Origin of the sequence: Micromonospora arida, from assembly GCF_042873195.1 — a bacterium.
GTDB classification, from domain to species: domain Bacteria; phylum Actinomycetota; class Actinomycetes; order Mycobacteriales; family Micromonosporaceae; genus Micromonospora; species Micromonospora arida.
In genome coordinates, this window is the sequence record NZ_JBIALC010000003.1 from 56,814 (window position 1) to 114,308 (window position 57,495).

The window sequence follows — 57,495 nt, forward strand, 5'->3', positions numbered from 1 at the left end:
GAACTCGGAGGTGTCCACGGAGCCGATCACCTTGCGCGGTTCCATGCGGCCGGAGACCAGCAGCGCGGGGGTGGCCACCGGGCCCCATCCGCCGCCGCCGGTCGCGTCGACGAAGCCGGCGACCAGGCCCAGGGGGCCGAGGAAACGACTGCGGAGCCGTCCGCCGACCCGGTCGGTGCGCAGTGGTCGGGCGAAGCGGATCAGGAGGTACGCGCCGAGCGTGAAGAGGATGCCGGCCATCCACGGTCCGGCGGCCTCGGTGGAGATCGAGCTGAGCAGGGTGGCGCCGGCGAAGGCGCCGACAGCGCCGGGTAGGGCGATGCGCGTCACCACCCGCCAGTCGACGTTGCCGAACCGCCAGTGCGCGACCCCGGCGGCGAGCGTGGTGCCGATCTCGGCCAGGTGCACCGAGGCCGAGGCGGCGGCCGGGGCGACTCCGGCGACCAGCAGCAGAGTGGACGAGGTCAAGCCGTATGCCATGCCGAGCGAACCATCGATCAGTTGCGCGACGAGCCCGACCAGAGCGAGGACCAACAGCTTGCGCACGAGCGCCCCCAGACTTTTCGGCATCTCCTATCGACTTGGTCGACAATGCGGGATGGGGCAGCCAGGGTCAAGCCCCCGATCGGTGGATGGGACGCGGCCGGGTCAGCGACCGGGTGGTGTGGGGCCGGGAGGCGAGCCGGCGCTCAGATCCAGGCGCGCGGGTCGGCGGCCAGCTCGGTGACCCGCGCGGGCAGGGTGCCGGCGGCCACGTCGGCGACGCTGACCAGTTCCAGGATCTCCCGCTCGCTTGCCCGTAGCGCGATCCAGACCTCCTGGAGGGCATGCGCCGGGCCGTGGTACCCGAGCTGCTCGGGGCGTTGCCCGCGTACGTGGGCGAGGGGCCCGTCGATCACCCGGATGACCTCGGCGAGGGAGATCTCCTCGGCGGGGCGGGCCAGCCAGTAGCCGCCCTCCGGACCACGCTGGGCGTGCACGATGCCGCCACGGCGCAGCTGGAGAAGGATGCTCTCCAGGAACTTCGGCGGGATCTCCTGGGCGCGGGCGATCTGGTCGGCCGTCACCGGCCGGCCGCGCCCGGGGCCGCTGGCCGTCGCGGCAAGCTCGGCGGCCGCGCGGAGGGCATAGTCGACCCGGGCGGAGAGACGCATGTCGGCAAGGTTAGTCGCTGGTCAACCGGGCGGGCGGGCGACCCTCGGCCGATCGGCCACGCGTCGATGGGAAGCAGCCCCGCCGGCATCCGTCCGGGCCGCCGGGCCGGACCGATGAACGGCCGCCGGTAGGGACCGGTGAAGTACGTCATGATCCACCGCACGGTGGCGGCCGAAATGCCGTTCCGGAGCGTCCCTATGCTGGACGTGAGTGCGAATGTCTGGCCGTTTACGGGGCCGCCAGCAACATATTGATAAACACCCGGGGTGCGCTCGGGGGGAAGGCAACACGATGACCGATATCGCGACACGCACCTGGGACGGCATGACCATCCCGGTGGCCGGCACCTATCTTCTCGATCAGGCGCACAAGCGGATCGGTTTCCTGTCCCGGCACATGATGGTGAGCCCGGTGCGAGGCGAGTTCGCCGAGGCCACGGCGGAGATCTTCGTGGCGGAGGACCCGCTGCTCTCCTCGGTGACGGCCACCATCATGTCGGCCAGCATCACCACCGGGAGTGTCGACCGGGACACGCATCTGAAGAGTGCCGACTTTCTCGATGTGGAGCGTTTTCCCACCCTCGAATATCGAAGCACCGGTATCAAATGGCAGGGCAACGAGGACCCCATATTCCAGTGGGCGCGCCTGCGCAACCATCGGTTGGGCGGACGAGGCCGAAGTCACATTGTTCCGCCGCAGTCCGACGGTATTCCCGGACGATTCGTCCTCACCGGTGAGTTGACCGTGAAGGGGATCACCCGGGCCGTCGACCTGGAGGTGAATTTTGGTGGTGCTCGTCAGGATCCGTACGGGCAGAACATCTTCGGATTCAGCGCGACGGCCGAGATGAACCGTGAGGACTACGGCCTGCTCTGGAATGTCGTCCTGGAGAGCGGCGGGGTGCTGGTCGGCAAGACGGTGCAGATCGAGATCGCTGGCGAAGCCATCTACCAGGCCTGAAGCACGTCATCCCCGCCAGCTGCCTGGCGGGGACGAGCGACACCTGCCTGCCGTGGATGAACGACACCTGGCTGGCGGGGCGAGCGACGACTGATCAGCGGAGATGAGCCAGAGCGTCAGGCACCGACGCGGCGCAGCAGACCCTCCTGGACGGCGCTGGCGATCTGCCGGCCGTCCGTGGTGAACATCCGGCCGGTGGCCAGCCCGCGCGCGCCGGACGCCGACGGGCTCAGACAGTCGTAGAGGAACCACTCGTCGGCCCGGAACGGCCGGTGGAACCACAGCGCGTGGTCCAGGCTCGCGCCGACCAACCCGCCCGGCCCCCACACCTCGCCGTGCGCGGAGAGCACCGAGTCCAGCAGGGTGAGGTCCGAGGCGTAGGTGAGCGCGCAGGCGTGCAGCAGGGGGTCGTCGGGCAGTTTGCCGTCGATGCGCATCCAGACGCGCTGGTGCGGGTCGGCGGGCCGGTCGCCGGGGCGGACCCAGCCGGGCTCGCCCACGTAGCGCACGTCGATCGGTCGCGGGATCTGACCCCAGATGCCCAGCCGCTCCGGGTAGCGGGAGAGCCGGTCGGTCATCGTCGGCACCTCCTGCGGCGGGGGCACGTCCAGCGGGGCCGGGGCCTGGTGGTCCAGCCCCTCCTCGGCCCGCTGGAACGACGCCGACATGAAGAAGATCGGCTTGCCGTGCTGGAGGGCGACCGCGCGGCGGACCGAGAAGGACCGGCCGTCGCGGATGTTCTCCACCTCGTACGCGATCGGTTCGACCGGGTCGCCGGGGCGGACGAAGTAACCGTGCAGCGAGTGCACGAACCGCTCCGGGTCGACGGTGCGGCCGGCGGCGACCAGTGCCTGACCGGCGACCTGGCCGCCGTACACCCGTTGTGGGCCGACCGGGGGGCTCATCCCCCGGAAGGTCATCTCCCCGGTCGAGTCGAGGTCCAACACTTCCAGCAGCTGGTCCACCGCCGCCTGGCCGACCGCGACCCGACCGTCGCTCACTGCAGGGCCCGCGCCGACGCGGCGTCGACCAGCGAGCCGAGCTGGTGTACGCGCAGCGTGTTGGTCGAGCCGGGGGTGCCGGGCGGGCTACCCGCCACGATCACCACGTAGTCACCGGGGTTGGCCCGATCGAGGCCGAGCAGCGCCTGGTCGACCTGGCGGAACATGTCGTCGGTGTGCTGCACGAACGGCATCAGGAAGGTCTCCACGCCCCAGGTGAGGGCGAGCTGGTCGCGCACCTCGGGGACCGGCGTGAAGGCCAGCAGCGGCAGGTCGCAGTGCAGGCGGGACAGCCGTCGCACGGTGTCACCGGTCTGCGAGAACGCGACGAGCGCCTTGGCGTTGATGGCCCGCGCGATCGACGAGGCGGCGACGGTGAGGGCGCCACCGTGGGTACGCGGGTCGTGCTGCAACCGCGGCACCCCGATGGAGCCGGCCTCGGTGGTCGTCACGATCTTGGCCATGGTGCTCACGGTGAGCACCGGATACTTGCCGACGCTGGTCTCGCCGGAGAGCATCACCGCGTCCGCGCCGTCGAGCACCGCGTTGGCGACGTCGGAGGCCTCCGCCCGGGTGGGGCGGGAATTCTCGATCATGGAGTCGAGCATCTGGGTGGCCACGATGACGGGCTTGGCGTTCTCCCGGCACAACTGCACGGCGCGCTTCTGCACCAGCGGGACCTCGTCCAGCGGCATCTCGACACCGAGGTCACCGCGGGCGACCATGACGCCGTCGAAGGCCAGCACGATGGCCTCCAGGTGCTCCACCGCCTCCGGCTTCTCGACCTTGGCGAGCACCGGCCGGAACACGCCCTCCTCGGCCATGATTCCGTGCACGAGCTTGATGTCCTCGGCCGAGCGGACGAAGGAGAGCGCCACCAGGTCGACGCCGAGACCCAGGGAGAAGCGCAGGTCCTCGGCGTCCTTGTCCGACATGGCGGGCACGCTGACCGCCACGTTGGGCAGCGACACGCCCTTGTTGTTGGAGACCGGGCCGCCCTCGGTGACGAGGCAGCGGATGTCGTTGCCGGTGACGTCGGTGACCTCGACGGCGACCCGACCGTCGTCGATCAGCAGTCGGTCACCGGGCTTCACCTCCTGCGGCAGCTTGCGGTAGGTGCAGGAGACCCGCTCCTTGGTGCCGATGACGTCGTCGCCGGTGATCACGACGGAGTCACCGGTGCGCCACTCGTGGGGGCCGTCGGCGAACCGACCGAGCCGGATCTTCGGGCCTTGCAGGTCGGCGAGGACGGCGACCGGCTTACCTGTTGCCTCCGACGCCTCCCGGACCAGTCGGTAGACCGCCTCGTGGTCGGCGTGACTGCCGTGGCTGAAGTTGAGCCTCGCCACGTTCATGCCGGCCTCGACGAGACCCCGGATGCGCTCCGGGGACGAGGTGGCGGGACCAAGAGTGCAGACGATCTTCGCGCGGCGTGTCACGCCCATCAGGCTAGTCTCTCCTTCAGGTCGGACTCAGGGCCGACCCCTTGCAGGCAGTGGAACAGGTGTCCAACGACGCGCGGTGCGCGTCGGGCCGGCGGGCGGAACCGCACCGGGAACGTTGTGGCGACGGGCATCAGCGACCGCGCGCCGGGAATCGTACGCCTCTGCCGGCGTGCGCTGTCGGGGTGCTCCCGGCGGCGGCTCACCCCGGGTGCCCCGAGGGCGGCAGGCGGCGGCTCATTCCGGGTGCCCCGAGGGCGGCAGGTGGCGGCTCACTCCGGGTGCTCCGCGGGTGGCAGGGTGGGCACCGCGTGCAGCAGGTCGCGGGGGTCGTAGCGGCGCTTGGCCCGGCGCAGCCGCGCCCAGTTCGCGCCGTAGGCGAGCCGGACCCGGTCGGTCTCCTCGGGGGCGAGCAGGTTGGGGTAACCACCGGGCAGGGCGTGCGGGGCGAGCGCCGCAGAGGTCCGCTCGGCCCACTCGCGGTGCGGACCGGCCTGGTCGCCGGGAGCCCACACCGCGATGATCTCGGCCATCAGGTGATCGGTGCGCAGCCCGAACGCCGTGTCGGCGGGTCGGACCCGGGTGGCCGCGCCGTGGAAGTGGTGCACGGCCAGCGCGGAGAACGGCGAGGTGAGCTGCCGGGCCGCGTCGACGAGGGTGTCCACCGCGCCGTCGGTGAGCGCGGGCAACCACCGGGTCCGCAGCAGGTAGTGGTTGCCGTCGACCATCCCGCCGTCGAACATCCGCAGCGCGTCCGCGTACGGCATCGGGCCGATCTGGTCGACAAGCGGGGTGCCCAACGCGCGCAGCCGGTCCATCCACGGCGCCCCGGCTTCCAGGTCGGGGCCGCTGTAGAACGGGCAGACGAAGATCACCGGCTCGCCGGCCGGGCCGGGCAGGAAGCCGGCCATCACGGTCAGCTCGTCCGGAGCCTCGGCGACCAGGGCGCCGTAGCCGCGCAGCACAGCCGGCGCCTCGGAGAGCGCGAACATGATCATGCCGGCCAGCACACCGGGCAGCCGGTGCGCGCGGAAGCGCAGCTCGGTGACGATGCCGAGGTTGCCGCCGCCGCCGCGCAACGCCCAGTACAGCTCGGCGTCGTGCCGGGGGTCAGCGGTGACCCGGCGGCCGTTGGCGAGAACCACCTCCGCGCCGAGCAGGCTGTCCAGGGCCAGACCGAACCGGCCGCACAGCGGCCCGTATCCGCCGGCGAGGGTGAGCCCGGCCATCCCCACGGCACCGACCACGCCGGTGGGGACCACCAGGTCGTACGGGCGGGCGGCGGCGAGCAGTTCGGCCGCCGTGGCGCCGCCGCCGATGGTCACGGTGGCCGCGTCCGGGTCGACCCTGACGGAACGCAGCCCGGTCAGATCGAGCGCCAGAGCGCCGTCGCGCAGCGCCCGGCCGGCCCAGTCGTGCCCTCCGGAGCGGACCGAGAGGGGCAGGTGGCACCGGGTGGCGATGCGGACCGCCTCGGCCACCTCGTCGGAGTCCTGGCACCTGGCGACCAGCGCGGGCGTGCGCGCCACCGCGCCGTTCCAGAGCCGGGTGGTGACGGCGTAACCGGGATCGCCCGGCTCGTGCAGCCGGTCGCCGAGCAGGGCACGCAGTCGGGCGGCGGCCGACGCGACATCGGGGGTGGCGGCGGAGATCATGGCGACTCCTCGACCGGGGCCGACCCACGACACCGGGTACGCCCCGGCGGCGGCCCGCGCTGGGCGCGACCGTAGCACCGGGAGGCGGGCGAGCGCCGTCATCATCACGACAGCCGCCGATGGACCGGCGGCTCAGCTGCCCGCCTTGACCAGCGGGAACTCCAGGGAACCGGCCGGGCAGAGGAAGGTCAGCACCTCCACCCGGTAGAGCCCGGCCTGCACCGCCGGGTCTGCCTCCAGCACGCTGCGGACATCGTCGACGCTGCCGGTACGGGCCAGCCCGAAGCCGATCGGCGGATCCGGCTCACGCGCCGGCCCGTCCACTGAGCCGGCGACCAGGACGATGCCGCGTCGCTGCAACGCCTGCATGTGTTCGGAGTGCTCGGCCTGCAACCGCTGCACGGTCTCGCCGGGCAGGGCCCGCCCGGCCGCGCCGGGATAGATCACGATGCACTCGTACGTGTCGAGCGCGAAGTTGACCTGCGGCACTCCCATGGGTGCTCCCTCCGCCGTCGCGCCGGAACGCACCGGCTCCGGCCAGCGTCGCACGGACACCCCGGTCGTACCGGGCGCTTCCCGGCAACTCGACTCGGCGCGCTGACGACGTGTCCGCGCCCACACTCGGCCGACCGGCGGCATGGCGGCGGGGTTCCGGGGGATGATCCTTCGGTGGTGGGTGGGCTCTTCACGCCCGCGCTGTCCACGCCCGCCACGACGAGACGATTGGGGATCGGGCAATGGCGACAAATATCAGTGAGCAGCCCGCGAAGGCGTCCGGCACGTACCGGATCGGTGGCGACGTCACCGTCAACCGGCTCGGCTACGGGGCCATGCAGATCACCGGCCCGGGTGTCTGGGGTGACCCGAAGGACCCGGCCGAGGCGGTTCGCGTGCTGCGCCGTGCGGTCGAGCTGGGCGTGACGTTCATCGACACCGCCGACTCGTACGGGCCGTTCGTCTCGGAGTTGCTGATCCGGGAGGCGCTGCACCCCTACGCCGATGACCTGGTGATCGCGACGAAGGCCGGGCTGAGCCGCTCCGGCCCCGGCGACTGGCGTGCGCTGGGCCGCCCGGAGTACCTGCGCCAGCAGTGCGAGCTGAGCCTGCGTCACCTCGGTCTGGACAGCATCCCGCTGTACCAGCTGCACCGGATCGACCCGAAGGTGCCGCTCGCCGACCAGCTCGGTGAGCTGGCGCTGCTGCGGGAGGAAGGCAAGATCCAGCACATCGGGCTGTCCGAGGTGAGCGTCGCGCAGATCGAGGAGTCCCGGGCGATCACCACGATCGCGTCGGTGCAGAACCTGTACAACCTCGCCAACCGCAGCGCCGAGGACGTGCTGGAGTTCTGCGAGCGCAACGACCTCGCGTTCATCCCGTGGTTCCCGATCGCGACCGGTGAGCTGGCCCGCCCGGGCGGCCCGCTGGACGCCATCTCCACCGCGCACGGCGCGTCGCCCGCGCAGCTCGCGCTGGCCTGGCTGCTGCGTCGCTCGCCGGTGATGCTGCCGATCCCCGGCACGTCCTCGGTGGCGCACCTGGAGGAGAACGTGGGCGCGGCCGACGTGCGGCTCACCGACGACGAGTTCGAGGCGCTCGCCAAGGCGAGCTGACGCGCCGATCCGGACGCCGTCGGCTCAGTCGACGGCGTCCGGACCGGGCTCCGAACCCAACTCCCGGGCGGCGCGTAGCGCCTCGGTCGCCTGGGCCAGCAGGCGAGCGGAGTCGGTCCGCCCGCTCACCTGCAACTCCACCTCGGTGTCCCCGGTCTGGATCCGGATGCTGGCCTCGGTGCGCTGCTGGTCGACCCAGGACTGCATTCGAGCAGCACCCGGTAGAGCGTGTAGAGGACCCCCGGCCGCACCGGAGTGGGTCAGAGCGCGAGGCAGTTGGGTCGCACCGGGCCGTCGACCAGAGCGCCGCGCACGATGGTGTACGCCGTGCCGTCGAGCACCAGACCGAGGTGCCCCACCACCCGCAGCGGGCAGTACGACTGGATCAGCACGTTCGTCGCACCGTCGTTGACGGCGGCGTTTCCGGTCGGGCGGACCAACTCGTCCTGCAGGGTGCGGATGGTGGTGTAGCGCACCGCGCCCGGGGTGTCGTCGCCGGCGTTGAGGTCGGCGAGGAACGTCGAGCCGATGGTCATCTGTTGGCAGGCCACGACGCCGGCGCAGCTGCCCAGGCCCAGGAACGCCACGATGTTGGCGACGTACGTGCCGTACTGGGGTGTGCCCAGGCTGACGTAGCGACCGACGGTGGCGGTGCCGCCGAGCCGCTTGAGGTAGTACCTGCTGACCAGGCCCCCTTCGGAGTGGGCGACGACGTCCACGCTCGCCGCGCCGGTGTTGGCGCGTACCTGGTCGACGTAGCCGGCGAACGCGCGCGCCGAGGTGGGGATGTCACCGAAGCCCAGCCCGGGTAGTTGGTAGATGAAGGTGCGGTAGCCGTCGGCGCGCAGCCGGGCGGCGATCGGCTCGTACGCGACGGCGACGCCGCTGAGCCCGCCGACCACGATCACGGGGTTGGCCGCCGCGGCGGCGAAGGGCGTCGTGGGGGCGGCGGTGGTGGAAGCGGGGGCGGCGGTCGCCGTGGCGGTGGACGCGAGCAGCGCGGCGGTGGCGAGGGCCAGGACGAGGGCGGTCTTTCGGAGCAGCATCGCTGCACCTCCGGGGGAGGCACCCGGCGAACCGGGCAGGTGGGTGGGGGTGTCCGGTCGACCGTGCGACGATCATGCCCGCAACAATTTAGAAACGTCAATGACTTGTTACGCGGCGGTAACCCGTTGTTCCGGCGGGGGCGTAAACGGTCATACCGCTCCGCTCCATATCGGACACCGGCGGTCGCTGGCATGCTGTGGCCGTGGCTGTCGACGAACCCACCGAGCGCGAGCTGCGGGTGATGCCGTGGTGGCTGGTCCTGGTCGGCCTGCTGGTCGCCATCGCCCTGGGCTGGCTGGTGCTGGACCTGCTGCTCACCGAGGCCGACCGGGCCAGCCAACCGGACACCCGCGCCACGCTGCGCATCGACGCGATCCGCACCGGCCTGACCGTCGTCGCCGGCACCGGCGGAGGGCTCGCGCTGCTGCTCGCCGCCCGACGCCAGTGGATCGCCGAACGCGCGCAGCGGCACCAGGAGAGCGTCGCCGCACGGGACCAGGTGCACCGGGACCGGGTGCAGGCGCACGCCGAAGCGGTGGCCGAGGCCGCGCAGCGCCACCAGGACCGGCAGTCCGGGGCCGCCGAGCATGACGCGGCGGAGCGTCGACTGACCGAGCTGTACACCCGGGCGGTCGAGCTGCTCGGCAACGACAGCGCGGCGGTACGCCTCGGCGGCCTGCACGCGCTGGAGCGCCTCGGTCAGGACAACCCGGGGCAGCGCCCGACCATCGCGGCGGTGCTCTGCGCGTACCTGCGGATGCCGGCGACCGACGGCGAACCGCGCGAGACGGAGGTCCGGCGCAGCGCGCAGCGCGTGCTGACCCGGCACCTGCGCGCGGACGACGCCGCGCACTGGCCGGAGCTGAGACTCGACCTGGCCGGCGCGGCGCTCGTCGACTTCGACGCCGCCGGCTGCACTCTCGTCGACGCGACCTTCACCGATGCGGTGTTCACCGGTACGACCACCTTCGCGGGGGCGACGGCGCGGGGCCGACTCCTGTTCGGTGCGGCGAGCTTCGGTGACGTGGCCTTCGAAGGGCTCGCGGCCGACGGCGAGGTCGTCCTCGACGGCGTTCGCGTCGACGGCGGGGCCAGCTTCGATGGTGCCGCCTTCTCCGGCGGTCTGTCCTGCCGGCGAGCCGGCTTCACGGGCCTGACCTCGTTTCGCCGGGTGACCTTTGGCCAGCCGACCAGCTTCGACGCGACCCGCTTCGAGGACGCCGCCTCGTTCCGGGAGGCCGTCTTCGACGGTGCCCTGTCGATGGAGCACACCGAGTTCGGCCGGTCGGCCAGCTTCCATGCCGTCCGCTTCACGAACATGGCGCTGTTCCGCTGGACGGTGTTCGGCGCGGAGGCGCTGTTCGACAGGGCCCGCTTCGTCGACGCCGCCAACTTCGGCCGGGCCCGGTTCCACAGCATGGTCAGCTTCCGCGACACAGAGTTCAGCCGGCCGCCGCAGGTCGAGCAGGCCCGGGCGGTGGCCGACAGTGGTCACCGCTGGCCGGAGGGCACGACAGTGGAACGCCTCGACGACGAGTGGCTGCTGCTGGTCGATCGTTGAGCGGCGGGGCGCGCGGTCAGCGCCGCGCGATCGGGCGGGGCGTCAGCGCGGCGTGGCTGGTGGGCGCAGGCCGTCCAGGGCCACGCCGAGGACCCGGTCACGCTGCTCGGGTGACGGGAACTGAGCCATGGTGAGGCCACTGATCAGCCGCACCACGTCGTCGAAGCCGATGTCGTCACGGACCACACCGGCGGCCTGCGCGCGACGCATCAGCGGCTCACCGGCGGAGAAGATCTCCGCCCGGCAGCTGGTGAAGATCTCGGAGTCGTGCAGCAGTTGCTCGGCAAGTGCCCGCTTGGTGGCGACGTACGCGACGAAGCGGTGCAGCCAGGCGACGAGCGCGTCCCAGGGTGGCAGCTCGGCCAGGCCCTCGGCGGAGTGGCACAGCGCCCGGACCTCCTCGACGTAGACGGCCTCGAACAGGTGCCGGCGGGTCGGGAAGTTGCGGTAGAGCGTGCCGATGCCCACGCCGGCCCGGCGGGCCACGTCCTCCAGGGAGGCGGCGGCTCCGTTCTCGGCGAACGCCTCACGCGCAGCCGCGATCAGGGCGTCGTAGTTACGCCGCGCGTCGGCCCGCTTGGGCCGCTGGGCGAAGACCTCGGGCGCCTGCCCCGGGCTGGTCATGACGTGCGTCACCTCACTCTATTTGCATCCGGAGGACGCCCTCCGCTAGCTTAGCGGAGGCACCCCTCCGGAATCCCGGAGGCCTGCCTCCGGTTACTCTACCTCGGGACCCGCCCGATCGCTGCCTGGCCACCCCGATCGCCCGGACCCCGACAGACCACCCCGTCACCGACGACGGGCGACAAGCCTTCATTCCCGTACGTAATCAGGGAGTTTTCTCTCGTGGCAGTGACCTCCCGACGCGGCTCGCGTCGGCTCACCTTCACCGTGCTCGCGGCCGGCGCCGGGTTCTTCGCGATGCTCCAGTCGCTGATCACCCCGGTGCTGCCGACCATCCAGCAGGACCTGCACACCTCCCAGAACACCGTGACCTGGGTCCTGACCGCCTACCTTCTCAGCGCGTCGATCTTCACGCCGATCCTCGGACGCGTCGGCGACATGGTCGGCAAGGAGCGGATGCTTGTCGTCTCGCTCGCCGCCCTCGCCCTCGGCTGCCTGCTGGCCGCCATCGCGCCGAACATCGGCATCCTCATCCTCGCCCGGGTCGTGCAGGGCATCGGCGGAGCGGTCTTCCCGCTGTCGTTCGGCATCATCCGCGACGAGTTCCCGGCCGCCCGGGTCTCCACAGCGGTGGCCGCCATCTCGGCCATCGTCGCCGTCGGCGGTGGCCTGGGCATCGTGCTAGCCGGCCCGATCGTCAGCACCCTGGACTACCGCTGGCTGTTCTGGATCCCGATGGTCGTGGTCGGACTGACCGCCGTGGCCGCGCACCTGTTCGTGCCCGAGTCGCCGGTCCGCACCCCCGGTCGCATCGACTGGCGCGCCACCCTGCTGCTCTCCGGCTGGCTTGTCGCGTTGCTGCTGCCGATCAGCCAGGGCGCCGCCTGGGGCTGGACCTCCACCCGGGTGCTCGGTCTGCTGGCGCTGGCAGTGGTGCTGCTGGTCGGCTGGCTGGTCACCGAACTGCGGTCGAAGAATCCGCTGATCGACATGCGGATGATGCGCCTTCCCGGTGTCTGGACCACCAACCTGGTCGCCCTGCTCTACGGCGCGTCGATGTTCTCCATGTACGCGTTCCTCCCGCAGTTCCTGCAGACCCCGACCGCCGCCGGTTACGGCTTCGGGGCGAGCATCAGCCAGGCTGGTCTGCTCATGCTCCCGATGGTCAGCGCGATGTTCGTCGCCGGCGTCATCGCCGGGCGACTCCAGGCCGTCTTCAGCGCCAAGGCGCAGCTCGCCACCGGTGCCACCTTCAACGTGGCGGCCTCCGCGATGCTCGCCACCGCGCACGACACCCGCTGGGAGGTCGCCATCGCCGGTGGCCTGGTCGGCCTCGGCATCGGCCTGGCCTTCGCGTCGATGGCCAACCTGATCGTCGCCAGCGTGCCCGCCAGCCAGACCGGCGTGGCGACCGGCATGAACGCCAACATCCGCACCATCGGCGGCGCGATCGGCGCGGCAGTGGTCAGCGGCGTGATCACCGCGCACCCGCAGGCCAACGGTCTGCCCCGGGAGGCCGGCTTCACGCTGGGGTTTCTCGTCCTCACGGCGATCGCCCTGGCCGCCGCGCTCGCGGCCCTCGCCGTCCCGTCCGCCCGGCGGCCGTCGGCCGGTCGCCGGCCGTCCGCCGCGACGATCGTCGAGTCGGAGCTAGCCGGCGAGTTCGCCACCATGCCGGCGACCCGCTGAGGGACTGCGCCGCGGCCCGGGCGGTTCGCCGCCCGGGCCGCGGCGCATTCCGGAGTACGCTGACCGCTTTCCATCCGTCGTTCCTCAGGAAGCGCCCATGCCCGAGTTGCTGACCGCCGACCGCATCGACGAGATCGGCGCCCTGGGCCTCAAGAGCCCTGACCCGGCCGCGTTCGTCGCCGAACTGGTGGGCGCCGTCGACGAGGGGCGGGTGGCGGATCCCGACGACACCGGGTACGCCCTGCTGGTCGCCGCGGACATCCTGGAACAGGCCGGCGACCTTGCCGACGCGCTCGCCCTGGCCACCCGCGCCATCGCCGAGCAGCCGGACGACAACGCGTACGCCCGGGCGGTGCGCGGCGGTCTGCTGCTGCGCCTCGGCCGCTCGGACGAGGGCACGGCCGAGCTGACCGCCCTGCGTCCGCTGCTGGAGACCGACCCCGCGGCCACGTACCTGATCGACGAGCTGGCCGAGTCCGGCCGCGCCGACACGGCGTTGGAGTGGCTCACCGGGGCGCTCGACGCGATCCTGGAACGGACCCGCGCCCAGCAGCACGAATCCGAGGACGCCCAGGACGAGGCCGCTGCCATGATCTACGGCCTGACCCAGCGGCGGCACGACCTGCGCGAAGAGCAGGGCCTCCCCCACGACGAGTACGACAACCTCGCCGACCGGCTGCGCGCCGCGAGCACCCACGCGCTCGACGCCGTCGACGACGGCCCGGCGACGCTGCTCTTCTGGCCGCAGGCCGAGTTCGACGCCCTGTTGGCGCGCTGGCCCACGCTGGTGGACAACTACCCGCCCACCTGGGACGAGCACCGCACGCAGTCCGAACGCGCCCTCGTCGGCGCTTCCCAGATGGGCGGCACCGACCTGGGCGTGGTCGTCGGCACGGTCGCCGACCTGGCGGCCTTCGCCGAACGCACCGGCAACGACCCCACCAGCGAGGAAACCCTCGACGAGTACGCCGACAGCCTCGACGAGGCAGGCGTGACCGCCTGGCCACCCGGCCGCAACGACACCTGTTGGTGCGGGTCCGGCGCCAAGTACAAGAAGTGCTGCCTGCCGCGCTCGCGCGGCTGACTGTTTCGGGTGCTCTGACCCCGACGTATGGTCGATGCGTCCGTTCGACTCGATGATGAAGGCGATGGCGTGACCACACACGAGCAGCACGAGACGGTCGAGGACAGCCCGGTCGGCTGGGTCGCCAGCCACATCCGGCGCTACGTGCGAACCGACGGCGCGGACGGCGGCACCTTCCACGGCGTACCCTCGCTGCTGCTCACCACCCGCGGACGCCGAACGGGCCAACTGCGCCGCACGGCCCTCATGTACGGGCGCGACGGGGACAACTACCTGCTGGTGGCGTCCAACGGCGGCGCGGCCAAACACCCCGCCTGGTACCTGAACCTGACCGCCGACCCGGCGGTGGAGATCCAGGTCGGCGCGGAGCGGATCACGGGTCGGGCCCGGACCGCCACCGGCGAGGAGCGCGTCCGGCTGTGGCCGGTGATGACGAAGGTCTTCCCGACGTACGCCCGCTACGCGAAGGGGACCGACCGCGAGATCCCGGTCATCGTCATCGAACGCGCCGCCGATCGATGACGGTGAGTGCCGGCGCACGCTAGGGTGACGGTAGGTAAGCACCCCACTCCGGCAAGGAGGATCGTCGTGCGCCGCATCATCACCACCATCGCACTACTCGGGCTGTCGCTCTCCGTCATGCTGGCGCCGACGCCAGCGAGCGCGGCGAGCAGCGTCGACGTCACCTCCGCGACCCTCGTCGCGCGAGGCGTCGCCGTCGACCTGACCCTCACCGTGGTCTGTCAGGCCGGCATGTCCGGCGCCACGAACCTCACCCTTCGACAGCGGTCGGGCGACCGGGTGGCACACGGAACGGGCTGGGCCCCGCTCCGCTGTTCCGGTGAACCCCAGGCCGTGACGGGGCGGGTGTTGGCGGATGCGGGTGGCTTCGCCTTCAACAGAGGCGTGGCGCTCGCCAGCGGACACTTCGAACTGTGCGAGCAGGAGAACTGCGAATTCCTGGACTTCAACAACACGGTCCGCGTCACCCGCTGACCCGACGGCAGAGCCGCCGCTGCACGCCGCCGAGAGGGCGCCCGATGATCAGGTGATGAAAAGAAGGTCGAAACTACGTCCGACACCTACTTTTCATCACCTGATCACTGCCTCCGGGAGGCTGTGGCGAGGAGATTGGCGGCGACCACGAACACAGCAGTCACGCCGCCCGCAGTATTCGCCCCCGTGGTCAGTTTCCCAGCGCTCGAACCTTGGCGATCGTCTCCTGCACGTGCTGCTTGGCCGGGTCGCCACCCTGGGACGCCTGCGCGAGCGCCTGGCGGTAGGAGTCGATCATGCCGACCAGAGGACCGGCAGCCACACCCTCCAGCGCACCGGCGACGAGTGCTCGCGCCTCGGCGGCGTCCTGTGCTGCCGCTGCGGTCTTGGCCTTCGCCTCGTCCAGCTTCTGCGACGCCGCCGCCAACCTCGCGATGATCTGTGCTGCGCTCACGCGCACCTCCCCGTGATCGACCATCGCCTCCACCGCCGCACCGGCAGAGACCACATGGGAGCGTACGAGATCCGCGCACCCAGCGCGACCGGCCGCTTGCTCCCGCGTCACCTCGTGGGCAACAGTCGCCCCACACGAGCGGCTCTGACGGAGTTTGCCCGCAGGAGCCCGCCACCGACGCCCCTCACCAAGCCCTCGATCCGGCAGGCCGCGACGCCGGGCAACGGGGACCACGCCGGAGCGCGAAGCCTCCTAGACTCGGTGGCAGCTGGCTGAGGGAGTGACGGGGCTTGACGGTTCAGAAGACAGACACGACGTCGGCTGGTCGTGGTCGCCGGGCTCGCGCCATTGGGCTGTCCGGCGGTCTCATCGGGCTTCTCGCCCTCCTGCTCGTCGTCTCCGTCGCGACCGGTGACGGGCAGAGCATCCTCAGCAGCCTCCAGTCATCGTCGTCGGCAACAGCCGCGCCCAGTCCGACCCCGGAATCTCGGGCAGCCTCCTACCGGGCCTGCATCGCCAAGACCAAGGGCCACGACGCGTTGGTCTTCTTCCAACGGGACATCCCCGAGAGCCGGTGGGGAGAACCGCTGCGGGGCACCGCCTCGACGACCAGTGAGCCGTACGTGCTGTGGCTCTTCGACGCTCAGTGTGAACCGCACCGGGCGATCGAGGTGCCACCGCGAACCAGTCGCACGTTCAAGGCCCAGCTGGGTCAGGTCTGGTACTACGCCGAGGCGTCGGCGGGGCAGCCCGCCGATGGCTGCGCCTGCCGCGTCTTCAGCCCTTCGAACAGCGGCGCCGAGCAGAGGTTCAGCGACGCCGGCAGCATCACCTACCACCTGGACTAGGGCCTACAGCAGGCTCCCGTGGGCGGTGACGACCAGTCGCCACTCCGGTGTTCGGAGGGTTCGCAGATCCGGGGCCACGACAGGCTCGCCGCCGGGCGCGCAGACCCCGTACACCTGCGGCGCGATCGCCTCGCTGAGAAGGTGGTCGAAGTAAAACGAGCCTTCGAAGCCGAGCCAGACCACGGTGTCACCGGCGGCGCAGGCGACCCGCAGGCAGTGGGCCAGGTAGCTGTGCAGGAGGGGTGGCAACTCGTCGAAGACCAGGTCGTACTCGGTGACGCGGGCGTACGGATCGTCCCGCTCAAGGGGATACGTCTGCACCTCGAGCGGCACGACGCCACCACCGGCGAACTCCGGCACCCGGGTCGGGACGCCCGGCACGAACACGCTGACGACAGGCTGCGCGGCGAAGCGCAGACCGGACGCCAGGTCGGTCATCAGCGCAGGCCGCGGACCAGCAGCAGGTACGCGCAGTAGGCCATCGGCACCACCAGGAAACAGATCAGGAACCCGAGCGGCAGGTACCGCGGCGGGGTGCCGGCGACCATGGCTGGCCGCCCCCAGCGGCCCAGCACCAGGTAGCCGCCGAAGAACGCCACCGCCGGCAACCCCGCGCAGATCCACGCGCCGAGGGTGAACCCGTCCACCAGACCGACCCCGGAGGCGAGCACCAGCATCAGCACGAGCACCCCGGCCGCCGCGCCGCACCCGGCGTAGACGGCGACCGCCCGCGCGAGCGGCGACCACGTCGGCAGCAGCGCCGGCCGCTGGGCCAGCAACTCCGCCTGCTGCCCGTGCCGGTCGGCCTCGTCGGCCATCCGCCGGGCCAGCTCCAACTCCACCGCCGGGTCGGCCGCGGCCGCGCGCTGCGCGGGCACCCCGCCGCCCGCCGGGCTCACCGCCGTCGGCAGCGCCAGCCGCGCGTCCCCCGCCGGCAGCTGGGGGTACGCCTCGACCCCCGCCCGCCCCGCCGCGCCGGCTGCGCCGGCGGGTTCCCCGTCCCCGGTTCCGGGTACGGCGGCAGCGGAGGGCGACCCGGCGCCGGACGGCGGGGCGTGCCAGGCGGCGGTCTCACCCGGCGTCCCCGTCCCCTGACCCGCGCTCGGGCCGGGGGGAGCTGCGGGGGCAGGGGCAGGGGGTGGTTGGTCGACGCCGATGGCTCGGCCGAGCTGGTCGAGGCGCTGCCCCTGGGCGGTCAGCCGCTGCTGGAGGTAGTCGACGGCGGCGTGCAGGTCGCGGCGGCGCGCGGACTCGGCGGCGGCGTGCTGTTCCCCGGCGCGGTGCTGGGCGGAGAGTTGTCGGGCCAGCGCCGCGTACTCCTCGAAGGACACTGTCACCGCTCCCCGTCGGGGTCGTCGTGCCCGTCGCCGACGAACGGGACGATCAGCCGGGTGCGCTGGTCGTGCCGGTCGATCAGCAGCGCCCGGTCGGGGCGGGGCGTGTAGGCCAGGTCGTGCGCTCCGAGGTGCAGGGCCAGCTCGGCGCCGGGCACGTTGAGCGCGACCAGGCAGGCGACGTCGTCGCGGTTCTGGCTGCCGCCGAGGTCGTCGGCGAGCCGGCGCAGGCCCCGCCACCAGCCGAGCAGGTGCACCCCCTGCCCGGGGCCCTGGCGCAGGACGGTACGCAGGTCGTCCAGGCCGGAGCGGAACGTGCCAGGGTCGGTGGCCCCGAGGACGGACGCGGCGGCGTCCATGCCGAACACCACGAGGTATTCGCGGCCGATGGGCTCGGCGGCCAGCGCGGCGATCCGGTCGCGCAGCCCGGCCGCGTCGAGGCGCTGCACCGGGTGGCCGGCGGCCCGCAGCAGCGTTTCGGTGTCGTCGGCGACCGGGTCGGCGACGGTGACCAGGCAGGCCAGGTGGAAGCGGGCGTCGCCGGGGGCGTGCTGGCGGGCCAGGCTGAGCGTCGCGGCGCGCAGCACGTCCGCGCCGGTCGGTGCGGTGCCCACCACGGCGAGGTGCCGGCCGGGGGTGGTGTCCATCAGGAACAGTGCGGTGGTGCCGTGCACGTCGACGGTTCGGCCGACCAGGGCCATCGGGCGTCGACCACCGGGGCGCAACCCGGCGAACGTGCTGTCGTCCTCGATCCGCGCGGCTTCGTACCCCTTGAAGACCGCTGGGGCCCGCGAGCCCGGCGGGCGGGCGTGCCACAGGTCGTGGCGTAACGCGGCGAGGTCGGCCGCGGCGGCGTGCGCGTCGGGGAAGCGCAGCACGGTGTCGGCGCCGACCGCGCCGGCGGCGGTGTTGACCACGGCGGAGCCGACCGGCAGGGCCGCGGCGGCGTCGTTGAGCTGGTCGAGCACCCCACCCCCGCCGGGCAGCGCCACCCGCAACGCGAACTGCCCGAAGATCGCCTCGGCCCGCCCGTAGAGGGCTTCGATGCCGGTCATGCTCTGGCTGGCGAGCACCAGGTGGATGCCGTACGAGCGGCCCTTGCGGGCCAACTCCTCCAGTAGGTCGACCGACTCGCGGGCCAGCGCGTCGTTGCCGGCGAGCAGCACGTGGAACTCGTCGATGACCGTCACGATGCGCGGCAGCGGATTGTCCCGGGGCAGGTCGGCGAGCTTGGTGACGCCGTGCCGCTTGAGTGCGGTGGCCCGGCGTTGCGCCTCCCGGCGCAGCTCGCGCAGCACGGCGAGACCGTACTCGCGGTCGGACTCGATGCCGACGGCACGGGCGTGCGGCAGCCAGGACGGGTCCCGGCCGGTGGGCACGAACTCGGTGAAGCTCACGCCCTCCTTGAAGTCGAGCAGGTAGAGCTGCAACTCGGCGGGCGAGTAGCGGGCGGCCAGCCCGTAGAGGACGTCGAGGAGGAACACGGTCTTGCCGGCGCCGGTGCGCCCACCGACCAGCCAGTGTGGGGTGGCGTCGTCGAAGGCGAGCGTCAGCGCGGTGCCGAAGGCGCCACCGCCGCCGGCCCGGCCGATCACCGTACGCAGGCCGTTCCCGGCGGACTCGGCCCAGCGCCGTTCGGGCAGCAGGTCGGTGAAGGGCAACGCGTCGGCGCGACGGGTGGCGGTGCCGAGGTGCTCGGCGAGCGCGCGGACCGAGGCGGGCGGCGGGTCGCCGTCGAGCAGGACGGGTGCGGCGAGCCCGCTGCCGTCGGCGCTGAACGGGGTGCCGGGTGGGTCGCCGACGTGCGCGTACCCCTGGTTGAGCCGGACCGCTGTGGTGCCGCCCAGCGGCGGCGCGGTCTCGCCGGGCAGCCGGGACGGGTGGCCGGCGAGCAGCACGCACACGGCGGCGGCCGGGCCGGCGTGGGTGAGCGCGGCGAGCCGGGCAAGTTCGCGCGGCGGCGGCGCAGCGGTGGCGACCACCACCAACAGGCGACGGGCGGCGGGCTGACCGTGCTGCGCGGCGCGGGCGTGCTGCTCGGCGGCGTCCAGCAGCGCGGCCACCTCGGCCTCGCCGGTGGCCGGCGGGTCGAGCACCCCGGCGTCGAGCAGTGGTCGCAGCGGGCCGAAGGTGGCGCCGAGCGCGGCGGTGTCGATGCCGGCGACGCGGACCTGACCGGGCGGCGCGGTGGCGACCAGCCGCAGCACCAGCGCCCGCAGCAGCCCGGCGACCTGCGGGTCCCGGGCGTCGGTGTCCAGGGCGAGGTGGTGGCCGCCGCCGAGCGGAACCAGCACCGGAAAGGCGCCGTCCGCTGTGGACGCCTCGCCGATCCGCACCGCGGCCGGCTCGTCGGTCAGCGGCGTGACACCCGGGGCGGGGGTTGCCAGGGCACCGCCGAGGCGGGCGAGGCGGGTCACCAGGTCGTCGCCGCCGACCGGCGCGACGGCGGTCGGTGTCGCCCCCAGGACGCTACGGGCAGTGTCCAGATGCGCGCGAGCCGCCCGGTGGGAGTTGACCGCCTGCCCGTACGCCGACGCGAGCCTGCCCACCCTCTGCCCCCAACGCCACGGCCGTCTGGTCCCAGGAACCCTAACGGACACCGGCGGCACCCGGACAGTCCTGCGAGGACGTGTCACGCCGGACCGGTCAGGCGGGGCCGCACGCCACCGGACCGGACGCGTCGGCCGCTCCGCAGCGGAACACCTCCACCGGCGCCCTCGCCACGTCGGGCACCTGCTCCACCCGCATCAGGGCCAGCCGCTTGTCGACCGGCTCCCCCGAGTCGGGCGTGAACCGGATCAGCCCGGCCACCCCCGGGTAACCCTGCCCGGCGTTCTGCCGGAGCACCTCCGCGTGCACGCCCACCGGGTTGACCGAATCCGGCTCCCAGCGTTGCCGGGGTTCGGCGTGGTGCAGCCGGGCGGCGAGGCTCTCCACCGCCCGGACCAGCATCATCGACGCGTCGTAGGCGAGGCTGACCCGCTCGCCGACCTGCTCCTCGGAGCCCGGCCGGCAGCGTGGCGGGTCGAGCAGGTCGTCGGCCTGGATCCAGGACAGAAAGCTGGCCCGGGCGTCGTCGTCGCGCCGGTCCTGGGCGGCCCGCAGCACCGCGCAGGTGGCCAGGGACGCCTTGGAGACGTACGTGACGGGCAGGTTGCCGGGCGCGGCGGCGCGCAGCCCCGGGTTGGCCATGTACCGGTTGGCCGAGTCGTCGGCGACGAGGTGCCGGGGCGGGTTGCCGCCGCACTCGCGCAGCGCCCGCAGGAAACCGTCGAACTCCGACCATCGACCCGCGTAGAAGAGCATCCCGGGGTAGCCGCACTCGTCGGTCAGCCGCCGCCCGGTGCGCCACTCGTCGAGGCGGGTGATCCGGGGGCCGAACTGTTGTCGGAGCCCGTCGACGAGGGTGCCCACGTAGAGGTCCTCGGTGAGCGAGCTGCCCTCCAGGGTGGTGTAGAAGACGTGCGCCTCGTTGACCTTCAGCACCTGCCTGGCGTACGCGTCGACCAGCTTCACCTGGTCCTTGTTCGGTGCGGAGATCTGCAGGTAGAGGCGGGAGTTGGCGTCCATCTTGTCGGCGGAGAGGGTGGGCGCCAGCACCGGCAGCCCGACCTGGTTCAGCTCGCGCAGCGCGCGTGCGGTGCTGGTGCGGCTCTCCACCAGCCCGACCACCCCGAGCACCGTGGGGTCGTCCCGGGCCAGTTCGGCCAGCATCGCCACGGCCCGGTCGGCGTAGATCATCTGGCGGCCACCGTTGGCCACCACGATCCGCAGCAGCGCGGCGCCGTCGGCGCCGGCCGACTCCTTCAACAACGCGTACTGGGCGGTGGCCATCCCTTCGAGCTCCTCGCGCTCGGAGACGTACGACTCCTCGTCCGCGCGGGTCCGGTTGCCGGTGAGGGTGCCGAGGTAGACCAGGGTGAGGAAGGGCCGGCGTCGGTCGCTGCGCTGCCAGACCTCCTCGGCGGCGCGGTTCTGCGCGAAGATGCGCTCTTGAACTGTGCGCAGCCGGTCCTGACCGGGGTCGTTGTTGAACACCTGGGCGGCGCTGTCGCTGTAGCCGACACACTCGCCGCTGCCGACCACCTCGACCGAGACCTGGCCGGTGAGCGAGGGGTGACAGCCCGGCCCCCACCGGCTGGCCACCCACAGACCGAGCACCGCCACCAGCACCAGGCAGAGCGCTGTCGGCAGGAAGCGCCGCGACCACCACGGCGGGTCGGGCGCGGAGAAGGGCCGCAGCCCGCCACGTGACGGTGGGCCGGTGTCCGTCTCGTCGGGACGCAGCGCCACCAGCCAGGTGGCCGGGCGGCGCAGCCGTCGCATCTCCGGCAGCGCACCGGCCCACTCGTCGTACGCCTCGTCGGCCTCGGTCAACGGGTGCGGTTCGGGCAGGTCCGGTGGGGGTTGCCCACCGGACGCGACGATCAGCAGCGGGTCGTTGCGGCCGGTTTCGGTGCGGACGTCGCCGATCAGGCGGACCAGCTCCCCGCCGACGTTGCCGGGGGCGACGTTGTCGATCAGCAGAGCCGGGTACGCGGTGCGCCGCCAGTCCGACGGGCGCCACGGCCGACGCCGGTACGCCTGCCGCAGGTCCTCCAAAAACGCGTGCAGCAGCAGCTTGTTGACCTGGTCGGGTTGCTCCCCGTCGCGCCAGCCCGCGGTGAGGCGCTCGGCGAAGCCGAGGAAGGTGACCGACTGCCGGGGCGCCAGGTACTGCTGGCGCATGAACCAGTTGTAGTGCCGCCCGAGCACCGGCACCCGACCGGAGACGGCGGCCCGGAAGACCACCCCCGGCACGGCGCGACGGACCAGCCAGAGCAGCACCTGCGAGACGATGCTGACCGCGTCGCCGCCGGCGGGCAACGCCTCCGGTGTGCGCGGGCCCTTGCGGTCGCGCAGCCGGCGGACCAGGGCGGCACGGCTGTCGTCGGCGTCGATGCCCAGACTGAGGCTCTGCTGCATCAGCCAGTCGGCGAGCGGATAGTGCCGGAAGCGCAGTCGGGCGGCGCCGAAGGCCTCCAGGGAGAGCTGCCGGTGCAGCTCGCGCAGCAGCGCCGGCACGTCCCCGGCGCCGGGCGGCGCGTCGGCGTCCAGCACGGCGTGCGGGACCCGCCGCCGGGGGCCCTGGCCGAGGAACCGGCGCAGCGGCACCATCAGATCCGCGGTGTCGGAGCGGACCAGCCACAGCAGCGGCAGCCGGCGGTCGCCTCGGCGGGGTCGCCGCAAGAGCCGGGCGAGCAGCGCGAACAACTCCAACCCGCCGGCCGGGAGCCGTTCCCGACCCGTGGTCGACTGCCTCTGCCCGGTCAACTCCCGCCCGGGAACCTCCGACCGTCGCATGCATCACCTCCGATCCCACTGAGTGTGACGCATCGTGTACAGGCGTTGAGCCGGCCGGCGGCCGAGTGCCCACAGGGGACGCTCGACCGCCGGCCGGTACGGGTACGACGGTGTGGATCCGGTGCTGTGCTCCGGTCAGCCGGTGACGGCGTTCAGCGCCGGCAGGTATCCGTAGCGGTAGCCGTCGGCGTCCGGGTGGTACGCCTCGATGATCCCGGAGATGTCGTTGATCCACGGGTCGGCGGCGCAGACGCCGTGTCCGGCGAAGGTGCTCCGGGTGTCGGCGAAGGTGGCGCCGGCCGCGCTGGCCCGGCCAGCCGTGACCGAGGCGAGCACGTCGGCGGCCTCGTTGAGGATGGTGCGCTTGTAGGTGCTCATCGCCAACCACCCGCAGGAGCCGGTCTCGAACAGTCGCGGGTAGCCGAGGACGATCAGCCGGGCGTTGGGTGCCCGGTTGCGGATGGCGGCGTAGGTGGCGTCCAGCCGGGCGGGCAGCGTCGTGGTGGCGAAGTTCTTCGCGGTGTTGACGGCGTTGGTGCAGGACGAGGTGCTGCCGAAGCGGCAACTGGTGATGACGTTGACGAAACCGGCGTCGTTGCCGCCGATGGTGATGGTGACCAGTGTGGTGCTGGCGCTGAGCGCGCTGACCTGGTCGTTGAGCACGTCGGCGGTGACCGCGCCGCCACAGGCCCGGAAGTTGAAGTTGGTCACGCCATGGGCGGCCGCCCAGAGCGGAGCGTACGACTTCTGGCTGCGCAGGCAGCCGGACGAGTCGTAGGGGCCAGCGCCGACGCCGGAGGAGTACGAGTCGCCGAGCGCGACGTAGTTGACGGCGGCGGCGTGGGCGGCGCCGGGCACGAGCACCACGCCGAGGGCAGCGGTGAGGAGTGCGACCAGCACGGCCAGGACGCGCGCGAGCGGGCGGTGGGGCATGAGGGACCTCCACAGGACAGGGGTGGTGGGATCCTGCGACCGCGCGTGGCCAGGGGTGATCTGTTGTTACTAGTCGGTAATGCTATCGAAACTTGCAGATCAATGGAATGCCTCGACGACACCGCGTGCCGGGCCGGCGACGTTCACAGTTGTCGATTAGGTTGACCTGGCGAACACCCGATGGAGGGAGTCCACCCCGTGCGACGAGTCCTCATGGCGGCCACCACCGCCCTGACCCTCACCACCGCCGGCACCATGCTCGCCGGCACCCCCGGCCAGGCCGCCCCGACGGGCTGGGGCCGTCCGGTCGTCTCCGCCGCGCCGCAACCCGGCGCGCCCGGACTGGGCGACAGCTACTTCCCCGACTACGGCAACGGCGGCTACGACGTCGAGCACTACGACGTCCGGCTGCGCTACGAACCGGCCACCGACCTGCTCACCGGCACCACCACCATCCTCGCCACCGCCACTGAGGACCTTTCGACGTTCAATCTGGATTTCCTGCTCGACGTCGAGTCGGTCCGGGTCAACGGATGGGCGGCCACCACCAGCACCGCGGGGGCGCACGAGTTGGTGGTCACCCCGGCCCGCACGGTGACCCGGGGTCAACAGCTCACCATCGTCGTGCGCTACTCCGGTGTCCCCTCGGAGGCCCTGGTCAACGGCTACACCGGCTGGACGCGTACTGACGACGGCGCCCTCGCCGTCAACGAGCCCGAGTCGGCGTGGTGGTGGTTCCCGAGCAACGACCACCCACTGGACAAGGCCACCTACGACATCTCGGTGTCGGTGCCCACCGGCGTCGAGGTGATCAGCAACGGCGTGCAGCCGAGGCCACCGCTGGCCGAGGCCGGCAACCGCACCCGGTGGATCTGGCGGACCACCTCCCCCACCGCCACCTACCTGGCCTTCATGGCCATCGGCCAGTACGACATCGTCACCGACACCGCCCCGAGCGGCCAGCCGGTGATCAACGCGTACAGCACCTCGCTGGGCGCCCTCGGGCCGGCCGCGCGGGCCAGCATCGAGCGGACCGCCGAGATCGTCGACTGGGAGAGCGGGATCTTCGGCCCGTACCCGTTCGAGGCGCAGGGCGGCGTGGCCGGGCCGGTCGACGGCATCGGCTTCGCGCTGGAGACGCAGACCCGGCCGGTGTACGGGCCGGGCTTCTGGCGACGCGGCGCCAACACCTACGTGGTGACGCACGAGCTGGCTCACCAGTGGTTCGGCGACTCGGTCTCGGTGGCCGACTGGCGCAACATCTGGCTCAACGAGGGCTTCGCCTCGTACGCCGAGTGGCTCTGGTCGGAGGAGCAGGGTGAGGGCACCGCCCAGGAGGTATTCGACTTCACCTACGCCAGTTACCCGGCCGACGACGAGTTCTGGCAGGTGCTGCCCGGCGACCCGGGCGCCGCTCGGGTCTTCGACAACGCCGTCTACGACCGGGGCGCGATGACCCTGCACCAGCTGCGGCTGGCCGTCGGCGACGACGCGTTCTTCGAGATCCTGCCGACCTGGACCGCCGAGCGCCGCTACGGCAACGGCACCATCGAGCAGTTCCAGGCCCTGGCCGAGCGGATCTCCGGGCTGGACCTGGATGACCTGTTCACCACCTGGCTGTTCACCGCCGGCCGGCCCGAGGTGGCCAGCGCCGCCCGCAAGGCCGCCCCGCCGACCGAGCCCAGGTCCTGGGCCAAGATCCGCGAGTCGCACCACCTGATGTCGCACTAGGACTTAGCGTCGGCCGGAGGCACCCGTCGCGCAGGCGGGAGTCTCCGGCCGCGTTTGTCCAGCCGCCTACCGGGGCGCGCTCACGAAACCGCTGGGGAGCCTGCCGCCTCCGCAGTGCTCGCCTCGATGGCGCGGATGTGCCGGTACGCGAACCAGAGCGGCGGGAACGCCCCGACCGCGAAGGACAGGTCGACGACCGTCCAGAACCAGGGGATGTCCCGGATCGGGCCGCAGATCAGCGCCAGCGGGACGATGCCGGCGCAGGCGATCATGCCGACCTGCACCACCCAGACGTTGCGCACCGGGTCGCGCAGCGGCCCCCAGAAGGCCACCGCCAGCACCAGGTGGGCGAAGGCCAACCAGTCGGTGCCGTAGAGCAGGAACGGGTAGTCCTCCCCGGCCGTCACGAGCCCGGTGTGCACCCGCTCGATCCAGGCGACCAGCGCGGGCAGTTGGCCGGCGAGCGGATCCAGTACGCGCAGCAGCCAGCGCACCTCGATCTCCAGCGGAAACGCGGTGACACCACTCAGGAAGAGCCCGATCAGCACGATCCACAGCCATCGACGGGTTCGCCGTAGCCGCTCCTCAATGTCCATGATCGCAGCGTAACGATGATCTTCAGGTCGCCCTGTCCCGGAAGCGGGCCGCCGGGGGGTGACCGCTGTCTCAGCGGTTCGTCACCGGCCCGGCGGTGGCCAACTCCCGGAGACGGACCCCGCCCGACCGCACCGCACCGGCTTCGGCGGGCGCGATGACGCAGACCGCACCGGTGGGCCGGACGATGCGGGCGGCCCGGAACGCCGCTCGTCGTACCGGATGGCGAGGTCGCGGAACGACAAGCGCGAGGGTCGCAGTGCGGCCGCGCTGGCGGTCGAGGGCGACGCCCGCCGCCGTCGTGGCGATCGCCGCCGCGGCTCCGGCGAGGACGAGCGTCTGCCGGGGCCCGGCGTGTTCGGCGAGCCAGCCGAGCAGCGGGGCGCCGACCGCGGCGGAGACGGAGCCGGTGACCGCCAGGGCGGCGAGCACCCGGCCCCGCATCGCGCCGTCGGTGTCGAGTTGGGCGCGGGTGCCGACGGTGGTGTCGATGACCACCGCGGCGGCGGCGATCGGCAGGATCACCGCGGCGAAACTCCAGGTGCCCGGTGCGAGGCCGGCGACGATCTGCAATCCGCTGGCGAACAGGCCCGCGACGACGAGCGTCCGGTAGCCCAGGGAACGCCGCCGGGCCGCGACGAGCGCGCCCACCACCGTTCCGACCGCGAACACTGTCGACAGCAGGCCGTACCCGGAGGCGCCGGCGTCCAGCGGCCCGTCGCTCATCGCGGCCATGGTCACCTGGTAGTTGCGGCCCAGGCTGCCGAGCACGAACGACAGGGCGAGCGCGAGGAGCAGCACCGGCTGCCCGCGCAGGTAGGCGAACCCGGCGCGGACACCGTCCCGGGCCCGGCCGGCGTCCGGGACCGGGAGGCCGGGCACGCCTGCCGGGCGTACGGCGAACAGCGCCACCACCACGGCGGCGAAGCTGGCCGCGTTGATGCCGAACAGCAGGGCGGGTCCGACGGCGGCCACCACCACGGCACCGAGGCTCATGCCGAGGATGCGGCCGGCGGAGTTGGTGAGCGAGCCGAGCGCCAGCGCGTTGCCCAGCGTCTCCCGGTCGACGAGGCTGGCGGCCCAGCGCCCCATCACCGGGCCTTCGATCGCCGAGACGGCACCGCTGGCCAGCGAGATCGCGAAGATCAGCGGCAGGCCGCCGACCCCGGTCAGGGCGACCGCCGCCAGTCCGGCGGCGAGCACCGCGTGGGCGCCCTGGGCGGCGATCAGCAACGGGCGGGCGGGCAGCCGGTCGGCCAGCACGCCACCCCAGACGCTCAGCAGCAGCGTGGGCGCCGCCTGGAGCAGCACGGCGAAGCCCATGGACGTCGCCGAGCCGGTTTCCTTCAGGACGTACCAGTTGACGCCGAGGACCTGCATCCAGGTGCCGATGACGGAGATGAAGCCGGCGAGGGCCCAGATCCGGTAGTTGCGGTGGCGCAACGCGGCGAAGGTGGCACCTCTGGCCACGACGAACCTCCAGCGATCGGCAGCATGATCATTCACACCGATCGCGGCGCGGTTCGGCAGCCGGCAAGTCTTGCCGGCTTAAACCTTTTTGCCCACATTTGTGAGCGGCTTCACCAGCGGGAATGTCCGGCCGGTGCGGCGGCGGACCTGCCGCACCGACCGGACGCCCGCACCTCAGCGAGCGGCGAGAGCCTGCGCGGCCGGACCCACCGGGGCCGGCAACGCACCGACACCGCCCAGATAGCCGTGGATGGCGGCGGCGACCGCCCGCCCCTCGGCGATGGCCCAGACGATCAACGAAGCGCCCCGGTGCATGTCACCGGCCACGAACACCCCGTCGGCGTCGGTCTGCCAGTCGTCACGGGCGTCGATGGCGCCCCGAGGGTTGCGGGTCACACCGAACTGGGCCAGCAACGGCTGCTGCTCGGTGCCCTCGAAACCGATCGCCAGCAGCACCAGATCGGCCGGCAACTCCCGCTCCGAGCCCGGCACGACGGTGACGACCCGTCGGCCGTCACGCTTCTCCACTGTCACCTCGGCGATCCGCACCGCCCGCACCTGGCCGGTGCCGTCGTCCACGAACTCCTGCACCGCCACGGCGAAGACCCGCTCGCCACCCTCCTCGTGCGCCGGGTAGCTGCGCAACACCCACGGCCAGGTCGGCCACGGGTCCCGTGCCTCGTCGCGCTCCTGCGGCGGCTGCGGGTACAGGTCGAGCTGGTGCACGCCCGCGGCGCCCTGGCGGTGCGCGACACCGAGACAGTCGGCCGCCGTGTCACCGCCACCGATGATCACCACGTGCTTGCCGGCCGCGTCGATCGGCGTGCCATCCGGCAACACCGCCGGCGCCAGCCGACGCTCGGCGGTGGCCACCACGCCGGCCTGGTCGGCGGCCGCGGTGGCGACCGCGCGATTCGCCGCGACCAGGTGCGCCATCGCCTGGTGTACGCCCCGAAGCGCCCGCCCCGGGGTTTCCGGCGTGTCCCGGCCCTGCAACGCCCCGCAGGCCAGCAGCACCGCGTCGTGCTCGGCGCGCAACTGCTCGGCGGTCACGTCCACCCCGACGTTCACGCCGGTGCGGAAGCGCACCCCCTCGGCGGTGAGCTGGGCCAACCGGGCATCGATGTGCCGCTTCTCCAACTTGAAGTCGGGAATGCCGTACCGGAGCAGGCCACCGATCGCGTCGTCGCGTTCGTACACCGTCACCGCGTGACCGGCGCGGGCCAACTGCTGGGCGGCGGCGAGGCCGGCGGGCCCGGAGCCGACGACGGCGACCGACCGGCCCGACGGCGCCGGCACCGGGTGGGGGGTGAACCCCCGCGCTGCGGCAGCGTCGGCGATCTCCACCTCGACCTGCTTGATGGTCACCGGTTGACCGCCGGAGATGCCGAGCACGCAGGCCGCCTCGCAGGGCGCCGGGCAGAGCCGGCCGGTGAACTCCGGGAAGTTGTTGGTGGCGTGCAGGGACTCCACCGCGGCGTCCCAGTTGCCGGTACGCACCAGGTCGTTCCAGTCCGGGATGCGATTGCCCAGCGGGCAGCCGTCGTGGCAGAACGGGATGCCGCAGTCCATGCATCGCGTGGCCTGCTCACGGACCAGTTCCTCGCCGGCCGGCGGGTACACCTCCCGCCAGTCGCTGATCCGCACCGGCACCGGGCGGCGGGCCGGCAGCCGCCGGTCGTAGCGCAGGAAACCGTTCGGGTCAGGCACGTGCCACCTCCTGGGCAACCACCCGCGGGGCGGGCGGCACCGGCGCGGCGGGGGCGCTGAGCGCGCCCATCACCGCGTCGTCGACGTCGCGGCCGGCTGCTTCGGCGGCCCGCATGATCTCCAGCACCCGGCGGTAGTCGCGGGGTACCACCGCGGTGAACTCGGCCACCGCCTCCGGCCACCGCTTGAGCAGCTCCTCGGCGACCGCCGACCCGGTCTCGGCCACGTGCCGTTGAACCAGCTCGTGCAGCAGCGACTGCTCCTGCTCGCCCAGCGGCAACAGGTCGACCAGCTCCGCGTTGACCCGGGCCCGGTCCAGGTGGTGCACGTACGCCGTGCCGCCGGACATGCCGGCCGCGAAGTTCCGGCCGGTCCCGCCCAACACCACCACCGTGCCGCCGGTCATGTACTCGCAGCCATGGTCGCCGACGCCCTCGACCACGGCGATCGCACCGGAGTTACGGACCGCGAACCGCTCCCCCACCCGGCCGCGCAGGAAGACCTCGCCCGCCGTGGCCCCGTACAGGATGGTGTTGCCGGCGATGATCTGGTCCTCGGCCCGCTGTCCCGGCTCGGCGTCCGGGTCGAGGAACGGCGCGGCGGCGTCCGGACGGACGATGAGCCGACCCCCGGAGAGGCCCTTGCCCACGTAGTCGTTGGCGTCGCCGTGCAGGCGCAGGGTCACCCCGCGCGGCAGGAACGCGCCGAACGACTGCCCTGCCGTGCCATGCAGCACGAACTCGATGGTGTCCTCGGGAAGGCCGGCGCCACCGAAGCGACGGGTCACCTCACCGCCGAGCATCGCGCCGACGCTGCGGTGCTCGTTGCGCACCGCCACCTCGACCCGCACCGGCGCCCCGTCCTCCAGGGCCGGACGGGCCAGCGCGATCAGCTCGTTGTCGAGCGCCTGCTCCAGGCCGTGATCCTGCGCGCGGACCCCGCGTCGGGCCGCGCCGGCGGGCAGCTCCGGCAGGTGCAGGACGGGCGCCAGGTCCAACCCGTGCGCCTTCCAGTGCGTCACCGCCGGGGCCACGTCGAGCACCTCGGACTGCCCGATCGCCTCCTCGATCGACCGGAAGCCCAACTCGGCCAGGTAACCCCGGACCTCCTCGGCGAGGAAGAGGAAGAAGTTCTCCACGAACTCCGGCTTGCCGGTGAAGCGCTCCCGCAGCACCGGATTCTGGGTGGCGATGCCGACCGGGCAGGTGTCCAGGTGGCAGACCCGCATCATCACGCAGCCCTCGACGATCAGCGGCGCGGTCGCGAAGCCGAACTCCTCCGCGCCGAGCAGCGCCGCGATCAGCACGTCCCGGCCGGTCTTGAGCTGACCGTCGACCTGCACGGTGACCCGGTCGCGCAGCTTGTTGAGCAACAGCGTCTGCTGCGCCTCGGCCAGGCCCAGCTCCCACGGGGTGCCGGCGTGCTTGAGCGAGTTCATCGGGGAGGCGCCCGTGCCGCCGTCGTGGCCGGAGATCAGGATGACGTCCGCCTTGAGCTTCGCCACCCCGGCGGCCACGGTGCCGACGCCGACCTCGCTGACCAGCTTGACGTGCACCCGGGCCGCCGGGTTGACGCACTTCAGGTCGTGCACCAACTGGGCGAGGTCCTCGATGGAGTAGATGTCGTGGTGCGGCGGTGGGGAGATCAGACCCACGCCGGGAGTGGCGTGCCGGGTCCGGGCGATCCACGGCCAGACCTTGTTGCCGGGCAGCTGACCGCCCTCGCCCGGCTTGGCGCCCTGGGCCATCTTGATCTGGAGGTCGTCGGCGTTGACCAGGTATTCGCTGGTCACACCGAAGCGGCCGCTGGCGATCTGCTTGACCGCCGAACGCCGGGCCGGGTCGTGCAGCCGTTCGACGTCCTCGCCGCCCTCGCCGGTGTTGGACTTGCCGCCGAGCCGGTTCATGGCGATGGCGAGCGTCTCGTGCGCCTCCGCCGAGATCGACCCGTACGACATGGCGCCGGTGGCGAACCGCTTGACGATCTCGGTGGCCGGCTCGACCTCCTCGATCGGCACCGCCGGACGGACGCCGGTGCGCAGAGTGAACAACCCGCGCAGCGAGCCGGCCTGCGCGGCGAGCGCGTCGACCTTGGCGGTGTACTGCCGGAAGACGTCGTACTGCCGGCTGCGGGTGGCGTGCTGCAGCAGGAAGACCGTCTCCGGGTTGAACAGGTGCAGCTCACCCTCGCGGCGCCACTGGTACTCGCCACCGACCTCCAACCGGTCGGAGGTGACGGTGCCGGCCGGCGGCCAGGCCAACGCGTGTCGGGCGGCCACCTCGGTGTGCACGCCGGCGAGACCCACCCCGCCGATGCGGCTGGGGGTGCCCCGGAAGTAGCGCTCGACCAGCCGGCTGTCGAGGCCGACCGCCTCGAAGACCTGCGCACCGCAGTACGAGGAGACCGTCGAGATGCCCATCTTGGACATGATCTTCAGGACGCCCTTGCCGAGCGCCTTCGCGTAGTTGCGCACCGCCGCGGCGGGCTCGACCCCGGCCAGCGTGCCGGCGGCCGTCATTCGGTCCGGAGCGCCGCCTAGCGGCGCGGAGGCCGAATTATGGCCGTAAGCGATCATGTCCTCGACCGACTCGAACGCCAGGTACGGGTTGACCGCCGCCGCGCCGTAGCCGATCAGCACCGCCGCGTGGTGCACCTCCCGGCAGTCCCCGGACTCGACGACCAGCGCCGCCCGCGTACGGGTCTGCTCGCGGACCAGGTGCTGGTGCACGGCGGCGGTGAGCAGCAGCGACGGAATCGGCGCCAGGTCGGCGTTGGAGTCCCGGTCGGAGAGCACCAGGATGCGGACGCCGTCCTCGATCGCCTCGGAGACGTGCCGACAGATCTCGGTCAGCCGCGCCTTGATCCCGGCGGCGCCCTCCCGGATCCGGTACAGCCCGGAGACCCGGACCGCCTTGAAGCCGGGCAGGTCGCCGTCCTCGTCGATGGAGAGGATCTTCGCCAGCTCGTCGTTGTCGATGATCGGGTGCGGGAGCACGATCTGCCGGCAGCTCGCGGCGCCCGGGTCGAGCAGGTTGCCCTCCGGCCCGATGGTCGACGCCAGGCTGGTCACCAACTCCTCGCGGATGGCGTCCAGCGGCGGGTTGGTGACCTGGGCGAAGAGCTGGTGGAAGTAGTCGTAGAGCAGCCGCGGCCGGGTGGACAGCGGCGCGATCGGGGTGTCGGTACCCATCGAGCCGAGCGGCTCGACGCCGGTGCGGGCCATCGGCCCGAGCAGGATCTTCAGCTCTTCCACTGTGTAGCCGAAGGTCTGCTGCCGGCGGCGCACCGAGTCGTGCGTGTAGACGGTGTGCTCGCGGGCCGGCAGGTCGTTCAGCTCGATCAGCCCGGCGTGCAGCCACTCGCCGTACGGCTGGGCGGCGGCCAACTCGGACTTGATCTCCTCGTCGTGCACGATCCGCCCGGCCACTGTGTCGACCAGGAACATCCGGCCCGGCTGGAGTCGCCCCTTGGCGACCACGTGGGCCGGGTCGAGGTCGAGGACGCCCGCCTCGGAGCCGAGCACCACGAGCCCGTCGTCGGTCTGCCACCAGCGCCCCGGGCGCAGCCCGTTGCGGTCCAGCACCGCGCCGACGATCTCGCCGTCGGTGAAGGCCACCGACGCCGGACCGTCCCACGGCTCCATCAGGCTGGCGTGGAAGCGGTAGAAGGCGCGCTTGGCCGGGTCCATCCCCGGGTCGTTCTCCCAGGCCTCGGGGATCATCATGAGCACCGCGTGCGGCAGGCTCCGCCCGGCCAGGTGCAGCAACTCCAGGACCTCGTCGAAGTTCGCCGAGTCGGAGGCGGCGGGGGTGCAGACCGGGAAGACCCGCCGGATGTTGCCCGGCACGTTCGGCGAGCGCAGGAGCGCCTCGCGGGCCTGCATCCAGTTGCGGTTGCCCCGGATCGTGTTGATCTCGCCGTTGTGGGCGATGAACCGGTACGGGTGCGCCAGCGGCCAGGACGGGAAGGTGTTGGTGGAGAAGCGGGAGTGCACGAGCGCGATGGCGCTGTCCACCCGCTCGTCGCGCAGGTCCGGGTAGAACGCCGGCAACTGGTCGGGCGTGAGCATGCCCTTGTAGACCATGGTGCGGCTGGACAGCGACGGGAAGTACGCCGGAACGCCGCGCTCGGCGGTCTCCCGTTCGGCCTGCTTGCGCAGGCAGAACGCCACCCGGTCCAGCTCGATGCCGCGCAGTGGGGAGCCGGCCGGCCCGTCGGGCGCGTCGGTGAGGCGGTGCGCGGCCAGGAAGAGCTGCCGGACCCGGGGCATCGCCGCGAGGGCGGTTTCGCCCAGGTCACTCGGGTCGATCGGCACGTCCCGCCAGCCGAGCAGGTCGGCGCCCTCGACCAGGGCGTACTTCTCGACCACCCGGCGGGCACGCGCCTCGGCGGCATCGTCGTCGGGAAGGAAGACCAGCCCCGTGGCGTACTCGCCCGCCGGGGGAAGCGCCACGTCGGCCACCGCACGCAGGAACGCGTCGGGCACCTGGATCATGATGCCGGCGCCGTCGCCGGTGTTCGGCTCCGCGCCACGGGCGCCCCGGTGGTCCAGCCGACAGAGCGCGCCGAGCCCGTTGGCGACGACCGAGTGTGAACGTCGGCCGTGCAGGTCCGCCACGAAGGCCACGCCGCAGGCATCATGCTCCTGCGCTGGGTCGTAGAGGCCCTGGGCGGACGGACGGGGGTGGGGCGTCGGGGACGCCTGCGGGCTGTGCGGGTGCGGCTGTTCTGTGTCCGCGTACGGCTGAGCCACCGGGCCTCCTGTCGTCACTCAGGTTGGATCATGGTGGGGACGACGTCGGCCCGTGGGTCTATTGAGTCTACGTTAGGGCCGGGGTCGCACGGCCACCCGAGATTGATCACACCGTCCACTGGCTGGGACGTGTAGTCTCGCGCGGTGGATCCGCGACACAAGCACGTCTTCGACCGGTTGGAACGCTTCTACGACGCGGTGCCCCGCGACGTCGCCGGCGCGGAGGAACATGGCGCGCTGGTGCTGTTCGTCCGCGAAGGTGCCGGCTGGCCGTTCTACGCCCGCCCCCGGATCGACGCCACCGAGCCGCCGTCGCTGGCCGACGTGGTCTCGGTCCGCGAGCGCCAGCGGAAGCTGGGCCTGCCGGAAGCCTTCGAGTGGGTGCACGAGACGACCCCGGAGCTGCTGGCGGTGGCCCGCTCGGCGGGACTCAACGTGCTGGAGGCGCCGCTGATGGTGCTCGACCCGAGCGCGCTGCCCGACCCGGCGACGCTCTCCGACGCGGCGGTGCGGGTGCTGGCAGCCGACTCCCCCGGCTTCGCCGCCGATGTCGCCGCCCGGCGTGCGGTGGCAGCGGTGGCGTTCGCCGCCGCCGGCACCGCGCCCGGCGAGGCCGGCCCGGCCGAACGCGACGCCGCCGTCACCGAACTCGAACTGGCCGCGCTCGACGAGGAGCGCGTCCGGATCGCCGACGGGCGACGGATCTCCGCGCTGGCCGGCACGCCGACCGAGGGCGCGCTGGCCAGCGGCATGGCGATGCGGGTGGACGACGTCGCCGAGATCGCCGGGGTGGCCACCCTGCCGTCCGCCCGACGACGCGGGCTGGGCGCCGCGCTCACCGCCACCCTGGCCCGGGAACTCCTCGCCGCCGGCACCGAACTGGTCTTCCTCTCCGCGGGCAGCGAGGAGATCGCGCGGGTCTACCTGCGGGTCGGCTTCCGCCGAATCGGCACCGCCTGCATCGCCGAACCCGCCGCACTCATCCCCTGACCTGTCTCGCCCCGCTGACCAGCCTCGCGGCCGAGGTCAGGCCGGTGGGCGCCACTGGGCGGCGGAGGCGGCGGCGCTGGAGAGCAGTCGGGAGTTGATCGTGCCCAGCGCCGCGTCCCGGGCGCGCAGCGCCAACCGGCCCCGGGTCTGGAGCACCGCCGACATCCGCCGGGTCTGCCGGACCACGGTCGCGGCCCGGGGGCGGCGCACCCGGTCGTACGCCTGGACGGCGTCGGGCAGCCGGGCCTCCCGCAGCAGCGACGCGAGCGTGGCGGCATCCTCGAACGCGAGGCAGGCGCCCTGCCCGAGGTGCGGCGGCATGGCGTGCGCCGCGTCGCCGAGCAGCACCACCCCACCGGGCCCGACCGGAAAGCCGTACGCCCGGGGCAGCGGGCGCAACTCGCGAACCTCCTGTTGGACCAGGTCGGCCGGGTCGGTGGCGTCGAGCAGCGCGCCGACCGGCGCGGGCCAGCCCGCGTACCAGCGGCGCAGCAGGGCGAGCTGGGTCTCCGGTGGTTCCGGACGGGGCGCGCCAGCGGCGGTGGCCACCCAGTAGATGCCGCCCCGGGTGGACCCGCCCGAGGAGCCGCGCTCGCCCAGCGACGCGGCCACGAACCGGTAACCCGCGCCGAGAATCTCACCGGCCAGCGGCTGATCGTCGGGGAGTCGAGGTGCCTGGTACCAGGGGATGACGGCCCGCCAGGCGGCGCACCCGGAGCTGACGACCCGGGACTCTGGCGCGAGTTGGCGACGGATGCCGCTGTCCGTGCCGTCGGCGGCCACCACCAGATCGGCCTCGATGGTGTGCCGCCCGTCGCTGACTCCCGGCCGCTCGCCCGGCTCGACGCGGACGTGGCGCACGGACACCCCGGTCCGCAACTCGACCCGCTCGCCGAGGCCGGCGATCAGCGCGTCGTGCAGATCCTCCCGGTGCACCACCACCGGCATCCGGTCGGCCGGGATGGGCCGGGGCTGCACGAGCCAGTGCCCGTCCGGGCGACGGACCCCGCCGTCGGGCAACGGGGTGGCGATGGCGGCCAGGCCGGCGCCGAGGCCGAGGGCCTGGAGCGCGCGGACGCCGTTGGGCCAGAGCACCACTGCGGTCGGCTCGGGGCGGACCCGTTCGGCGCGTTCCAACAGGGTGACCTGCCAGCCGGAACGGGCCAGCGCGCCGGCCACCGCGAGGCCACCGACCCCTGCGCCGACCACCACCGCGCTTCGCATCGGTGCCGCTCAGCTGTCCCGGTCGGCGGGACGCGCGCCCGTGGCGTCGGCCCGGTCGGTGCGAGCGGCCGACGGTTCGTCCACCGGCTCGTCGTCGCTCGACGTGAGGTCGGCGGCTGCCGTGTCGTCGGACGGCTGGCCATCATCCGACCGGGAGTCGTCGTCCGCCGGCGGTACGACGCCGGTGTCCTGCCAGGCGGCGTACTGCTCCTCGCTCACCACCCGGTAGCCCTCCGGCGCGGCGGCCCGCGCGGGGGTCTCCCGCTCGGAGAGGTCGACCTGGGACAGGTCGGACGTGGGGGGCGGGGTCGTCGTCGTCGCCGCCGGGCCGAGCGGGATCAGGTAGTCCCGAGGACCACGCACCCGTACGAAGTAGATCAGGGCGCCGAGAAAGACCAGGGCGGCGGTCCAGACGTTGAGCCGGACGCCGAGGATCTGGTTGGCCTCGTCGGTGCGCATCAGCTCGATCCAGAACCGGCCGACGGTGTAACCCATCACGTAGAGCGCGAACGCCCGGCCCCGGCCCAGCTTGAAGCGGCGGTCGAGGACGAGGACCAGAGCTACGACGCCGAGGTTCCACAGCGCCTCGTAGAGGAAGGTCGGCTGGTAGAGACCCGGTTCGAGGATCGGCTGCCCGGCGTCGTCGCGGAGGGCGTGCCCGGGGTTGTCCGGGTCCATCCGGTGGATCTCCAGACCCCACGGCAGGGTCGTCCGGCCACCGAAGAGCTCGTTGTTGAACCAGTTGCCGATGCGGCCGACGGCCTGGGCCAGCGGCAGCCCGGGGGCCAGCGCGTCGGCCACCACGCCGAACGGAATGCCGAGCTGTCGGGCCGCGATCCAGGCACCGAGCGCGCCACCGGCGACCGCGCCCCAGATGCCCAGACCGCCCTCCCAGATGGCGAACGCCTTCATCGGGTCCCCACCGGCCCCGAAGTACTTCTCGGGTGAGGTGATCACGTGGTAGATCCGGGCGCCGATGATGCCGGCGGGCACCGCCCAGACGGCAATGTCGAGCACCGCGCCGGGCGCGACGCCGCGCTGCCGCAGCCGGCGCTCCGTCACCCAGCAGGCCAGCACGATGCCGGCAATGATGCAGAGCGCGTAGGCCCGGATCGGCACCGGCCCGAGCTGCCAGACCGCGGTGCTGGGGCTGGGCAGGGCCGCCTGGGGGGAGAGCGAGGCGAGGGTCACGGGTGCACACGCTACCGCTGCACACCCCCGCAGCGGCACCCCGGGCCGCTGGAGGGCACATCCCGGTGACTTCTGGTTTGCACCGCCGTAGGCTCTTTGTCCATGAGCGCGCTCACCTGGGCGGTCGCCGCGGTCGTCACCGACGACACCGGTCGGGTGCTGCTCTGCCAGCAGGGTCGGGGTGCCCGCCGCTACGCGCTGCCCGGCGGGCGGCTGCGCCCGGCCGAGGGCCCGGTGCGGGCGGCGCTACGAGACATTCGCGCCGAGACCGGCTGGGACATCGAGCTGACCGACCTGGTCGGCATCTACCAGGTGAGCGGCGCTTCGGGAGAGGCCGCGGCGGGGCGCGCCGGCCCGCTTCCGGACGTCCTCGTGCACGTGTTCCGGGCCCGCGCGGCCGGGGTCCGACCCGCCACCGACCCCCCGCCGGGCTGCCGATTGTCCTGGCACTCCCCCGACGCGCTGCCCGAGGTGGTCACCCCGCTCACCCGGGCCGCCGTCACCGACGCGACCGCCGGCCGCTCCGGCGTGCTCCGCGACGTCGGCTGCGTGCCCGGCACCGTCGACTCCGCGCCGCTGCCGGCGGCTCGCCCAGCCGAGGACGGCCGGCCGGCAGCCGACCAGGACGCGCGGCCCCCGGGCACCGGCCAGGACGAGCAGCGGCCCGCGACCGACCACGACATGCCGGGACCCGCGACCAGCCACGACGGGTATCCGGGAGCGGGGCAGCCACCGGAGCAACGCGGCGAGGCCGCGAACCCGTCCCTGCACCCTTGACCATCCGCGACCGTCCCGAGGTCCGCCGCCTGGTCGCGGACAGCCCGGCCGCCGCGCCGACACGAGCGTAGAGCCGAGCCGAGCTCAGCGCGGGCCGGGCTCAGCGGGTGGGGTTACGGACGCCCTCGGCGAGTTCGGCGCTGAGCGTGCGCAGGGCGGCCAGCCCGTCGGCCTCGGTGGGCGCGTCGAGCACACACCGGACCAGCGCGCTGCCCACGATCACCCCATCGGCGTAACCGGCGACGGTGCCGGCCTGCGCGCCGGTACCCACACCCAGGCCGACACCGATCGGCAGGTCGGTGACCGCGCGGGCCCGGGAGACCAGCGTCGGGGCGGCGTCGGAGGTACGCGCCCGGGCACCGGTCACCCCCATCACGGCGGTCGCGTAGACGAAGCCGCGGCAGTGCTGCACCGTCATCGCCAGCCGAGCGTCGGTGGACGACGGCGAGACCAGGAACGTGCGGTCCAGCCCGTGCGCGTCCGAGGCCGCCAGCCACTCGTCGGCCTCGTCAGGGATGAGGTCCGGGGTGATCAGGCCGGTGCCGCCGGCGGAGGCCAGGTCACGGGCGAAGACGTCCACGCCGTACCGCTCCACCGGGTTCCAGTAGGTCATGGTGACCACCGGAGCGCCGGTGGCCGCCACCGCCTCGATGATGCGCATCGTGTCCGCGGTGCGTACGCCCCCGGCCAGCGCGATGTCGCTGGCCCGCTGGATCACCGGCCCGTCCATCACCGGGTCGGAGTAGGGAATCTCCACCTCGATCACGTCCACGCCGGCCTCGACCATGGCGGTCATCGCGGCGATGCTGCCCTCGACGGTGGGGAAACCGGCCGGCATGCAGCCGACCAGCAGTGCCCGTCCGTCGGCGCGGGCCTTGTCGAAGGCCACCCCGATCCGGCTCATCTCACCGCTCCTTGTCGAGGATGCCGAAGTAGTCGCCGGCGGTGTGCACGTCCTTGTCGCCCCGCCCGGAGAGGTTGACCACGATGGTGGGCTCCCGGCCCAGCTCCGCGGCGAGCTTCGGAGCCAGCGCCACGGTGCCGGCGAGCGCATGTGCGCTCTCGATCGCCGGGATGATGCCCTCGGTACGGCAGAGCATCTCGAACGCGGCCATCGCCTCGTCGTCGGTGACCGGCAGGTAGTTCGCCCTGCCGGTGTCGTGCAGCCACGCGTGCTCGGGCCCGACGCCCGGGTAGTCCAGGCCAGCGGAGATCGAGTGCGACTCCAGGGTCTGCCCGTCGGCGTCCTGGAGCACGAAGGTGCGGGTGCCGTGCAGCACCCCGGCCGACCCGCCGGTGATGCTCGCCGCATGCCGGCCGGTGGACACCCCGTCGCCGCCGGCTTCGAAGCCGTACAGCCGCACGGCTTCGTCGCCCACGAAGGCGTGGAAGATGCCCAGCGCGTTGGAGCCGCCACCGACGCAGGCGGTGACGGCGTCCGGCAACCCACCGGTGAGGTCCAGGCACTGTTGACGGGCCTCGTCACCGATGCCCCGGACGAAGTCGCGCACCATCGCCGGGAACGGGTGCGGGCCCGCGGCGGTGCCGATCAGGTAGTGCGTCTCGTCGACGTTGGCCACCCAGTCGCGCATCGCCTCGTTCATCGCGTCCTTGAGGGTGCGCGAGCCGTTGGTGACCGGGACGACGGTCGCGCCGAGCATCCGCATCCGGGCCACGTTGAGCGCCTGCCGCTCGGTGTCGACCTGGCCCATGTAGACCACGCACTCCAGGTCGAACAGGGCGGCGGCGGTCGCGGTGGCGACACCGTGCTGGCCGGCGCCGGTTTCCGCGATCACCCGGGTCTTGCCCATCCGCTTGGTGAGCAGCGCCTGGCCGAGCACGTTGCGCACCTTGTGCGCACCCGTGTGGTTGAGGTCCTCGCGCTTGAGCAGCACCCGCGCGCCGACCTTCGCCGAGAACCGCCGGGCCTCGTAGAGCAGCGAAGGCGTGCCGGCGTAGTCGCGCAACAGCGCACCGAACTCCGCCCGGAAGGACTCGTCCGCCATCGCCGTACGCCACGCCCCGTCGAGCTCGTCCAGCGCGGCCACCAGGGCCTCGGGAACGAACCGACCGCCGAAGCGGCCGAAGTGGCCGGCGGAGTCGGGCTGCGGGCCGGCCACCGGGGCCAGCGCGTCGGCGCTCATCGGGAATCCTCTCGGTGGGACGTCAGACCGGCGCGGGTCAGCGCACCGGCCGGGGCGTTGCCGGGTGGTTGCCGGCGTTGACCAACTCGGCGACCGCCTCGCGGGGGCTCTTCTGGGTGACCAGGCCCTCGCCCACGAGGACCGCGTCGGCGCCCGCGGAGGCGTACCGGATCAGGTCGTGCGGACCGCGAACGCCGGATTCGGCGATCTTGACGACGCTGCTGGGCAGGCCGGGCGCGATCCGCTCGAACACCGATCGGTCGACCTCCAGGGTACGCAGGTCACGGGCGTTGACGCCGATCACCTGCGCGCCGGCCTCCAGCGCGCGGTCGGCCTCTTCCTCGTCGTGTACCTCGACCAGGGCGGTCATGCCCAGCGACTCGATCCGCTCCAGCAGGCCCATCAGGACGTTCTGCTCGAGTGCGGCGACGATCAGCAGAACCAGGTCGGCGCCGTGCGCCCGGGCCTCGTGGATCTGATAGCTGGAGACCACGAAGTCCTTACGCAGCACCGGCACGGTGACCGCGGCACGGACGGCCGCCAGGTCGTCCAGCGAACCGCCGAACCAGCGCCCCTCGGTCAGCACGCTGATCGCACGGGCCCCACCGGCCGCGTAGTCGACCGCGAGGTCAGCCGGATCGGCGATCTCGGCCAGCCGGCCCTTGGACGGCGACGAACGCTTCACCTCGGCGATCACGGCCACGCCGGGCTTGCGCAGCGCCGCGTAGGCGTCCATCGGCGGCGGCGCCGCCGCTGCCAGTTCACGGATCCGCTCCAGCGGAACCTGCTCCTGGCGTCGGGCGACGTCTTCACGCACGCCGGCCAGAATCTCGTCGAGCACGCTTACGGACGCTGCCTGGCCGGCCTCGTCCCCCTCCGCGTGCGCATGTTCAGCAGTCACGAACGGACTCCCCTCTCCGGGCGTCATGGGCCGATGCTAGGGGCAGCCGACCGACGCCGAATGCCGGGGGTATGGCGCTGCTCACGAAAAGGGCTGCGGCATAATGGCCGACTTGCCGTGAAGGGGTTGTCACACAGCGCCACCTCCGGTATCGACCACCGTCACGCGGTATGGAGCCTGGCGGCCGCAGTCAGACCGGGCCGACCCATCGATCATGCCACCAGTTTCCGCTCGGCGCCCGACGACAGCGACGCCAATCGATGCTGTGAGCAAGCTCAAGGCCGAACGGACGGTGCCTGGTCACGGCCGAGGCGAGACAGTTGACCGGGCGGTCACCGCGGCGAAACGTCGACGGGCGAGCATCGTCCTCGGGCAGACTCGATGGCGCGCCTGCCCGACCGCAGCAACTCCTCGTGCGAGGTGACCATGAGCATTTCCGAGCCGCACCAGACCATCGGACTGACCACCATCTCGCGGACGGTGGCATCGCTCGCCGTCGGAGTGGTGCACACCGTGGAACGGGCCGTGGTGGGCGAGGGACGGATGCGGACGGCACGGGGCAACGCCTGGGAGGCGGTCTGCGCCGACCGGGCCCGCGCCGACCAACGCGCGGAGCTGAACCGCCTGGTCGCCGAGCTGACCGCCGCCCGCGCCGCCAGTAGCCGCGCCCAGTGGGAGCGCCAGCCGGTCGGCTGACCGCCCGCCGCGTCAGCCCGCCACCGCGACCACGCGTCAGCCGGCCGCCGCGTCAGTCGGCCGTGGGGTCCTCGCCCCGGTCCAGCGCGTCCCACGCCTCGGTGGTCCGCCGCCCGGCCATCGGCGTCGGCGGCCCGGCCGGGTCGCTCTGCGCCGGCGCGGCCTGCGGAGCGGTCCGCGCCGGCCGTTCGTACCGGGCGCCCATCGCCGGCCAGTCACCGCCACGCACGGCCGTCCACCAGCCGCCCCCGGCGGCCAGCAGGCCACCGAGCAGGCAGAGCGCCGGCCACTGCCGGCTCACGTCGCCAGCCATGTCGGCTACCAGCCCATACCCGCCGCCGGCCGCCACCGCCAGACCGAGCACGCCGAGCAGCGCCCCGAGCACCCGACGCAGGCGGCCCCGGGTGGCCAGCACCGCGCCACCCCCGGCCAAGGTCACCAGGGCCAACGCCGGCAGCCAGGGCAGCAGGCTCGCACCGCTGCGGGTGTCACGCACCGGCGGCAGCGGCGCCGGACGTACCGTCAGCTCGACCGACCAGCTGCGCGTCGCGGCCCACAGCGCCAGGCCCGCGCCGGCCAGGCAGAGCAGCACGGCGTACGTCAACGCGCGCCGGCCCCCGACGGACCGCTCCCCGCCGCTCACGAATTCATCCCTTCGTTCGCGACCGCGGGGCTCCGCTTCGCTGCACTCCTCGCGCTCACCGAGCCGGCCTTTCGTTCGCGACTGCGGGGCTCCGCTTCGCTGCACTCCTCGCGCTCACCGAGCAGCCCGGAGGGTTTCGGCGGCAGCGATCGCGGCCAGCACGGCCGCGGCCTTGTTCCGCGTCTCCTGGTCCTCGGCGGCCGGGTCCGAGTCGGCGACCACCCCCGCCCCGGCCTGGACGTAGGCGCGACCGTCGCGGATGAGCGCGGTCCGGATGGCGATCGCCATGTCCAGGTCACCGCCGAAGCCGAAGTAGCCGACGGTGCCGCCGTAGAGGCCACGACGGACCGGCTCCAACTCCTCGATGATCTCCATGGCGCGCACCTTGGGCGCCCCGGAGAGCGTGCCGGCCGGGAAGGTCGCGGCGAGCGCGTCGAAGGCGCTCTGGTCGTCACGCAGCGTGCCGGTGACCGTGGAGACGATGTGCATGACGTGGCTGTACCGCTCGATGGTGGCGAACTCGGGCACCTCCACGCTGCCGGGCTGACAGACCCGACCCAGGTCGTTGCGGCCGAGGTCGACCAGCATCACGTGCTCGGCTCGTTCCTTCGGGTCGGCGAGCAGCTCGGCGGCGAGCGCGGCGTCGGCGGCGGGGGTGCCGCCCCGCGGCCGGGTGCCGGCGATCGGGTGCAACAACGCCCGGCGCCGCCCGTCCGCGGCCCCGGTGACCTTCAGGTGCGCCTCCGGGGACGAGCCGACGATGTCGAACCCGTCGAAGCGCAGCAGGTACATGTACGGGCTGGGGTTGCTGGTGCGCAGCACCCGGTAGACGTCCAGCGGGTCGGCGTGGGTCGTCCGCTCGAAGCGCTGGGAGAGCACGATCTGGAAGCACTCACCGGCCCTGATCGCCTCCTTGGCCGCCTCCACCGCCTTCGGGTAGCCGCCGTCGGGCGTACGGCAGAGCACCTCGCCGGCCGGCGGACGCTCGACCGTGGAGATCATCGGCGGGATGGGCCGGGACAGCGCCGTGGTCATCGCGTCCAACCGGCCCACCGCGTGGTGGTAGGCGGCGGCGACCTGCGGGGCGCGGTCCGGGGCGTCCAACGGCGGCAGCACCGCGTTGGCGACCAGGATCGCGGAGCCGTCGTAGTGGTCGAGCACCACCAGGTCGGTGGCGAGCATCATGCCCAGCTCCGGGACGCCCAGGTCGTCCTCGGTCAGCTCGGGCAACCGCTCGAAGCGCCGGATCAGGTCGTAGCCGAGGTAGCCGACCATGCCCCCGGTCAGCGGCGGCAGACCGTCGGACGGGTCCCCGACCGGGCCGGCCAGCGCCGCCACCGTCTCCCGCAGCATCCGTACCGGGTCACCCTCGGTGCTCAGCCCGGCCGGCGGCTGGCCGAGCCAGGTCGCCACGCCGTCGCGCTCGATCAGGGTCGCGCTGCTGCGTACGCCGATGAACGAGTACCGCGACCAGGCCATGCCGGCCGAACCGACGCCCTGCTCGGCCGATTCCAACAGGAACGTGCCCGGTCCACCGGCCAGCTTGCGGTAGACCCCGACCGGGGTCTCCGCGTCGGCCAGCAGTCGCCGGGTGACCGGCACGACCCGCCAGTCGGCGGCCAGCGCCGTGAAGGTGGCCAGGTCGGGGCTGAGGGTGCCGTCGGTCATCAGCCGACCCGCCTTTCGATCGCGACTGCGGTGCCTCGCCGCGCTGCATTCCGCGCGCTCACGGTGCCTCCGTCCCGGTGACGGGCAGCTCGGTGAAGAAGCAGGTCCTGTGCCCGGTGTGGCAGGCCGCGCCGACCTGGTCCACGCTCACCAGCAGCGCGTCCCCGTCGCAGTCCAGGGCGACCGACCGCACGTACTGGTGGTGCCCGGAGGTGGCGCCCTTGACCCAGTATTCGCGGCGGCTGCGCGACCAGTAGGTGGCCCGGCCGGTGGTGAGGGTGCGGTGCAACGCCTCGTCGTCCATCCAGGCGACCATCAGCACCTCACCGGAGTCGTGCGCGCGCACCACGGCGGCGACCAGACCGTCGGCGGTGCGGCGCAACTGGGCCGCGATGGCCGGGTCGAGCCGGGACGGGCGCGCCGGTGCGGGCGCGGCCAGCTGGTTCGGATCGCTGGGGACGCCGGTCACCGGCGAGTCAGGTACGGGCACAGTCACCAATTCTCCCGCACGCGGCGCGGGCACCGCCGACCGCTCCCGCCAGGGCTGCGGCGGAGGCCCCGAGAGCCAGGGCTGCGACAAGGGCCGAGGCTGCGACGGGGGCCCGGCCGGCGACGAGGACCGGGACTGCGACGAGGCCCCGGCCGGCCGGGCCAGTTGGGCGACGTAGCGGTCCAGCCGGCCGTCCACCAGGGCGGCGGCCAGGTCCGCGCCGGCCGTGTCGGCGATCTCCTCGGCGTACGGCCGGATCAACGGCAGCGTGCCGGCGACCAGCCGTACGGCGGCGGCCCAGAGCTGCCCGGTGGCGCCCGGGCGCAGCCCGAGGCAGAGCAGCATGTCCGCCCGGTAGCCGGGTGGGGCCACCGGCAGTTCCAGGGCCGCTGCGAAGGCCGCCCGGCGGGAGTGGACCCGTACGGACGGGTTGGCCGGTCGCAGCACCGAGGGGCAGAGCCGCGCCAGGTCGGCGACGGCGAGCCGGACCCCGAGGCGGTCGCCGGCCGCGCGGGCGGAGGCGGCCTTACCCAGCGTGGCGATCATCTCTTCCAGTCGGGGTGGCTCGGCGGGCTGGCAGAGCACCGGCAGGTCGATCCGGGGCCGCCAGTGCGGGTCGGCCCAGAGCAGCCGCGCCGGCGCGGTGACCGGCAGCCCGAACGCCCAGTCGGCCGGTTCGCCCAGGCGGTGCACCCAGGACCGGATGTCCCGGGCGGCCACCGAGACGTGAGTGACCTGGCCTGCGGACTCGTCCAGGTAGGCCCGACGGGCCGCGTAGGGGGCGCCGCCGACCAACACGTCGAGGTCGACGTCGCTGTGCGCGGTGGCGGCGCGGCGGGCGTGGCTGCCGCGCAACAGGATGCCGACCACCGGCCGCTCGGCGGCCTGCCGCAACCGCGCGGCCCAGTCCTCAAGAAAACCGCTATCCGGTAACGGAGCGTGACCCACCGCGCCATCGTGCCGTACGTCCGATCAGCGCGCAATGCCCGTTGGCGGACTTCGTGTCCGGTCCGGAGCCTACTGCCCGTTCTCGCGCTCCGCGCGACGGTCGGCCAGCCCGACACGAGTGCGGGCGTTGCGCCCGGCGCGGCATTTCATCTAGCGTTGAGTTCAACAGGTGATGAGTTTCTGTGGAGGTGCGTGATGGACGATGCGATAGCCGTCCGAGACCTGGTCGTGGACCGGGGTGGGCGGCGGGTGCTGGACGGCATCAGCTGCCAGGTCCCGCGCGGCGCGGTCACCGGGCTGCTCGGCCCCAGCGGCAGTGGCAAGACCACGTTCATGCGGGCGGTGGTCGGGGTGCAGCTGGTCAGTGGCGGGACGGTCACCGTGCTCGGCCAACCGGCGGGCACCCCCGCGCTGCGGCACCGGGTGGGCTACCTGACCCAGGCACCGAGCGTCTACGCCGACCTGACCGTCCGGGAGAACGCCCGCTATTTCGCGGCCCTGTACGGGCGTGGGCGCGTCGAGGCCGACCGGGCGATCAGCGATGTCGGGCTGGCCGAGGCCGCCGGTCAACTGGTCGGCACCCTCTCCGGCGGTCAACGCAGCCGGGCCTCGCTGGCGTGTGCCCTGGTCGGGGAGCCGGAGCTGGTCATCCTCGACGAGCCGACCGTCGGCCAGGACCCGGTGCTGCGGGCCGACCTGTGGGCCCGGTTCCACGCGATGGCCGCCGCCGGCACCACCCTGCTGGTGTCCAGCCACGTGATGGACGAGGCGGCCCGCTGCGACCAACTGCTGCTGATCCGCCAGGGGCGGTTGATCGCCGACGACAGCCCCGCCGCCATCCGCGCCGCCGCCGGCGTGGACGACCTCGACGAGGCGTTCCTGCGGCTCATCCGGGCCGGCGAGGCCGCCTCCACCAGCACCGACGCGACAGCCGCACGGGAGACAGCATGAACGCGCGAATTCTCGCCGCCACCACCGGCCGCATCCTGCGTCAGCTCCGGCACGACCGGCGGACCATCGCGCTGCTCGTGGTGGTGCCGGCCGTCCTGCTCACCCTGGTCTACTTCATGTACGCCGACCAACCGACCCCGCCCGGCCAGCCGACGACCTTCGACCGGATCGCGCTGGTGATGCTCGGCATCTTCCCCTTCGTGATCATGTTTCTGGTGACCAGCATCGCCATGCTGCGGGAACGCACCTCGGGCACGCTGGAGCGGCTGCTCACCACCCCGCTGGGCAAGCTCGATCTGCTCTTCGGGTACGGCATCGCGTTCGGGCTGGCCGCCGCCGTGCAGGCAGCCGTCGCCGCCGCGGTGGCGTACTGGATCTTCGATCTGGAGACCGCCGGCAGCATCGGGCTGGTGATCGGGATCGCCGTGCTCGACGCAGTGCTCGGCGTCGCCCTCGGGCTGCTGTGCAGTGCCTTCGCGCGCACCGAGTTCCAGGCAGTACAGTTCCTGCCAGTCGTGGTGATCCCCCAACTGCTGCTCTGCGGGCTGTTCGTGGCCCGCGACCAGATGGCCGGCTGGCTCCAGGCGCTCAGTGACGCCTTCCCCCTGTCGTACGCCATCGAGGCGTTGCAGGAGGTCGGCGCCCACGCCGAACCGACCGGCCGGATGTGGCGCGACGTCGCGGTGGTGTTCGGCGCTGTGGTGCTGGCACTGGTGCTCGCGGCGGCCACCCTGCGCCGACGCAGCGGCTGACCGCCAGCGCCGGGGGCGGCGGCCGGCACGGCAGCCGACCCCGGCCTGGGCCGGGCCCACGACGGGCCGAGGCGGACGAACGAAGGGCGGCGATGACGCGGCGGACCGGCCGGAGACCCGGCAACCCGGGCACCCGGGAGGCGATCCTCGACGCGGCGCGGACGGCATTCGCCGAACGTGGCTACGACGTCGCCTCGATCCGGGGCATCGCCGCCACGGCGCAGGTCGACCCGGCGCTCGTGCACCACTACTTCGGCAGCAAGGACCAGCTCTTCCTGGCCGCGATGAACTTTCCGGTCGACCCCGGTCAACTGGTGCCGAAGGTGCTCGCCGGCGACCGGGACGGCGTCGGTGAGCGGATGGTGCGCATCTTCCTCGGCGTCTGGGACTCCCCGACCGGCAGCGCGGCACAGGCACTGCTGCGCTCCGCGGTGAGCAACGAGTGGACCGCTCGACTGCTGCGTGAGTTCGTCACCACCCAGCTGCTGCGCCGGGTGCTGGAAAACCTCGACGTCGACCCGGTCGAGCTGCCGCTGCGGGGCTCTCTGGTGGCCACCCAGATGATCGGCCTGGCCATGATGCGGCACGTGGTGCGCCTTGAGCCGGTCGCCTCGGCGGACCCGGAAACCCTGGTGGCCGCGATCGGCCCCACGATCCAGCGTTACCTCACCGGCCCGCTGCCAACCTGACCCAACAACGCCCCGCTCAACCTCGGACGCCCCCGCGATCTTGCACGCCCCCGCGATATTGCACTTCCTGTCCCGACCAAAGGGACATACCACGCACAACGGCAACCAAAACTGCAAGATCGACGCGGGCCTGGGTGGGGCGCGGCGCGGGGCGGGGGGCGCGGGCTGGGCGGTTAGTGCGGGGGGCGGGCGTCGGCGGTGAGTCGTAGCGGTGGGAGCAGCTGCGGCAGGTCGGCCGGGTCGGTCACCGGGCCCGGGAAGGCCAGCCGGACCCGACGCCGGGCACCGGGTTGGCCGAGGGCCACGACCAGCCCGTAGCGGTCGATGCGCACCACCCGGGGCGGCCCGTCCGGGGTGTGCTCGGTCAAGCCGAGCTGCCGGCACAGGTACTCCGTCACCTGGGCGCCGTGGCACTCGGCGAGGTCGGAGAGCAGGCGGGCCTCGACCGGGTGCACCGGGTCCGGCTCGGCTTCGGCGTACTCCACCGGGTCGATCCGGTGCACGACGCCGGCCCGCTCCCAGCGGACCTCGACCACTTCGAAGCGGAACAGCCGGAACCGGGTGCCCAGGTCGAGCAGGTCCCCGGTCGGCTCCACCGCGGCGAACTCGACCGCCGCGTGGCGGGCCTCGTCGCCGCGCAGCTCGGCCGCCCAGCCGGACACCCAGGCGCGACCCAGGCCGGGCGCGCCGGCGGCGGGCGGCAGGTCGAGCACGTCGAGCACCACCGCGACGTCGCTGACCCCGGCGGCCGGTTGCAGGGCGGCGGCCAGGTGGCTGGCCACCGGCACCAGCAGCAGCACCCGCCCGTCCGAGTCGGTGACGTGCCGGGCGTGGTGCGGGCCTGGCCGGTGGGCCAGGTGCACGAGGCCGGGCAGGCGGCCGGCGACGAGGGTACGGACGATCTCGGCGGAGTTGGGCCGCATGGGCGCGACCTCCTTCTGAGGTTAGGCTTACCTAACCCGGAGCCTAGAGCACCCGCCCGTCGGCGTCCACCACACCGCCGCACCTCACCGGGTCTGCTCCAGCCAGGAGGCGTAGAGCAGGCCGTAGACCGAGTCGGCGTCGCGAACCAGCTCGTCGTGCGGGCCGCGCTGCACCACCCGGCCCCGGTCCACCACGATCACCTCGTCGGCGGCCTGCGCCGTGGAGAGCCGGTGCGCGATGGCGAGGGTGGTCCGGCCCCGGGTGACGGCGTCCAGCGTGCGTTGCAACCGCACCTCCGTCGCCGGGTCCACCGCGCTGGTCGCCTCGTCGAGCACCAGCAGGTCCGGGTCGGCCACGTACGCGCGGGCCAACGCGACAAGCTGCCGCTCCCCGACGCTGAGCGCCTCGCCCCGCTCCCCGACCGGAGTGTCCAGGCCCGCCGGCAGACCCTCCAGCCAGTCCGACAGGCCCAGCTCGGTGAAGGCGGCGCTCAACTGCTCGTCGGTCAACTCCGGCCGGGCGAACCGGACGTTGTCCCCCACCGTCGCGTCGAAGAGGAACCCGTCCTGCGGCACCATCACCACGCGCGAGCGCAACGAGTCGAACCGGACGTCGGTCAGCGGCACCCCGGACAGCAGCACCGCCCCGGCCGACGGGTCCATCAGCCGGGTCAGCAACTTGGCGAACGTGGTCTTGCCGCTGCCAGTCTCACCGACCACCGCCACCCGGCTCTTCGCCGGGATCTCCAGGTCGATGTCGTGCAGCACCGGCGGACCACCCGGATAGGCGAACCGCACACCGGAGAACCGGATGTCCAGCGGCCCGCCCGGCAGCTCCCGCCCCTGCTCCCCCGGGTCGGCCACGTCCGGGGCGACGTCCAGCACGTCCAGCACCCGCCGCCAGCCGGCGATCGCGTTCTGCGCCTCGTTGAGCACCTCGGTGGCGATCTGCACCGGCTGGATGAAGAGCGTCACCAGGAAGAGGAACGCGGTCAGCTGGCCGATCGACAGCGTGCCGTCCACCCCCAACAGCACGCCGAGCACCACCACCCCGGCCAGCGCCACCCCCGCCGCCAACTCCCCGACCGAGCTGCCCACGATGCTGATCCGGATCGCCCGCTGCTGCGCCAGCCGCTGCCGGTCGATCGCCTCGTCCAGCCGCCGCTCGGTGCGCCCGGCGATCCCGTACGCCCGGATCACCGGCGCGCCCACCACGCTCTCGCCGATCGCGCCGAGCAACGTCCCGGTGCGTTGGCGCACCGTCGCGTACGCGCTGCCGAGACGACGTTGCAGCTGCCGGATAACGAACACCGCCGGCAGGAACGCGGCCAACACGACCAGGGTCAACTGCCAGGAGTACGCCAGCATGACGGCGGTGGTGACCACCAGCTGACCGAGGTTGACCAGCAGGATCACCCCGCCCCACTGGAGGAACTGGGTGATCTGGTCCACGTCGCTGGTGACCCGCGAGACCAGCGAACCGCGCCGCTCCGACTGCTGGTGCAACATCGACAGGTCGTGCACGTGGCGGAACGCGCGCGTCCGGACGTTGGCCAGCGCCGTCTCGCTGACAGTGAACAGCCGGCGCATCATCAGGTAGCCGCAGATCGTGGTGATCGTCAGGATCGCCGCGGTGATCGCCACCACCGTCCAGACCACGTTCAGATTCAAACCACCGACGAGGCCCCGGTCGATGCCCTGCTGCACGGCGACCGGCACGGCAACCCGACCGACCATGTAGACCAACGCCAGGGCCAACGTGCCGGCCAGACCGATCCGTAGCTCCGGCGAGAGCGCCAGGCCCCGACGCAGGGTCTGCCAGGTCGTCTCCTGCCGCGCCTCCGGCGTGTCACTCGTTTCCGTAGTCACGCTCACCGGGCCCGCCTCTCGTTCACGACTGCGGGGCTCCGCTGCGCTGCACTCCTCGCGCTCACCGATCCACCTCGATCTCCAGGCCCGACGGCAGCGGCGCCACGTCGTCGCCGTAGGAACTTTCCTGTGCCCGCTCCACCTCGGCCTGCTCGTAGGCGGTGACCAGGTCGACGTAGCCGGGCACGGTGGCCAACAACTCGCTGTGGGTGCCCCGGGCGACCACCCGTCCCTGCTCCACGTAGATGACCTCGTCGGCGAGCGCGATGGTGGCCCGGCGGTACGCCACCACCAGGATCGACGCGGCCGGAACTCCCGCCTCCGTGGTCGACGACCGCAGCCCCGCGAGGATGGCCGCCTCCACTCGAGGATCGACCGCGCTCGTCGCGTCGTCGAGCACCAGCAGGCGCGGTCGGCCGGCCAGCGCGCGGGCCAGGGTGAGCCGCTGCCGCTGACCGCCGGAGAGCGAGGTGCCCCGCTCGCCGACCATGGTGTCCAGACCATCGGGCAGCGCGGCGACGAACCCGTCCGCCTCGGCCAGGCGCAGCGCCGCCCAGACCACCTCGTCGTCGACACCGGGCCGGTCGAGGGCGATGTTGGCGCGGACCGTGTCGTCGAAGATGAAGGGCACCTGGGCGACCAGGGCCACCGTGCCGGCCAACGACGCGGAGGTCAGCTCGCGCACGTCCACGCCGTCCAGGCTCACCGTGCCGGAGTCCGGGTCGACGAGGCGCACCGCCAGCGAGGCGATGGTGGACTTGCCGGCGCCGGTGGGCCCCACCAGGGCCACCGTCCGACCGGACGGCACCGTGAAGCCGACCTCGCCGAGGACCTGCGCGCCGGGCGGGTGCGCTTCGGCCGGCGGGTAGGAGTAGTGCACGTCGGTGAAGGTGAGGGTGGCCGGGCCGGCGCCGGCCGGGTCGAGCACCCGCTGCCCGTACGGCATCTCGCCGGTGGCGTCGAGCACCCGGCGCACCCGGTCCCAGCCGGCGACGCTGCGCGGCAGCTCGGCCAGCACCCAACCGATGGCCCGCACCGGGAAGGCCAGCACGGTGAAGAGGAAGGCCACACTGACCAGCTCGGTCACGCTGATGGCGCCCTGGCGCAGCCGGAACGCCCCGACCACCAGCACGGCGAGGGTGCCGAGGCTGGGCAGCGTCTCCAGCAGCGGGTCGAAGATGCCGCGCAGCCGGCCGACCGCGATCAGCGAGTCGCGCAGCTCACCGGCGCGGCCCGCGAACCGGGCGGTCTCCTGGGCCTCGCGGCCCATCGTCTTGACCACCAGGGCGCCGTCGAAGCTCTCGTGGGCGATGCCGCTGACCTCGGCGCGCAGGCGCTGCGCCCGGGCCTGCCGGGGGGCCATCCGGCGGGAGTAGACGACGTTGAGGGCGAACAGCGCGGGGAAGACCGCGAGCCCGACCAGGGCGAGCGCCCAGTCGGTGGCGAAGAGCGACACGATCGCGCCGATCAGCATCACCAACGTGCCGACGGCGAACGGCAGCGGCGCGATCGGGTACCAGGCCGCCTCCACGTCGGAGTTGGCGTTGGACAGCAGGGTGCCGGTGGAGTTGCGGTGGTGCCAGGACAGCGGCAGCTCCAGGTACCGACGGGTCACCCTGCGGCGGTAGGAGGCCTGGAGGCGGTACTGCATGTAGCCGGCGCCGAGCCGACGGCCGAAGATGCCCACGACCCGCAGCACGCTGATCCCGAACAGCGCGGTCGCGGCCAGCACCAGGCTGCCGGCGCCCACCTCGCCGCGTTCGATGGCCGGAAGCGCCACCTCACCGATGACCGACCCGACGACCCGGGCGCTGACAATGATCATCCCGCCGAAGAGCACGCTGCCGACGACCGCCACCGCGAAGATCCGCGGCTGCTCACGGATCGCCTGCCGCAGGACCCCCAGCCCTCGACTGAGAACGTCCCGACTTGTCTTGCTCGCCACGCTCTCCCCCGCCGTAAGCCGCAATTATCTCCCTCATCCTTACCGGTCGGGGCCAGTGCCGCCGACCCTGACTGGATATGTCGACCATCACGTACCGGACGGCGGCGCCGATCGGCGTCCGCTGTCGCGCGGCGACGGGCCACCGGGCCTACGATCGGGCCATGCCGCGGTACGCCCGAGCCGAGCGCAAGGCGCTGGCCGATCTTCTACTGGCCCTCGGGCCGGACGCCCCGACCATCAACGAGGGCTGGGCGACCCGTGACCTCGCCGCGCATCTGGTGCTGCGGGAGCGCCGTCCGGACGCGGCGGGCGGGATCGTGCTGCCGCCGCTGCGCGGCTACGCCGAGCGGGTTCGTCGGCGACTCGCCGCGCGGCCCTACCCCGAGCTGGTGGCACAGGTGCGCCGACCGCCGCTGTGGAGCCCGGTCAGCAACCCGCTGACCGACGAGCTGGCCAACATGATGGAGTTCTTCATCCATCACGAGGACGTCCGGCGGGCCGGCTCCGGGTGGCAGCCGCGCGATCTGCCCACCGGCATGCAGAGCGCGCTCTGGAAACGCGCGGCTCCGATGGCCCGGCTGGCACTGCGGCGCTTTCCGGCCGACCTCTACGTGCAGGCGCCCGGCCACGGTGAGGTCTCCCTCGGTCGCGGTGGTGAGCCACTGCGCCTGGTCGGCGCCCCGGCCGAGCTGGTGCTGTTCTTCTCGGGCCGGCAACGGGTGGCCCGGGTCCAACTGAACGGCTCAGCGGAGGCGGCTCGGCGGCTGCGCGCCGCCAACCTGGGCATGTGACCGCCTGTACGTAAACGGCCACGGGACGCCTGTAGAATTTCCAGGCCCAACGATAAACGCTGATGCCTCCTCCCGTACGCTTCACCGCGCCGGGCGGCACGGAGTGGGGGCACACTGTGCGGGACTTCGCGATTTCGGCGCTGCGGGAACCGCCGTTCCCCACGGGGCGCCACGGGGCCACGGATCAGGTGGCGGGTGAGAGCATCGAGTGGGCGCGCACGTTCGGGCTGGTCGATTCCGGCCAACGTGTGCACCGCCTGGAGCGGGCCGACGCCGCTGGACTGGCCGGCCGCGCCTGCCCGGACGGCTCGGTGGAGGGCCTGCGGCTGCTCACCGACCTGATCAGCTGGCTCTTCGTGATGGACGACGCCTGCGACGAGGACGGCCTCGGCGCCGACCCGGTCCGACTGGGCCCGGCGATCAGCACCCTGCTCGACGTGCTGGACCGGTGCGGTGACCCGCACGTCGTACCGCCCGCCGTCGGGCCACTGGGTGACGCGCTGCACGATCTCTGCCGCCGGACCCGACTGCACGATCACGCTGGACTGCTGCTGCGGTTCGTCAGCCAGATGCGCGAGTACCTGTTGGCGCTGCTCTGGGAGGCGGGCAACCGGGAACGTCGGCGCGTGCCCGAGGTGGCGGAGTACGTGCAGCTACGCCGGCACATCGGCGGCGTGCACCCCTGCCTCACCCTGACCGACCTGGCGTCGACGCGGCCCTCCGGGCCGGCCCAGCGCGCCGATCCGGGGCTGGTCGCCCTGGACCTGCTGGCGGTGGACCTGGTCTGCTGGTGCAACGACCTCTTCTCCTACGGCAAGGAGAGCCAGGCCGACCCGGACGTGCACAACCTGGTCACGGTGCTCGGCCAGGACAGCGACGCGGACGAGGCGGCAGCGCTCCGGAGTGCGGCACATCGGTTCAACCAGGGGCTGGCGACGTACCTGGACGCGGAGGAGGCGCTGCGCGCCGTCGGCGACGACGGAATCCGCGACGCCCTGGCCGCGCGGCGCAACTGGGTCCGGGCCACCTACGACTGGTCAGTGGGGGCTGCCCGGTACGCCTGATCGGCCGTACCGGTTGGTGGGATGGGCCGGCCGGACGATCACCAGGGCTAGCCGATGCACGGCAACAGGCAATACTCTTCGGTAACCATCATGACGTGACGACCGTCACGCCACCACCCCCGAAGGCGGCTACAGCGATGGCTCTCGATGTACCGTACCGTTCCATCCCGGACATGTTCCTCAAGCGCGTGGCGGCCACCCCCGACCGGAACGCGTTCGCGTCCCCGAACTCCGACGACTCGGGGCCCGTCTGGCTGACCTGGGCGCAGGTCGCCCAGCGCGCCAAGGCGGTCGCCGCCGGCCTGCACGGCCTGGGCGTCGGCCAGGAGGACCCGGTCGCGATCCTCGCGAACACCCGGCTGGAATGGGTGATCGCCGACCTCGGCATCATGTGCGCCGGCGGCGCGACCACCACCGTCTACCCCACCACCGAGCCGGCCGACGCGACGTACATCATCGCCGACTCCGGGTCGAAGGTGCTGTTCGCGGAGAACCCGGCCCAGGCGGCGAAGATCGCCGGGGCATCCCTGCCCGCGCTCACCCACGTGGTGCTCCTTGATGGCGCCGTCGACCCGGACGCCCCGATCGCGCAGTTGACGCTCGCCGACCTGGAGGAGCGCGGCACCCAGGCGCTGGCCGCCGAGCCGGAGCTGATCGACATGCTGGTGGCCGGCATCGGCCCGGACCACCTGGCCACCCTGATCTACACCTCCGGCACCACCGGCCAGCCAAAGGGCGTCGAGCTGCTGCACGGCGGCTGGTGCTGGGAGGCCGTGGCGCAGGCGGAGGTCGGGCTGCTGCGCGACGACGACCTGCAGTACCTGTGGCTGCCGCTGGCCCACTCGTTCGGCAAGACCCTGCTCTGCGGCGCCATCCACGTCGGCCTGCCCACCTACGTCGACGGGCGGGTGGACAAGCTGGTCGAGCTCCTCTCGGTCATCCGTCCGACGCTGATGTGCGGCGCTCCCCGGGTGTTCGAGAAGGTCTACAACAAGGCCGTGACCACCGCTCAGGGCGCCGGCGGCGCGAAGGCGAAGATCTTCGGCTGGGCCGTCGGCGTCGGCAAGGAGAAAATCACCCTGGAGCAGGCTGGCAAGCCGGTGCCGGCCGGGCTGAAGCTGCGCTACGGGCTGGCCGAGAAGCTGGTGTTCAGCAAGCTCCAGGCCCGCCTGGGCGGCCGGATGCGGGTGCTGGTGTCCGGTGCGGCGCCGCTCAGCCCGGAGATCGCCACCTTCTTCGCCGCCGCGAACCTGCCGATCTCCGAGGGCTACGGCCTGACCGAGACCAGCGCCGGCAACTTCGTCAACCCGCCGGCCGGGCTGCGGATCGGCACCGTGGGCCGGGCGATGGGCGACCTGGAGTGCAAGATCGACACCGACGGGGAGATCCTGGTACGGGGTCGGCCGGTGATGCGCGGCTACCACAACCTGCCGGAGGAGACCGCCGCCTCGTTCACCGAGGACGGCTTCTTCCGTACCGGTGACATCGGCACCCTGGACGAGCAGGGCTACCTCCGCATCACCGACCGCAAGAAGGACCTGGTCAAGACCTCGGGCGGCAAGTACATCGCGCCGTCGCACATCGAGGGGATGTTCAAGGCCATCTGCCCGTACACGTCGCAGGCGGTCGTCGTCGGTCAGGCCCGCAACTTCTGCACGATGCTGGTCACCCTGGACCCGGACGCCATCCGGGGCTGGGTCGCCGGCGGCCCCCTCGAAGGACGCAGCTACACCGAGATCGTCGCGTCGGCCGAGGCCCAGACGATGGTCGAGGAGTACGTCGCCCAGCTCAACGCCAAGCTCAACCGCTGGGAGACGATCAAGAAGGTGGCCATCCTGCCGCGCGACCTGACGATCGAGGACGGCGAGATCACCCCGTCGTTGAAGATCAAGCGGCGTGGGGTGGAGAGCAACTTCGCCGACCAGATCGACAAGATGTACGCCGGCACCCTCGCCGAGCTCTGAGCCGACCGAGGGTCCCGTGCCGGCGAGGAAGCCGGCACGGGGCCCTCACAGGTGGTGACCCCGCCACCTCGTCTGCTCCTCTTCCCCCGCGAGCTGCTCCTCCAACGCCATCTGCCGGACCCCGGCCCGGCGCCGGGAGTCGACAACCGTCTGCGCCGCCACCGCCACCGCCGCGGCCAGGGCCAACATGGCCAAGGCGATCAGCTCGGGTAGCGACCCGGCAGCCGGCACCAGCGCAATCAGCAGCAGGATCCCGCCGATCGTGGGCCAGCGGGGGGCGCCGAGCATCCGCCGACCGAGCACGATGAGCGCGAGCAGGTAGAGCGCGACCCCACCGTAGAGCGCCAGCAGGTCGATGTTCGGCAGCGGAACGCCCCAGCTCGGCGTGGTGGGATCGGCACCTTCGTGGATCAGCCCCTTGAGCCCGAGCGCGAACAGGATGATGCCGGCGATGACCGGAAGGTGTAGGTAGCTGTAGGCGTTGCGGGCCAGGATGGCGCGCGCGTCCGGGTCGCGGGTGCGGTGCAGGGTCTGTTCCATGCCGAGCGCCAGGGTGTCGAAGTACGCCCACCACATCGCGGCGGCCACCGCGATGCCGAGCACCGCGGCGATCAGCACCGGCCAGGTCAGCGGTAGACCAGCGGTTTCGCTGGGACTGAACCCGAGTGCGATGATGGCCTCGCCGAGGGCGATCAGGACGATCTGACCGTGCCGCTCCGCCCAGTGCCCGGCGGAGAGCACTGTCCACCCGGTGCCCCGCAGCGCGAGGCCGGCCCCGTACTCCACGCCGAGGGCCGCGAGCCAGCACAGCAGGCGGGCCACCGACTCGGCTGTTCCGTCGAAGAGCCGCTGCGGCAGCAGCCCGGCGACCACGATGAGGG

General features: G+C 72.7%; 49 protein-coding genes and 1 pseudogene (2 of these 50 running past the window's edge). 18 read left to right on the plus strand and 32 right to left on the minus strand.

The features are described from left to right. Positions 1-546, minus strand: partial view of a sulfite exporter TauE/SafE family protein gene (locus ACFYP0_RS11390; protein WP_355502316.1) — the 5' portion only. It extends 450 nt beyond the left edge of the window; only the first 546 of its 996 coding nucleotides appear in the window; it begins with the start codon at positions 544-546; its stop codon lies beyond the left edge, outside the window. Positions 547-689: 143 nt separating this feature from the next. Then, positions 690-1,154: an RrF2 family transcriptional regulator gene (locus tag ACFYP0_RS11395; protein ID WP_091407884.1), complete on the minus strand. Its 465-nt coding sequence runs from the start codon at positions 1,152-1,154 to the stop codon at positions 690-692. A gap of 292 nt (positions 1,155-1,446) precedes the next feature. Between ACFYP0_RS11395 and ACFYP0_RS11400 the strand changes: the two genes are divergently transcribed. Continuing rightward, positions 1,447-2,115 carry a YceI family protein gene (locus ACFYP0_RS11400; RefSeq protein WP_112582691.1) on the plus strand — a complete coding sequence of 223 codons (669 nt, stop codon included), beginning with the start codon at positions 1,447-1,449 and terminating at the stop codon, positions 2,113-2,115. 116 nt (positions 2,116-2,231) lie between these two features. Here ACFYP0_RS11400 and ACFYP0_RS11405 read toward each other — a convergent pair whose 3' ends face one another. From ACFYP0_RS11405 to ACFYP0_RS11420, 4 genes are all read right to left on the minus strand, one after another. Then, entirely contained in the window at positions 2,232-3,116 is an 885-nt protein-coding gene (locus ACFYP0_RS11405; protein WP_124860235.1) for an acyl-CoA thioesterase, read from the minus strand. After that, positions 3,113-4,561: a pyruvate kinase gene (gene pyk, locus ACFYP0_RS11410; RefSeq protein ID WP_112582693.1), complete on the minus strand. Its 1,449-nt coding sequence runs from the start codon at positions 4,559-4,561 to the stop codon at positions 3,113-3,115. Before pyk ends, ACFYP0_RS11405 begins: the two co-directional genes overlap by 4 nt. Positions 4,562-4,830: 269 nt before the next feature. Continuing rightward, on the minus strand, positions 4,831-6,213 hold the full coding sequence (locus ACFYP0_RS11415) for an FAD-binding oxidoreductase (protein WP_355502311.1): 1,383 nt from the start codon (positions 6,211-6,213) through the stop codon (positions 4,831-4,833). A 132-nt stretch (positions 6,214-6,345) separates the two neighbouring features. After that, the gene (locus ACFYP0_RS11420; RefSeq protein WP_124860231.1) at positions 6,346-6,708 is read right to left on the minus strand and encodes a YciI family protein; all 363 of its coding nucleotides are present in this window, start codon (positions 6,706-6,708) and stop codon (positions 6,346-6,348) included. A gap of 242 nt (positions 6,709-6,950) precedes the next feature. On the opposite strand from ACFYP0_RS11420, the gene ACFYP0_RS11425 reads away from it, so the two are divergent. Next, positions 6,951-7,823 carry an aldo/keto reductase gene (locus tag ACFYP0_RS11425; protein ID WP_091407870.1) on the plus strand — a complete coding sequence of 291 codons (873 nt, stop codon included), beginning with the start codon at positions 6,951-6,953 and terminating at the stop codon, positions 7,821-7,823. 24 nt (positions 7,824-7,847) lie between these two features. On the opposite strand, the gene ACFYP0_RS11430 is transcribed toward ACFYP0_RS11425, so the two are convergent. Further along, complete coding sequence (locus ACFYP0_RS11430; protein ID WP_355502308.1) at positions 7,848-8,030, minus strand: hypothetical protein; 183 nt, start codon at positions 8,028-8,030, stop codon at positions 7,848-7,850. A gap of 53 nt (positions 8,031-8,083) precedes the next feature. After that, positions 8,084-8,869, minus strand: a complete 786-nt coding sequence (locus ACFYP0_RS11435; RefSeq protein WP_355502306.1) for an esterase/lipase family protein — start codon at positions 8,867-8,869, stop codon at positions 8,084-8,086. Between the two features lie 203 nt (positions 8,870-9,072). Between ACFYP0_RS11435 and ACFYP0_RS11440 the strand changes: the two genes are divergently transcribed. Next, positions 9,073-10,431: a pentapeptide repeat-containing protein gene (locus ACFYP0_RS11440; RefSeq protein ID WP_355502303.1), complete on the plus strand. Its 1,359-nt coding sequence runs from the start codon at positions 9,073-9,075 to the stop codon at positions 10,429-10,431. A gap of 42 nt (positions 10,432-10,473) precedes the next feature. On the opposite strand, the gene ACFYP0_RS11445 is transcribed toward ACFYP0_RS11440, so the two are convergent. Continuing rightward, complete coding sequence (locus ACFYP0_RS11445; RefSeq protein ID WP_124860222.1) at positions 10,474-11,055, minus strand: TetR/AcrR family transcriptional regulator; 582 nt, start codon at positions 11,053-11,055, stop codon at positions 10,474-10,476. A 222-nt stretch (positions 11,056-11,277) separates the two neighbouring features. On the opposite strand from ACFYP0_RS11445, the gene ACFYP0_RS11450 reads away from it, so the two are divergent. The 4 genes from ACFYP0_RS11450 (at position 11,278) to ACFYP0_RS11465 (ending at position 14,824) form a co-directional block, all read left to right on the plus strand. Beyond that, a complete protein-coding gene (locus ACFYP0_RS11450) occupies positions 11,278-12,744 on the plus strand; it encodes an MFS transporter (protein ID WP_355502300.1) in 1,467 nt (488 codons plus the stop codon). 97 nt (positions 12,745-12,841) lie between these two features. Then, on the plus strand, positions 12,842-13,828 hold the full coding sequence (locus ACFYP0_RS11455) for an SEC-C domain-containing protein (protein WP_356979629.1): 987 nt from the start codon (positions 12,842-12,844) through the stop codon (positions 13,826-13,828). A 69-nt stretch (positions 13,829-13,897) separates the two neighbouring features. Beyond that, positions 13,898-14,350, plus strand: a complete 453-nt coding sequence (locus tag ACFYP0_RS11460; RefSeq protein ID WP_355502293.1) for a nitroreductase family deazaflavin-dependent oxidoreductase — start codon at positions 13,898-13,900, stop codon at positions 14,348-14,350. A gap of 66 nt (positions 14,351-14,416) precedes the next feature. Next, on the plus strand, positions 14,417-14,824 hold the full coding sequence (locus ACFYP0_RS11465; protein ID WP_124860214.1) for a hypothetical protein: 408 nt from the start codon (positions 14,417-14,419) through the stop codon (positions 14,822-14,824). 190 nt (positions 14,825-15,014) lie between these two features. Here the strand turns inward: ACFYP0_RS11465 and ACFYP0_RS11470 are convergent, their stop codons facing one another. Continuing rightward, positions 15,015-15,278: a DUF6244 family protein gene (locus tag ACFYP0_RS11470; RefSeq protein WP_030489032.1), complete on the minus strand. Its 264-nt coding sequence runs from the start codon at positions 15,276-15,278 to the stop codon at positions 15,015-15,017. Positions 15,279-15,568: 290 nt separating this feature from the next. Here ACFYP0_RS11470 and ACFYP0_RS11475 point away from each other — a divergent pair, with 290 nt between their 5' ends. Next, positions 15,569-16,126: a hypothetical protein gene (locus tag ACFYP0_RS11475; protein ID WP_356979632.1), complete on the plus strand. Its 558-nt coding sequence runs from the start codon at positions 15,569-15,571 to the stop codon at positions 16,124-16,126. Positions 16,127-16,129: 3 nt separating this feature from the next. On the opposite strand, the gene ACFYP0_RS11480 is transcribed toward ACFYP0_RS11475, so the two are convergent. The 5 genes from ACFYP0_RS11480 to ACFYP0_RS11500 form a co-directional block, all read right to left on the minus strand. Then, positions 16,130-16,564 carry a hypothetical protein gene (locus tag ACFYP0_RS11480; RefSeq protein WP_356979634.1) on the minus strand — a complete coding sequence of 145 codons (435 nt, stop codon included), beginning with the start codon at positions 16,562-16,564 and terminating at the stop codon, positions 16,130-16,132. Beyond that, the gene (locus ACFYP0_RS11485) at positions 16,564-17,457 is read right to left on the minus strand and encodes a hypothetical protein (protein WP_356979636.1); all 894 of its coding nucleotides are present in this window, start codon (positions 17,455-17,457) and stop codon (positions 16,564-16,566) included. Before ACFYP0_RS11485 ends, ACFYP0_RS11480 begins: the two co-directional genes overlap by 1 nt. 2 nt (positions 17,458-17,459) lie before the next feature. Then, complete coding sequence (locus tag ACFYP0_RS11490; RefSeq protein WP_355502283.1) at positions 17,460-20,009, minus strand: FtsK/SpoIIIE domain-containing protein; 2,550 nt, start codon at positions 20,007-20,009, stop codon at positions 17,460-17,462. A gap of 97 nt (positions 20,010-20,106) precedes the next feature. Further along, the gene (locus tag ACFYP0_RS11495) at positions 20,107-22,803 is read right to left on the minus strand and encodes a hypothetical protein (protein ID WP_355502280.1); all 2,697 of its coding nucleotides are present in this window, start codon (positions 22,801-22,803) and stop codon (positions 20,107-20,109) included. 135 nt (positions 22,804-22,938) lie between these two features. Continuing rightward, positions 22,939-23,736 (minus strand): SGNH/GDSL hydrolase family protein, encoded by a 798-nt coding sequence (locus ACFYP0_RS11500; RefSeq protein WP_355502278.1) that lies wholly within the window; start codon positions 23,734-23,736, stop codon positions 22,939-22,941. Positions 23,737-23,934: 198 nt separating this feature from the next. Between ACFYP0_RS11500 and ACFYP0_RS11505 the strand changes: the two genes are divergently transcribed. Further along, positions 23,935-25,467, plus strand: coding sequence for a M1 family metallopeptidase (locus ACFYP0_RS11505; RefSeq protein ID WP_355502275.1), 1,533 nt, complete (start codon positions 23,935-23,937; stop codon positions 25,465-25,467). A gap of 80 nt (positions 25,468-25,547) precedes the next feature. On the opposite strand, the gene ACFYP0_RS11510 is transcribed toward ACFYP0_RS11505, so the two are convergent. From ACFYP0_RS11510 to gltB, 4 genes are all read right to left on the minus strand, one after another. Beyond that, positions 25,548-26,063 (minus strand): hypothetical protein, encoded by a 516-nt coding sequence (locus ACFYP0_RS11510; RefSeq protein ID WP_124854008.1) that lies wholly within the window; start codon positions 26,061-26,063, stop codon positions 25,548-25,550. Positions 26,064-26,133: 70 nt separating this feature from the next. Continuing rightward, positions 26,134-27,531: an MFS transporter gene (locus ACFYP0_RS11515; RefSeq protein WP_355502272.1), complete on the minus strand. Its 1,398-nt coding sequence runs from the start codon at positions 27,529-27,531 to the stop codon at positions 26,134-26,136. Positions 27,532-27,705: 174 nt separating this feature from the next. Continuing rightward, a complete protein-coding gene (locus ACFYP0_RS11520; protein WP_355502270.1) occupies positions 27,706-29,241 on the minus strand; it encodes a glutamate synthase subunit beta in 1,536 nt (511 codons plus the stop codon). Continuing rightward, the gene (gene gltB, locus ACFYP0_RS11525; protein WP_355502268.1) at positions 29,234-33,994 is read right to left on the minus strand and encodes a glutamate synthase large subunit; all 4,761 of its coding nucleotides are present in this window, start codon (positions 33,992-33,994) and stop codon (positions 29,234-29,236) included. Before gltB ends, ACFYP0_RS11520 begins: the two co-directional genes overlap by 8 nt. Positions 33,995-34,138: 144 nt before the next feature. Here gltB and ACFYP0_RS11530 point away from each other — a divergent pair, with 144 nt between their 5' ends. Further along, positions 34,139-34,984: a GNAT family N-acetyltransferase gene (locus ACFYP0_RS11530; RefSeq protein ID WP_355502266.1), complete on the plus strand. Its 846-nt coding sequence runs from the start codon at positions 34,139-34,141 to the stop codon at positions 34,982-34,984. Positions 34,985-35,020: 36 nt separating this feature from the next. On the opposite strand, the gene ACFYP0_RS11535 is transcribed toward ACFYP0_RS11530, so the two are convergent. Next, the gene (locus tag ACFYP0_RS11535) at positions 35,021-36,208 is read right to left on the minus strand and encodes an FAD-dependent oxidoreductase (protein ID WP_355502264.1); all 1,188 of its coding nucleotides are present in this window, start codon (positions 36,206-36,208) and stop codon (positions 35,021-35,023) included. A gap of 9 nt (positions 36,209-36,217) precedes the next feature. Then, positions 36,218-37,399: a prolipoprotein diacylglyceryl transferase gene (gene lgt, locus ACFYP0_RS11540; protein ID WP_355502262.1), complete on the minus strand. Its 1,182-nt coding sequence runs from the start codon at positions 37,397-37,399 to the stop codon at positions 36,218-36,220. Between the two features lie 102 nt (positions 37,400-37,501). On the opposite strand from lgt, the gene ACFYP0_RS11545 reads away from it, so the two are divergent. Then, positions 37,502-38,176: an NUDIX hydrolase gene (locus ACFYP0_RS11545; RefSeq protein ID WP_355502260.1), complete on the plus strand. Its 675-nt coding sequence runs from the start codon at positions 37,502-37,504 to the stop codon at positions 38,174-38,176. Between the two features lie 100 nt (positions 38,177-38,276). Here ACFYP0_RS11545 and trpA read toward each other — a convergent pair whose 3' ends face one another. Genes trpA through trpC form a run of 3 tightly spaced genes read right to left on the minus strand, consistent with a single transcriptional unit; the run spans position 38,277 to position 41,161 of the window. Then, the gene (gene trpA / locus ACFYP0_RS11550; protein ID WP_091407799.1) at positions 38,277-39,080 is read right to left on the minus strand and encodes a tryptophan synthase subunit alpha; all 804 of its coding nucleotides are present in this window, start codon (positions 39,078-39,080) and stop codon (positions 38,277-38,279) included. Between the two features lies 1 nt (position 39,081). Then, positions 39,082-40,320 (minus strand): tryptophan synthase subunit beta, encoded by a 1,239-nt coding sequence (gene trpB / locus ACFYP0_RS11555; protein WP_355502258.1) that lies wholly within the window; start codon positions 40,318-40,320, stop codon positions 39,082-39,084. A gap of 37 nt (positions 40,321-40,357) precedes the next feature. Further along, entirely contained in the window at positions 40,358-41,161 is an 804-nt protein-coding gene (gene trpC, locus ACFYP0_RS11560) for an indole-3-glycerol phosphate synthase TrpC (RefSeq protein ID WP_030334428.1), read from the minus strand. A 486-nt stretch (positions 41,162-41,647) separates the two neighbouring features. Between trpC and ACFYP0_RS11565 the strand changes: the two genes are divergently transcribed. Then, on the plus strand, positions 41,648-41,917 hold the full coding sequence (locus tag ACFYP0_RS11565) for a hypothetical protein (protein ID WP_355502256.1): 270 nt from the start codon (positions 41,648-41,650) through the stop codon (positions 41,915-41,917). A gap of 52 nt (positions 41,918-41,969) precedes the next feature. On the opposite strand, the gene ACFYP0_RS11570 is transcribed toward ACFYP0_RS11565, so the two are convergent. From ACFYP0_RS11570 to ACFYP0_RS11585, 4 genes and pseudogenes are all read right to left on the minus strand, one after another. Next, complete coding sequence (locus ACFYP0_RS11570) at positions 41,970-42,560, minus strand: Trp biosynthesis-associated membrane protein (protein WP_355502254.1); 591 nt, start codon at positions 42,558-42,560, stop codon at positions 41,970-41,972. 114 nt (positions 42,561-42,674) lie between these two features. Then, on the minus strand, positions 42,675-44,228 hold the full coding sequence (locus ACFYP0_RS11575) for an anthranilate synthase component I (RefSeq protein WP_355502252.1): 1,554 nt from the start codon (positions 44,226-44,228) through the stop codon (positions 42,675-42,677). A 58-nt stretch (positions 44,229-44,286) separates the two neighbouring features. Continuing rightward, positions 44,287-44,718, minus strand: a complete 432-nt coding sequence (hisI, locus tag ACFYP0_RS11580; protein ID WP_124854013.1) for a phosphoribosyl-AMP cyclohydrolase — start codon at positions 44,716-44,718, stop codon at positions 44,287-44,289. 261 nt (positions 44,719-44,979) lie between these two features. Further along, a pseudogene (locus ACFYP0_RS11585) lies at positions 44,980-45,264 on the minus strand (phosphoribosyl-AMP cyclohydrolase); the annotation flags it as partial. Between the two features lie 597 nt (positions 45,265-45,861). Between ACFYP0_RS11585 and ACFYP0_RS11590 the strand changes: the two are divergent. From ACFYP0_RS11590 to ACFYP0_RS11600, 3 genes are all read left to right on the plus strand, one after another. Then, complete coding sequence (locus ACFYP0_RS11590) at positions 45,862-46,617, plus strand: ABC transporter ATP-binding protein (protein ID WP_355502250.1); 756 nt, start codon at positions 45,862-45,864, stop codon at positions 46,615-46,617. Continuing rightward, positions 46,614-47,369 carry an ABC transporter permease gene (locus ACFYP0_RS11595; protein WP_356979646.1) on the plus strand — a complete coding sequence of 252 codons (756 nt, stop codon included), beginning with the start codon at positions 46,614-46,616 and terminating at the stop codon, positions 47,367-47,369. The genes ACFYP0_RS11590 and ACFYP0_RS11595 overlap by 4 nt, the downstream gene beginning before the upstream one ends. A gap of 92 nt (positions 47,370-47,461) precedes the next feature. Further along, positions 47,462-48,058 carry a TetR/AcrR family transcriptional regulator gene (locus tag ACFYP0_RS11600; protein WP_124853995.1) on the plus strand — a complete coding sequence of 199 codons (597 nt, stop codon included), beginning with the start codon at positions 47,462-47,464 and terminating at the stop codon, positions 48,056-48,058. 173 nt (positions 48,059-48,231) lie between these two features. Here ACFYP0_RS11600 and ACFYP0_RS11605 read toward each other — a convergent pair whose 3' ends face one another. The 3 genes from ACFYP0_RS11605 to ACFYP0_RS11615 all read right to left on the minus strand — a co-directional run bounded on the left by ACFYP0_RS11605 (position 48,232) and on the right by ACFYP0_RS11615 (position 52,795). Next, the gene (locus tag ACFYP0_RS11605; RefSeq protein ID WP_355502244.1) at positions 48,232-48,981 is read right to left on the minus strand and encodes a DUF2470 domain-containing protein; all 750 of its coding nucleotides are present in this window, start codon (positions 48,979-48,981) and stop codon (positions 48,232-48,234) included. A gap of 84 nt (positions 48,982-49,065) precedes the next feature. Continuing rightward, a complete protein-coding gene (locus ACFYP0_RS11610) occupies positions 49,066-50,856 on the minus strand; it encodes an ABC transporter ATP-binding protein (protein ID WP_355502242.1) in 1,791 nt (596 codons plus the stop codon). A gap of 55 nt (positions 50,857-50,911) precedes the next feature. Further along, positions 50,912-52,795 (minus strand): ABC transporter ATP-binding protein, encoded by a 1,884-nt coding sequence (locus ACFYP0_RS11615; protein WP_124854330.1) that lies wholly within the window; start codon positions 52,793-52,795, stop codon positions 50,912-50,914. A gap of 161 nt (positions 52,796-52,956) precedes the next feature. On the opposite strand from ACFYP0_RS11615, the gene ACFYP0_RS11620 reads away from it, so the two are divergent. From ACFYP0_RS11620 to ACFYP0_RS11630, 3 genes are all read left to right on the plus strand, one after another. Next, entirely contained in the window at positions 52,957-53,586 is a 630-nt protein-coding gene (locus ACFYP0_RS11620) for a TIGR03085 family metal-binding protein (RefSeq protein WP_124854331.1), read from the plus strand. A 62-nt stretch (positions 53,587-53,648) separates the two neighbouring features. Beyond that, on the plus strand, positions 53,649-54,650 hold the full coding sequence (locus ACFYP0_RS11625) for a terpene synthase family protein (RefSeq protein ID WP_355502239.1): 1,002 nt from the start codon (positions 53,649-53,651) through the stop codon (positions 54,648-54,650). Between the two features lie 137 nt (positions 54,651-54,787). Continuing rightward, the gene (locus tag ACFYP0_RS11630) at positions 54,788-56,614 is read left to right on the plus strand and encodes an AMP-dependent synthetase/ligase (protein ID WP_124854332.1); all 1,827 of its coding nucleotides are present in this window, start codon (positions 54,788-54,790) and stop codon (positions 56,612-56,614) included. 45 nt (positions 56,615-56,659) lie between these two features. On the opposite strand, the gene ACFYP0_RS11635 is transcribed toward ACFYP0_RS11630, so the two are convergent. Continuing rightward, positions 56,660-57,495, minus strand: partial view of a low temperature requirement protein A gene (locus tag ACFYP0_RS11635; RefSeq protein ID WP_386995587.1) — the 3' portion only. 517 nt of this gene lie beyond the right edge of the window; the window shows 836 of its 1,353 coding nt (coding positions 518-1,353); its start codon lies beyond the right edge, outside the window; it ends in the stop codon at positions 56,660-56,662.

Bases quoted from the DNA above. Each gene is read 5' to 3' on its own strand.
- ACFYP0_RS11395 (WP_091407884.1), bottom strand. From the start codon at position 1,154: ATGCGTCTCTCCGCCCGGGTCGACTATGCCCTCCGCGCGGCCGCCGAG.
- ACFYP0_RS11400 (WP_112582691.1), top strand. From the start codon at position 1,447: ATGACCGATATCGCGACACGCACCTGGGACGGCATGACCATCCCGGTG.
- pyk (WP_112582693.1), bottom strand. From the start codon at position 4,561: ATGGGCGTGACACGCCGCGCGAAGATCGTCTGCACTCTTGGTCCCGCC.
- ACFYP0_RS11415 (WP_355502311.1), bottom strand. From the start codon at position 6,213: ATGATCTCCGCCGCCACCCCCGATGTCGCGTCGGCCGCCGCCCGACTG.
- ACFYP0_RS11420 (WP_124860231.1), bottom strand. From the start codon at position 6,708: ATGGGAGTGCCGCAGGTCAACTTCGCGCTCGACACGTACGAGTGCATC.
- ACFYP0_RS11425 (WP_091407870.1), top strand. From the start codon at position 6,951: ATGGCGACAAATATCAGTGAGCAGCCCGCGAAGGCGTCCGGCACGTAC.
- ACFYP0_RS11430 (WP_355502308.1), bottom strand. From the start codon at position 8,030: ATGCAGTCCTGGGTCGACCAGCAGCGCACCGAGGCCAGCATCCGGATC.
- ACFYP0_RS11435 (WP_355502306.1), bottom strand. From the start codon at position 8,869: ATGCTGCTCCGAAAGACCGCCCTCGTCCTGGCCCTCGCCACCGCCGCG.
- ACFYP0_RS11445 (WP_124860222.1), bottom strand. From the start codon at position 11,055: ATGACCAGCCCGGGGCAGGCGCCCGAGGTCTTCGCCCAGCGGCCCAAG.
- ACFYP0_RS11455 (WP_356979629.1), top strand. From the start codon at position 12,842: ATGCCCGAGTTGCTGACCGCCGACCGCATCGACGAGATCGGCGCCCTG.
- ACFYP0_RS11480 (WP_356979634.1), bottom strand. From the start codon at position 16,564: ATGACCGACCTGGCGTCCGGTCTGCGCTTCGCCGCGCAGCCTGTCGTC.
- ACFYP0_RS11495 (WP_355502280.1), bottom strand. From the start codon at position 22,803: ATGCGACGGTCGGAGGTTCCCGGGCGGGAGTTGACCGGGCAGAGGCAG.
- ACFYP0_RS11500 (WP_355502278.1), bottom strand. From the start codon at position 23,736: ATGCCCCACCGCCCGCTCGCGCGCGTCCTGGCCGTGCTGGTCGCACTC.
- ACFYP0_RS11510 (WP_124854008.1), bottom strand. From the start codon at position 26,063: ATGGACATTGAGGAGCGGCTACGGCGAACCCGTCGATGGCTGTGGATC.
- ACFYP0_RS11535 (WP_355502264.1), bottom strand. From the start codon at position 36,208: ATGCGAAGCGCGGTGGTGGTCGGCGCAGGGGTCGGTGGCCTCGCGGTG.
- ACFYP0_RS11545 (WP_355502260.1), top strand. From the start codon at position 37,502: ATGAGCGCGCTCACCTGGGCGGTCGCCGCGGTCGTCACCGACGACACC.
- trpA (WP_091407799.1), bottom strand. From the start codon at position 39,080: ATGAGCCGGATCGGGGTGGCCTTCGACAAGGCCCGCGCCGACGGACGG.
- trpB (WP_355502258.1), bottom strand. From the start codon at position 40,320: ATGAGCGCCGACGCGCTGGCCCCGGTGGCCGGCCCGCAGCCCGACTCC.
- ACFYP0_RS11565 (WP_355502256.1), top strand. From the start codon at position 41,648: ATGAGCATTTCCGAGCCGCACCAGACCATCGGACTGACCACCATCTCG.
- ACFYP0_RS11575 (WP_355502252.1), bottom strand. From the start codon at position 44,228: ATGACCGACGGCACCCTCAGCCCCGACCTGGCCACCTTCACGGCGCTG.
- ACFYP0_RS11590 (WP_355502250.1), top strand. From the start codon at position 45,862: ATGGACGATGCGATAGCCGTCCGAGACCTGGTCGTGGACCGGGGTGGG.
- ACFYP0_RS11595 (WP_356979646.1), top strand. From the start codon at position 46,614: ATGAACGCGCGAATTCTCGCCGCCACCACCGGCCGCATCCTGCGTCAG.
- ACFYP0_RS11600 (WP_124853995.1), top strand. From the start codon at position 47,462: ATGACGCGGCGGACCGGCCGGAGACCCGGCAACCCGGGCACCCGGGAG.
- ACFYP0_RS11605 (WP_355502244.1), bottom strand. From the start codon at position 48,981: ATGCGGCCCAACTCCGCCGAGATCGTCCGTACCCTCGTCGCCGGCCGC.
- ACFYP0_RS11620 (WP_124854331.1), top strand. From the start codon at position 52,957: ATGCCGCGGTACGCCCGAGCCGAGCGCAAGGCGCTGGCCGATCTTCTA.
- ACFYP0_RS11625 (WP_355502239.1), top strand. From the start codon at position 53,649: ATGCCTCCTCCCGTACGCTTCACCGCGCCGGGCGGCACGGAGTGGGGG.
- ACFYP0_RS11630 (WP_124854332.1), top strand. From the start codon at position 54,788: ATGGCTCTCGATGTACCGTACCGTTCCATCCCGGACATGTTCCTCAAG.